We start from the raw sequence: 57,671 nt of genomic DNA on the forward strand, positions 1-57,671 counted from the left end.
GCACCGTAACACGTTCGCAACGCGAATCGCCGTCGCTTTGTACCGCGGGAGCGTAATAACACGATCAAATCTTCGGGCCATAGCGTTTCATGATAGAAAGGACTTCCTCGTCTTCCGTTTGATCAAAGACGTCGTACTCGCCCTCCGACCGCGAAATACAATCGCGGCGCGGTAAGCGCGATCACTTCGTCCGCTTCTTTTTCAATGCTTCGATTGAATCAAGCGCGCCATGCGGTACCGCGACGACGATGTTGCTCGCATGCTGATGTTTCGCCGCGGCGATGGCGGCACGCATCGTGTAGCCCGTCGCTAGTCCGTCATCCACGATGAGCGCGGTTGCCGCGCAGGTCCGGCAGGGGCCGGCCGCTTCGATATGTCTCGGCGCGTCGCTTTGCCTCCGCTTTCTCCTTCTCAACGATACGCGATACGCGTTGCGCGTCATGCGATTTACGCTCCGCCTCGTTCCAGACGATCTCTCCTGTCTCGGCCATCGCGCCGAGTGCGTATTCCTCATTTTCGCGCGCGCCGATCTTGCGCGTGACGATCAAATCGACCGGATATCGAGCGCTTGCGAAATCTCCGCGCCGACCACCGCACCGCCTCGCGGCAACGCGAAGAGCATCACGTCCTTGCGGCCTTTGAAAGACGCCAGACGTTCCGCCAGTTTACGTCCTGCATCGCGTCGATCCACGAATTTCATGAAGGAAGTATATACTCCGGATGGCGTTCGAGGTACCGCGCAAGCGATTCCGCCACGATCGATCCTTGGTCGATCACAGGTACCGGTCGTAACAGGCTGCGTTCGATCTCCTTCTTTAGATACGGGAAATGCGTGCAACCAAGCAGGACGGCGTCCAGGTCCGGCGCCTCCCGTTCGAATGCGGCGATCTCGTTGCGCACATCCTCGACGGCCTCCGCGCTCGATCAATCCTTGTTCGACGAACCCTACCCAGTTGGGGCACGCGTGGCTCGTCACCTTCACGTCGGGATTCAGTTTTGCGAACTCGGCTTCATAGGCGCCGCTTCGTTTGGTCGCGGTCGTGGAAAGGACGCCGATCGACCGGTACCCGCGCGAGGAGCTCCTCGACCGTCGGTCGGATGATGCCGAGCACGTTACGTCCGGGATACGCGAACAGCCGCCGTTGCTGGATCTCGCGCAACGCGTTGGCGCTTGCGGTATTGCACGCGATGATCACAAGCCGACACCTCTGCTCGAACAGCGCTTTGCACCCGGCCCACGTTAGCTCGAGGAGTTCCTCGCGTGAGCGACCGCCGTACGGCGCATGCGCACGGTCATCGACGTATCGCGTCTCCAGGTCGGGTAACCGCCGGTGGACCGCCTCAAGAATTGTCAGTCCGCCGATGCCGGAGTCGAAGAAGCCAATCATAAAATTGTCATCCCGAGCGTCGGTGCCTGCCGGCAGGCAGGAAGCCGACGGATCCCTTCGAAGAGATTTCTCGGCTTCGCTACGCTTCGCTCGAAATGACATGAGATAGCTCTTCGACGTTTTGTCGCATGGTCGCTTCGTCCTTCGCTTCCAAGTTCAGGCGCAGCAACGGTTCCGTGTTGGATGCGCGAAGGTTGAACCACCAATCGTCGAATTCCATGCGGATGCCATCCAAATCAGAATAGCTGGAAGCTCGTAGCTTGTAGCCGGTTGCGATCTGATCGATCTTTGCCTTTGGATCGGCTACGGTGAAATTGATCTCGCCCGAGTGCGCATAGCGTCGTAGCGGCTTCCAAATCTGCGAAAGCGGTTTCTCTTCGCGCTGCAACATCCGGATGAGCAGAAGCATCGCCAAATCGCCCGATTCGCAGCCCCTTCAGCTCTTCGAAATAAAAGTGCATGGAAAGTTCGCCGGCGAACACGGCGCCCTCCTCGCGCATCTGCCGCTTGATGTTTGCGTGCCCTACCTTGCACATCTTTGCGGTACCTCCGGCCTCCTCGATCGCTTCCCGAACGCTCCAGGAAGAACGTACGTCGTACAACACGAGTCCGCCGGGCTTATCTTTTAATATTTCCCGTGCGAAGAGTGCCGTGAGGATGTCGCCGGGGATCGGTTCTCCGTTCTCGTCCACGAATCCGACACGGTCGCCGTCGCCGTCGAATGCCGCGCCAAACCGCGCGCCGCTTTTCCTCACATCGGCGATGAGATCCTGCAAGGTTTCGTTCTTGAGCGGATTCGCTTCGTGGTTCGGAAAATTCCCGTCGAGTTGCCAGTACAACTCGCGAACATCCGCGCCCCGAAGTTTACGCGTAAGTTTCGGCAACACGTATCCGTCCATACCGTTGCCGGCGTCCACGGAGATGCGCCAGCCCTCGAACTCATCCTCCAGGCCGGAGAGCTTCCACATCGCGTCAACGTATCGATCGAGCAGTCCGGGATCCTCCTCGACGCCTCCGCGCGTCGCGGCGTCCGGCATCGGCGCATCGCTCGTCGCGAGGTCGCGGATCTCTTCCATTCCCGATCCCATCCCGACCGGCAGGTTGTTGCCGAACGTGATCTTGAATCCGTTGTCCTGCGCGGGGTTGTGCGAGGCGGTTATGACCCCGAGGTCATATCCCCGTTCGCTTCCGCGATCGAGTAATTGAACATCGGCGTCGAGCACAGTCCGATGCGGACGACATCGGCGCCTTGCGAGCGCAGTCCGTCCACGAGCGCGTCTTCGAGCTCGGGCGATGTCCTGCGCATGTCATGTCCAACCACGACGCGACGCGACGCGAATCGCGAAGCAATCGCCTTACCGATACGGTGCGCGTCGGCGGCGTCAAGCTCTTCCGGGGACCGGCCGCGAATGTCGTAAGCCTTAAAGATGCTGGGGTGCATAGAGAAGCTAGAATCTAGAAGATAGAAGCTCGGGAGAGGCTGGTCAATGGATATAGTTGCAGGTTCCCCGGCGTTGGCATACAGTAGTTATCGTGACCTTTTCCCTCTTACGTAAGCCTTTTATTCTAGATGCTAACTTCTAGATTCTCCAACCGCATATATGCAAATCGCTTTGGATTCTTCTCGCCGTCATCGTGGTGGTCGCCGCGTGGCTGATTTTCACCTATAACGGCCTGATCACGCTGAAAACCGTGTGGATGAAGCTTGGTCTGACATCGACGTGCAATTGAAGCGCCGATACGACCTCATTCCGAACCTCGTCGCGACCGTGAAAGGATATGCGACGCACGAAGCCGGCACACTCGAAAAGGTGACGCAGGCCCGCACGGCGGCCATGGCCGCGCAGGGTCCGCATGACAAAGCCGTCGCCGAGAACATGCTCGAGTACGCTCAAGTCGATCTTTGCCCTCGCGGAAGCCTACCCGGATCTCAAGGCGAACCAGAACTTCCTGAAATTGCAGGACGAGCTGTCCGACACGGAAAACAAGGCAAGCCTCGCGCCGCTTCTACAACGGCAACGTCCGCGACTTCAATATCAAGATTCAGATCTTCCCGAACAACCTGATCGCGAACATGCTCGGTTTCGTGAAGGCGAATTCTTCGAGGTCGAGGCGAAGGAAGAGCGTGAAGCACCGCAGGTCCAGTTCTAAGGATTAGGCTTAAAGAATTAGGGATGAGGGGAATTTCAAACCCCTAATCCCTTATCCCTTATCCCTATATCCCTGACCATGTATTCCCAGATCGATTCCAACAAGCGGAAGACTTGGCTTCTGATCGCCTTGTTCGTCGGCGTGCTCGCGGCGGTCGGATACGTCTATGGTCAGATCAGCGGGGCGGGCGAAGCCGGACTCGTGTTTGCGCTCGTCTTGTCGGTCGGCATGACGCTTTTCTCGTGGTTTTACGGCGACAAAGTCGTGCTGTTCACGACCGGCGCGCGCGAGATCAAGTCGCGTGACGAGTTCCCCTATCTGTGGAACATCGTCGAAAATCTGGCAATCACGTCCGGATTGCCAATGCCGCGGCTATACGTGATCGATGATCCCGCGCCGAACGCCTTCGCGACGGGCAGGAGCCCACAAAAGGCTTCGGTGGCATTCACGTCCGGGCTGATCGAGATGCTCGAAAACGAGGAGCTGGAAGGCGTGGCGGCGCACGAGCTCTCCCATGTGAAAATCTCGACAGCCGATATATGCTTTTGGTCGCCGTGCTTGTCGGAACGCTCACGCTGATGGGCGATATCTTCTTTCGATTCGGCTTCGGTTTCCGACGCGGTCGCCGCGATGCGCACCCCGCGCTCATCATCGTGGGACTTGTCTTCCTTATCGTTTCGCCGATCATCGGGGAGTTGATCGCTTGCGGTGAGCCGCAGTCGCGAGTTTCTTGCCGACGCGTCCGGATCGCTCATGACGCGTTATCCCGAAGGACTGGCCCGCGCACTCGAAAAATCTCGGCGCATGGCGGCCGCATGCGCACCGCATCGAACGCGACGGCACACCTCTTCATCGCCAACCCGTTCGGCCCGGGCAAGAGCTGGAGCCGTTTCTTTTCCACCCATCCGCCCGTCGAGGAGCGCGTCAAGCGTCTCCGCGGCATGCTTGATGCGCTATGACATCGCAAAACGTAAAATGTAAAACGTAACTTTAACCTATAACCATTAATCGTTAACCTCTACACAATCCGGGAATCGATTCGTAATGGTTAAAGGTTAATGGTTATAGGTTAGTATCACCCCCCATGATTCTCCCGACCTTCTCGACCGGTTCACGGTCCATCTCAAGGGTGCGCTGCAAAACGCGCTGGCGTTTGCGGTCGGGAGCGGTCGTGATCGCATGGAGCCCGGCGATTTGATCGTCGGACTGCTCTCCGGCCGCGGCTCGATCGCCTCGGAGGTCTTCCTAAAGGCGAATGTACGCGAAGAAGAGGCGAAGCGCCGGTTTCGCGGATTTCCGACGCCGCACGACCCGGGCGCGCCCATCGCGCCGGATTTGTCGCCCGCCGTGAAGCGTATCCTCGAAAAGGCCGTGTTGCTCGCGCATGTGCACGAGCAAAAGTACGTCGGGACGGAGCATTTGTTGTACGCGATCCTCGAATCCGATGTGCCGGACGCACGCGTTCCCTCACCGAATCCGGGATGCAGCTCGACTTCGCGAAGGATCAGCTGCTCGGCGTGCTGCGCTCGACGAGCCGGTTTCCGGAACTCGGCGACGCGGCGGCGGATCCGCCCTCCCCGGCCGAGGAAGGCGCCGCTCCCACGTCGCCGCTCGGCCAGCCCTCGCTTCAGATGCCGGACCTGCGCGGTCGAACGTCACGCGAAAAAGCCGCGCGCGCTCGAGATCTTCGCGCGGGAGCTGACGTCTCCCACGATCGTCGCGGCGCTTGATCCCGTCATCGGCCGCGAGGCGGAAACGGACCGCTTGATCGAAGTGCTGTGTCGGCGTACCAAGAACAACCCGATCCTGCTTGGCGAGCCGGGCACCGGCAAAACGGCGGTCGTGGAGGGGCTCGCACAACGCCTCGCGTCCGGCGACGTCCCGGACGCGCTGCACGGGAAGCGTCTCTTTGCCGTGGATCTCGCGCTCATGGTCGCGGGGACGATGTACCGCGGCGAGTTTGAGGCGCGTATCAAGCAACTTGTCGAGGAAGCGAAAGAAGATCCGAACGTGATTTTATTTATCGACGAAATCCACAACCTCGTCGGCGCGGATCCTCGTCCGGCTCGCTCGACGCCGCGAACATCCTGAAGCCCGCGCTCGCACGAGGCGAGATCCGCTGCATCGGCGCGACGACATGGAACGAATTCAAGAAACACATCGAACCGGATGCCGCGCTCGAGCGCCGGTACCAGCCCGTCGAGATCCTTGAACCGGAACCGGAGCTCGTCCTACGCATGTTGCTGGGCGTGAAGGCAAAGTACGAGGACCATCACGCGGTAGCCTATGAGGACGCCGCGATCGAGTCCGCCGTGCGGCTTGCACAGCGCTATCTCACCGATCGTTTTTCCCGGACAAGGCCATCGATGTGCTCGACGAGGCCGCGGCGTCGGTCAACGCGCGGCGCGTCTCCGGCGAGGACATGGAACGCATCCGCGCGCTTGACGTCGTGCTCGACGCGATCCGCGAGGAAAAAGAACGCGCGATGCAGGAACAGCAGCTCGATCGCGCGTCCAAGGCGCAGGCGGATCTTGACCGGCTCGGCAAGGAGCGCGAGTCGCTTGTCGAGGCGCTCAAGAAAAAGAAAGAAGCCAAGCGTCTCGCCGTGACGGTCGAGGACGTTGCGCGGACGGTGTCGCGCCTTTCGCGCGTCTCGCTTTCGGATATCCTGCGTTCCGAGCGCGAACAACTCGTCTCGATGGAGGAACGTCTCGCCGCGTCCGTGCTCGGACAGGCGGAAGCGGTGCGGGCCGTGTCGGAAACCGTGAAGCGCTCGCGGCTCGGGCTCTCCGATCCCGTCCGTCCGCGCGCGAGTTTCCTGTTCGTAGGCCCGTCCGGCACGGGCAAGACGGAGCTCGCGAAAGCGCTCGCGAAGGAACTCTTCGGCCGCGAGGAGGCGCTCGTGAAGCTCGACATGTCGGAATTCGCCGAAGGATATTCCGTGTCAAAACTGCTCGGCTCCCCCGCCGGATACGTCGGCTATCGCGAGGGAAATCGTCTCGCGGACACAATCCGCAAGCACCCACATTCGGTGCTGCTCTTCGACGAATTCGAGAAAGCGCATCATGACGTGCAGCATCTCCTCTTGCAGGCGCTGGAAGACGGCAAGATGAGCGACGCGAACGGCCGCCATATCCCCTTCCGCCACGCCTACATCGTTCTTACGTCAAACGTCGGTGCGGAATATCTCACGCGAGCCGCGCTTGGCTTTGGCCATGCGTCCGACGGCTTCGAATCCCTCGTGAAGGAACAACTGAAAGAACGGTTCCGTCCGGAGTTGCTGAACCGTATCGATCGCGTCGTGGTGTTCCGCCCGCTTGAGCATGGATCGATGCGAGAAATCGTTCGTCGCGAACTTGATGAAACGCTGAAGCGGCTCGCCGAAGCGCAGGAAGTCGCGCTTTCCGCCGGTGATGATGTTTTGGATTGGCTACTCGCGCGAGCGTCAGGCCGAAGAAGGCGCGCGCGCCGCCCGACATCTCGTGGAACGTGAGATCGTGACGCTGCTCGGCGCGTTCCTGCTCGAGCATCCGAAGCGTAAAAAAGGGAAACTGACGGTGAGTAGGGATAAAATCAAGATCACGTAGCGCAAAGTTTAACCTATAACCATTAACCTTTAACAGGTGTTCTAAAGGTTAGAGGTTAAAGGTTGGAGGTTAACTCCTGAAACCTGGTAAACTGCCCGCATGGCCGATGAGCCACAGGCCGTTTCAGGCTCGGAGGAAGAGCCGAAAGAAGCGGACAAGCGTCCGAAGGTGCCGAAGCCGAAATTCGGCCGGATTTTGAGTATCGGAGGCCAGTTTTGGACGGTACAAGAGGCGGAGAACGGAACCGTGACGGTTTCGAGAAAAGTGGGAGATACGTTCGAGTCGCGACAACTCTCCTCCGAGGAGTACGAACGCGCCGCCGCCGTTCCCCTGCCGGCCAATCTTGCGAAGCAAAAGCCGCCGAAAGGGATCGCCGTCGGGTCGTATTACGGCGGCGGAGTACAAGGCGCGATCACGGGGCGCGTGCTTGCGTATGACGCCGTGACCGGCGACGCGCAAATCGACAGTCCCGAGCGCGGCGTGACGACGGCGTCGGTCGGGTCGGGCGCCACACTGCCGAAACCCGGTGCGGCGCCGGCCCGGCCCGGGCGCAAGCCGCAAGGGAGCTTGGTCGACCGATGGGTACGGCGGCAGCTGTCGGACGTGTCATACGGCGCCATCCCCGCCGAGCGTGAAGCGCCTAAGGCCGCTTCCGGCGGACTCAAGGAAAAAAGGAACGGGTCAAAAGAAGAAGGGGGAAGAGACGGAGGAGGAGGCGGCGCCGTCGAACATCACGGTCAAAGTGGAGAAGCATGATACCGAAAAGGATGAGTATCTGATCACGCTTCGTGATCCGGAAACCGGCGAGATCGAGCGTCGTTGGGTGGACGGCGCATTCGCGCGCGCGAATTTGCGGCGCATCGTGAGCGTGCCCGCGGGTGAAGCGCGCGAGGCCCGTGAAACCATGCTGGAACCGCGCGAGTTGCGGGATATTTCGGAGCACATGAACCCGCGGCGAGTGACGAAGGCGGATCTGGAGTCGGTGAAGAAAGAGGCCGCAGGCCGCGTCGAACGGGAACGTCCCGCGGAGGAGGAAGAAGAAGTGGCGGGAACGATTCAAGAAGCTGAAGCACCGAAAGCGGCGCCGACGAAACCCGCAGCGTCCGTTGCAGCCGTCGCGCCGACGGTCGCCGTGCCGCCGGCCGTCGTGGTTTCGCGCACGATGCCGGTTGGCAAAGCGACCGCCGCCGCGACCCCCGTTTCGCCCGCGCCGTCCATTCGTGAGACGCGGGCCGAGCTGAAGGCGCAAGTCGAGAGCGTGAAACCGACAGAACCTGGTGCGTTCGAGATCCGCGCGGGCGTCGCGATTCCACCGCCACCGACTTCTCCCGCGGCCGCCGTCCTCGGCGTAACCGGGGCCGTGTTAGGTGCGCTCGGCGTCGAGGCGAAGGCGGACGCGCGACGTGCCGCCGACCAGCAGGCGCTGTACGCACACGCGACGCATGCGCTCGAAATCGTGCAAACGCGCGCGGCCGAGCGGCGCAAATCCGTACAAGACTTACAGACGCAAGCGGACGCGTTGCGACAGGAAATCGCGGGGTTGAACGCGCAAGCCGCCGCACCGTCGACCGGCGCATATCGCGCACCGGCGGATGTCGCGCCGCGCATCCAGGCCGCGTCGCAAGAACTCGGAGCCGTCCAAAACAAGCTCGCGATGGCGAGATACGGGCTGCAAACCGACGAGGCACAGGCGCAACAGCTCCGGATCGCCACGAACATGATGAAAAACCTGGCGCCGGAGATGTGGAAGGGCGCGTGCCGCAGGCGATCGTCGGTCTGGTGGCGCAAAGCATCCCGCCGGACGTGCCCGCGCCTTCACCCGCACGCGCGGCCGTACTCGTCGCGGCCGTACAACCGGGCGCGCCGCCCCCGCCCCTCGCGGAAGCGCCGCCCGTGCCGCGTGAGGCGCCCACTCCCCCGCTCGTTTGCCGCCGCTCCTCCGTCCCGAACCGAGCGACCGACCCCGCCGACCGGTGCGCTTTCGACGGTGGCCGAGGACACTCGTGCGAGATTATCACGCGGCGGAGTTCCTTTGCCGCAGGCCACGGCCGTCGCGCTTTCCGCCGGCCAGCAGGCGGACCGTGCCGCCGCGCTCGGATATCAGGAAGGCCTCGGCGCGCCGGACGCCCGCATGGCCGCGTTTGCGCAGGAAGGCGCCGGTGCGCGTCCCGTCATCGAAACGATCCCCGCATCATATACCGAGCCCGGACGCGTCGAGGAAGCGGAAGATATCTATCAACCCGGCGGAGAGACCGCATCGGCGGAATTTGCGGAAGAACAACGGCGCTTGTTTGCGGCGCAGGAACAGTTTCTTCCCGGAACGACGGGCGGACCGCAGCCGACCGAGTTCGTACCGGAGACGGTCCGCGCCCAGCGCGTTCGACCCGAACCGGAAGGGCCGGATGAAGAGGCGCTGCGCGCCGCCGCGTACCAGGCTCAAATCGCGCAGGCTCGGGCGGCCGCGCTGCAAGCGTATGACGTCGAGCGGGAGGAAGAGGAAGAAACCGGCCTCAAGCGGATCGAGAAACTCCGCGCGCAAGTCGAGTCCGTCAAGCGCAACTACAGCCGTTTATTCGATCTGTTTAATGGAGCGTTGGGAGCCGCGACGGCGCCAACCGTCATCGGTGCCATTCTTGAGGCGTTGGCGATTCTTGGGAACGCAAACGGCCGTATGATCGTCGCGTTCATGACGTATCGAAAAAAGAACTCGATGATCCGTAAACTCGTGCCCCCCGGCGCAGATTCCCGTCGAGGTCGCATTCATCGCCGTTACGGATATTCTGGTCGTCAGCGTCGTGTTTTTCAGCACCTGCGTCCTGCTGGCGCCCTTCATTATTTTCTGGGTCCTGACAGCCACGGGCGTCAGCGCGATCCTGTGGGCGATCTTGTGAGCGCGCCGTTCTGACCCGATCTCTTCGTGCGCGTGCTATACTTGCCCCGTATGAACGAACGCGTGCAGCGGATCCTTCTTATCGTCGGTTTTGTGATCGTGGTCGGCGCGATGGCGTTCGGCCTGTGGTGGTTTTTCTTCCGTCCCCGGCCGGAGATTCCCGTCGTGACTCCGGGCGTGCCCACGCCTCCCGGCGCCCTTCCCGGTACCGGCGTCGCCGTCCCTCCCGGTCCGGAGATTCCGGTCACGCCCGGCCTACCGACTCGGGTGCCGTCCCGGGGTCGTTCCGACGCTCCCGGCCGGCGTCCCATCGGTGGCGCGGACGTCCGTCATTCTCGATACGCCTACGCGCAACATTTCCATGTCCCGCACCGGAGATGTTCGTACCTATAATCCGCAAGACGGTCGGTTTTATCGCGTCAATCCCGACGGGACGACGACGCCGCTCTCGAATCAGGCATTTTTCGAAGTACAGGATGTCGCGTGGGCGCAAAATTCCGACAAGGCGATTCTGGAATACCCGGATGGGTCGAACATCTACTACGATTTTGCGACGGATCGTCAGGTAACGCTGCCGCGGCATTGGGAGCAGTTCGATTTTTCACCCCAAGACGATCGCATCGTGACCAAGAGCATCGGCAATAACGAGGACAACCGCTTCCTCGTCGTGGCAAATCCCGACGGGACGAACGCCCGTCCCGTCGAGCCGCTCGGTAACAATCATGACAAAGTACAGGTCAGCTGGTCGCCGAACAATCAAGTCATCGCGTTTTCTCATACCGGCGAGCCGTTGGGGTTCGACCGTCAGCAAATCCTGCTGCTGGGCCAGAATCGTGAAAATTTCAAAGGATTGGTCGTGGAAGGTCGCGGTTTCATCCCGCAATGGTCGCCGAGCGGAAAAAACATCGTGTACAGCGTGTATTCTTCGGAGAATGATTACTTACCCACGGTGTGGTTCAGCGGCGCGCAGGGCGATGCGGTGAACGCCAACCGCCGCAATCTGCAGCTGAATACCTGGGCGGACAAATGCGCGTGGCAAAGCGAAACCGTCGTGATTTGTGGCGTGCCGACGCGGCTCACGCGCGGCGCAGGATTACAGCGCGACGCGTTCCGCAGCGTCCCCGACGAGATCTACAAGATCGATTTGTCCACGGGAGCCAAAAACAAACCTCGGCGTGCCTGCCGGAAACGCCTCCGTCCAGCAGATGACTATTACTCCGGACGGATCCACGGCTCTGTTTACGGATGAAACGACCGGTCGACTGGTTCGATTCAATCTGCAATAGCTATGGACGAACATCGCCGCAAAATCCTTTGGCTCCTCGTCGGCCTGCTCGGCGTGTTGTCGGTATTGTTGATCTGGAGCGAAGTATTTACGCGTCTCAATACGTTCGAAACCGGTCGCCCGCCCGCGATCGCTCAAAAGGCGCCGCCCGCGCCAAGCGGCCGCCCTCGCGTCCGAGCGATCCCGCGCGCGGGTCTTCGATCCCGAAGCCGTGGAAATCATCGAATTCGCGGATTTCAGTTGCGTGTATTGCCGTGCGTCCGAGCCTGAACTGCGGCAAGTACTGGTCGAAAATAAGGACTCCGTTCGGCATATCTGGCGCGATATGCCCGTCGCGAACGAGAACCCTTCAGGGATGTTGGCGGCCGTGGCCGGCCGTTGCGCCGGCGAGCAAAACAAGTTTTGGGAGATGCACGAATTGCTCATGACGTCGCGCTCACTTACGCTCGACGGTATCAAGGACATGGGGCGAGCGCTTTCGCTGAACCAGCTCGCTTTCGAAGATTGCTTGAACTCCGGCCGGCATGTTCAGTCCATTCGAGACGACGTGGCGATCGCGCAGGAATACGGATTAACCGGCGCGCCGACGTTTTTTATCGGCAAACAGGTGCTGACGGGCTACGTCACGGCCGCGGACCTGCGTTGGGCGATTTTGAAGGCGAAACTTGGCTATTGATATGCATTCGCAAGTCGCAAGTCGCAAGTCGCAGGGTCTGATGGTAATGATTTTTGCGTTTTGCGTCTTACAATTTGCGTTTGGCCCTCTTGTGCGGGCCGAGCCATGTCCCGCCTCCGGATGCGGAACCGGGTATTGCGCGCGCGATCCGCGCTTACCGGACGGCTCCGCCTGCTATGCAAGATGCACGTTCGGCGCGCCGGAAACGGGATGTTCGGACGGTTATCGTTGTATCAACTTCAGCGGCCAGGGTATTTGCGTGTTCAACGACTCGCCGCTGATCGAAGGCGACGCGGTCAATCCCCGATGCGATGGCGGGCGCTCTTGCCCGACGGATCGAACGTATGTATGCGCCTCCGGAGAGTGTCGGATCGCGGCGGGCCAGCCTTGCGACCGGACGAGTCAGTGTCAGGAAGATGCGGAATGCGTCGCGACGTCCGGTGGGGGTAAGACCTGCAATCCCACGGAACGATCCGTCGTCGTCACTCCCGAAGGCGAAGTAAAATTCGAACCCATCACACCGACGCTCGGCGTCGAAATCCCGGGTGCGAGCTTGTCTCCCGCCGCGCAAGAAGGTGGCGACGTGGTGATCCCCCTTCCTTCCGCAATACATCAATGCCATCTATCGATACGCCGTGACGATTGTCCTGATTGCCGCAATCATCATGGTGGTGTACGGCGGCTTCCGTTATCTCGTCGGCGCGAGCATCGGCGACATCCAGGCCGGAAAGAAAATCATCATCGACGCGATCGTCGGCATGTTGATCGTTCTCGGTGCGTACATGATCCTGAACACGATCAATCCCGCGCTTGTGACGTTCTCGCCGCTTCGATTGGAGATCGTCAACGAGCAGCAATTGCTCCTCACGATCGAAACTCCGACCGGAGACTGGGAGGCGGCCGAATCGGAGACGGGTCCCGCGCCGTCCGGCGGAGTCGCTGCGGAGGGCGAGGTCAATCCGTTACAACCGTCCGGTATCAGCTTCACGCCTCCGCCACCGAATCCGTACAGCACGTGTCCCGTCGTATTAAATAATGCGATCACCACGAGTCCTCGTTATCTTCCCCGCGATTCCCGCGTCGAAGAATTCCTCACGAAGGCCCCGACGGTCATCACGGCTCGTGACACGCGCGCCCGCGTCATTGCCGCTTCGCAAGCCGCGGCTGCCTGCGCAATGCATATGGGTTCTTGCGGAAACACGACGAAGACGATCAACGGTTTTGCGGGCGTCAGCGGTGCGGGACGTACGCGGCAAAGCATCGGATCTGAAAACGTGCGTTTCCTGACCCAGATCAATCAGGATTGTGTGCGGAACCATCCCGGTGATCGAAACTGTAAGCTGAATGCACGCAGACAGGCATATCAGCGTTTCAGTTCGCAGATCAGCGGCTGGCCGAACGAGTGGGCGAGGGCTTTGCAGCCGGGCGATCACATCTGGATTTACACCGCTCATAGCGGCGGCGCGGGTCAGCACGCGGCGATTTTCCTCGGCTGGGCAGGTCCGGGCCGCGCTCGCGTATTCAATGGCGCCTTTAAAAACAATGTCCGTGAAAGCACGTTCTGCATCACCACCGATTGTCGAAACCTGTACCCGATCACGCAGGTCTGGAGTCCGGACTAACACGCTATTGGCCCGCCTCGGCGCGTTGGTTACGATGCGGACATGAAAAAGCCCCAGCAAATATTCGAATGCTCCCATTGCGGCGCGCAGTCTTCAAAATGGGCCGGGCAATGCGCCGAATGCGGGAAGTGGGGCACGATCGCGGTAGGGGCGCAGGGTCGTGCGCCCGGGGCGAATAACCATTCGCCCCTACCAAAACCCGGAAAAACACAGGCGTTTTCAGAATTGGTTGCGAAAGAACAAACGCCGAAGACGCCGACCGGATACGACCCGCTGGATCGACTGCTTTCCGGAGGGCTTGTTTCCGGCTCCGTGACACTGCTCGGGGGCGAGCCGGGCATTGGGAAATCCACGCTGTTGGCACAAACTGCCATTGCGAAATGTAAAACGCAAAACGCAAAATCAGTAATCTATGTCACGGGCGAAGAGTCGCCGTCGCAGGTGGCGTTGCGGTTGAAACGCCTCTCCCCTTCCCTACCGGACGGTTTGCTGTTTCTCGATGAAACCGACGCGGCCGTGATCGCATCGACGATCGAATCGTCAAAACCCGCGCTCGTCATCGTGGATTCGGTACAAACGATACGCCACGCCGACGTTCCGGGGGAACCGGGAAATCCGACGCAGATCAAGGCCGCGAGCGCGCTCGTGACCGCTGCGGCCAAATCAAGCGGCGTGTCCGTCATTCTCGTCGGCCAAGTGACCAAAGACGGTGATCTTGCGGGACCGCGTCTTCTTGAACACCTTGTTGATGCGGTGCTGATGATGGAAGGAGACCGTAGCCAGGCCTTTCGACTCCTTCGCGTACTCAAAAACCGATTCGGTCCGACCGACGACGTCACCTTGTTCGCGATGAAAGAATCGGGTTTGGAAGAAGTGATCGACCCGTCCGCCGCGCTTCTCGCAGACCGTCCGAAGAACGTTCCGGGCACCGTCGTGAGTTGTCTGATCGAGGGATCGCGACCGCTGCTCGTCGAAGTCCAGGCGTTGGTGACGCCAGCCGGATATGGCACGCCGCTCCGCCGCGTCTCCGGCGTCGATCTCAACCGCACCGCGCTCCTCCTTGCCGTCATGGGCAGACGCGGTGGCGTCGGCTTCGGCGACCAGGATGCATTCGTAAACACGATCGGCGGCATGGAGGCCAAAGACCCTTCGGTGGATCTCGCCGTGTGCCTCGCGCTCGCCTCCGCAAAAGCCGATAAGCCGCTACCTGATGATCTCGTCGCTTGGGGAGAAGTCGGACTCGCTGGCGAACTCCGTCCCGTCCCCCGTCTCGACGCTCGTCTGAAGGAAGCGGCGCGTCTCGGATTCAAGACGGCGCTTATCCCGACGCAAAAAGACGCATTCAAAACGCCGGAGGGAATGAGTGCTATTCAAGTTTCGAATTTGCGTGAGGCGATCCGCCGCTTCATCCAGACCGAGTCCCGGCAGGGACGAGTGGAGGGATCGCTTCGAGGGAATCCCTCGGCTCGTCAGACTCGCTCGGGATGATATTTATTCCAAATGCGCCGTGACACGCAGGCGCTCGACTTCCCTTTTCAGCCACGGATGCCGCTCAAGGTCGGGATCTTCGGCAATGATCTTGGCCGCGTCCGCCTGCGCTTTGGAAATAACGTCCGTATCCGTGAGACGCGCTATTTTCAGGCCCAATTCTCCGCTTTGCTGCGTGCCATAAAGATTGCCCGTTCCGCGACGCTTCAGGTCTTCTTCCGCAAGACGGAACCCGTCGTCGACCGCTTCAAGCAGCTTGAGACGCTGGAAGGCGGCGCCGTCCGCATCCGTCATGAGGTAGCAGAAGCTTGGGAGACGCGAGCGTCCGACTCGGCCCCGGAGCTGGTGGAGTTGCGCGAGACCGAAGCGTTCCGCGCCTTCAATGGCGATGACGGTCGCGTTCGGAACGTCCACGCCGACTTCGATCACGGTCGTGGATACAAGTACAGGCGTTTCCCCGTCGATGAGAGCTTGCATAGCCTCGTCCTTTTCTCTCGGCTTCATACGGCCGTGCAGGAGGCCGATCGCGATGCCCTCCAGCGGCCCCTTGGCGAGATGCTTCGCCTCGTCCGTCGCGCTCGCGACGCCCAGCGCGTCCGACGGGTCGATGAGTGGACACACGACGAAGACGCGCTCGCCGCGTTTCACGGCTTGGCGCATGGCCTCGTATGCCGCCTCGCGGCCCGCGCCGTGACAGACCGCCGTCCGGACGGGCACGCGGCCGGCCGGCTTATCTCGGATGACGGAAACGTCGAGATCGCCGTACATGACAAGCGCGAGCGAACGCGGAATCGGTGTGGCCGTCATGCTCAACAGATGCGGGACGCGTCCGTCTCTGCGTGCGGAGACGACGAGCGTCTCGCGCTGGTCCACGCCAAAGCGGTGTTGCTCGTCCACGACCGCGAGCGCAAGGTCCGGCGGGAGTCGTCCGGCCTCGAGCAGCGCATGCGTCCCGACGAAAATCGCGTTCCCCTGCTCGACGGTTTCCATCAAAGAAGCTGCATCCAATCTTTGTTCATCATGTTGATAAAACAGGCGCTTGTCCGTTCGAGTGACAAGTACGAGTCGCGTGGCGTGTCCGGCAAGAATCCGTCGAAGACTTTCCGCATGCTGCTTGGCGAGAATGTCCGTCGGGGCAAGCAAAGCAGCCGACCCTCCCGCGTGCTGGACATGGGCCATCAAGAACGCGGCCACCGCCGTCTTCCCAGACCCGACGTCGCCTTGCAGAAGGCGGCGCATCGGCTTTGTCGCCTCCATGTCTTTCAGCGCCGCCCAGACCGCGCGTTTCTGATCTCCCGTAAGGTCGAACGGCAGTTTTGCGACGAACATCTTCGCGAACGCCTCATCAAACGGGATGGATGGCGCGCCGTGTTCGTTCGCTTCGCGGCTTGTAAGTCGCAGCGCAACTTGATACGTGAGCATCTCGCGATACCCGAGCGTCCGCCTACCCTCCTCCGCTTCCTCCGCCGACTCCGGCGCATGGACTTGGCGCAACGCGTCCACGAACGCCTTCGTCTCGTCGGCCGAGTCCAAGCCGATCGAGTCCTGCGCGAGATTCTCAAGCGCATACGCCACAAGTCGCCGATACGTTTTTGCGCCAACGTTCCGGCCAAGCCGTAGACCGGAGCGAGTTTGCCGGCGGCAAGCGTGTCTTTTTCCGTTGCTTCCCAAAGCGGATTTACCAGCGTTTTTCCATATCGAGGATCGGATTTCACTTTGCCGGACAAGAAAATCTCGCGTCCTTCGACGAATTCGGTCAGCACCCATGGTTGATTGAAGAAATTCGTGGTGAGTCGGCCCGTTTCATCCGTAACGGTGAGCTTGAACACTTGGAAGCGTTTACGAAAGGTATTTACTTTCGCGCACTTCTCCACCTTCACCTTAAGCGTGACGTTATCCCCCGCCAACGCCTCGCGGATACTGGTGATTTTGGAGTAGTCGTCATAGCGACGCGGGATGGTCAGAAAGAGGTCCTCGATTGTTTTGATACCTAAAGACTCCCACGCCCGGCGCACCGACGGAGTGGCTCCTTTTACGAAAGACACGGGTTCGTTCCAGAGGAGCATGCGCTGATCCTAGCATATTTAAAAAGCCGACAGAGAGTGTCTGTCGGCAGGGTCGGCCACCTATGCGAACTGGAGCACGATCCATCCGAGCAAGAGGGCGATCCATGGATTCAAGAACGGAGCGAGGTCGCTCAGGAGGGAGCGCTCTTTCCCACCGTCGTTGCTGCCGGGCTTTGCCGTCAAAAGCCCGAGCACGATACTGATCCCAATCGCCTGGACGAGGTCGAGCGTGGGGAGATCGAAGGTAGGTACAACGTACCACCCCCAGAGCACGCTCAGGACGTAGCCGTTGGCTATGGACAAGTACGCGATCACGAGAAGGGCGAAGAGAGTCACGAATACGATCTTGCCCGCCTTGCTCTCTTTTTCCTCTTCCATCCCAAACTTCTCCCGGAATTCGATTGCGGCGGCTCTCCCACCGCGGAGCCGTCGTCGATACAACGACGATAAACGCGTATCACATTGTATTATGGACGTCAATGCGCAGAAGCTAGCCGGGCGGGCAAAGAAAACCGTCCTTATGGGACGGTTATTCTTATGGTGCGCCCGTGATGATTCGAACATCAGACCTCTTCCTCCGCAGGGAAGCGCTCTATCCAGCTGAGCTACGGGCGCTAGGAGCGAGCGAAATGGAGAGCTTGCTCACCATTTCCGAGCGACGACGCGCCGGTATCGAGGCCGAAGGCCGAAGATACGGGCGCTGCTCAACTCGCATTACAGCCTCAAAAGCCGTGCGACAATATCAGATAAATACTCGCTTTGCAAGTCCATATCCTCCTTGAGGAATTGGCGCAAATGGCTGCGTAGCGGTTTGTTGGATCAGGATGAACTTCAAGAAACAAAGCATCGATTCCAACAGCAGCAGCAGCTTTTGCAAGAGGTTTTATGAACTGAGCTTGTCCTCCGGTTTTCCCATCGCTTCCGGGTAACTGAACGGAATGTGTTGCATCCATAATAACCGGATAACCAAATCCTTTCCATGATTACTAATGAGCGCATATCAACGACAAGATTATGGTAACCAAAAGATGAACCTCTTTCAGTCAATAATATTTTTTTATTTCCTGTTGATTCAATTTTTTCAATTGCATATTTCATATCGCCTGGTGCAAGGAACTGACCTTTTTTAACATTTACAGCAGCGCCGGATTTACCTGCCGCTAACAACAATTCAGTTTGTCTGCATAAGAAAGCTGGTATCTGAAGAACATCAGCAACTTTGCATACGTCTTCAATTTCATTAACTGAATGAATATCTGTCAATACAGGTAAATTATAAATTCTTTTTACATCAGCAAGAATTTTTAGTGCTTCCGAATCTCCGATTCCTTTAAACGAATTGATACTTGTTCGATTTGCTTTTTTATAGCTTGATTTAAAAATGAAAGGGATATGTAGTTTATCAGTTAACTTTTTAATGTGTTCAGCAGTTGTGAAAATAATCTTTTCATTTTCAACAACACAGGGTCCGGCAATCACAACGAAAGGTAAATTTGAACCCAACTTTACATTTTTAATCTCAACCATAATTCCTTTTAATAAATTACTCCGGTAATATGTAAATATAAGAAAATATAGGATTTATGTCTTTCCGAAATTGCCATAGATCAATAGTTAAATCATACAGAAACCCTTTTCATTGTCATCAGAATGGTTGTCGAAAATTGTCACTGATGATAGCTTTCAGTTTAATCCTAAATTTTTCCATCAAAATTCTTATTGAATTATCGGTAGTAATCATTAAATTTTATTTCAAGTCTTTGAATATTTCAAAAAATCATTATGAGTAAATGACAAAAAGAATTTTTTTATTACTGTTAATTTCAGTAGAGGTCATTCTTTGCCAGCCATCCGAATCTCTGAATTCTTCTGAAATAAAAATCGCCCTTGAGAAATTAAACACACTTGGAAGTGTGCTGTACATTGCTGCTCATCCTGATGATGAGAACACATCTTTTCTATCCTATTTTAATTATGCAAAACATCTTAGGACAGGTTATCTTTCACTAACCCGTGGTGATGGTGGTCAGAATCTGATTGGAGATGAACAAGGTGACTTACTTGGTGTTATCAGAACTCAGGAATTACTGCAAGCAAGAAGTATTGATGGTGCCGAACAATTTTTTACGAGAGCTGTCGATTTCGGTTATTCAAAAACACCGGAAGAAACTTTGAGGAAATGGGGTAAAGAGGAAATACTTTCTGATGTCGTTTGGGTGATAAGAAAATTTAAGCCTGATGTTATTGTCACAAGATTTCCGACTAATGGAGTTGGGTACGCACGGTCATCATACAGCCTCAGCATTACTTGCGGTTGAAGCATTCAAACTAGCTGGAAAAAAAGATGCATTTCCCGAACAGTTAAAATATGTCGAAACTTGGCAGCCAAAAAGAATTTTCTGGAATGCATGGACACCAGCTCTAAATTCTATGGGAATAAACAGCGATACTTTAATTACAATAAATTTTGGCGAGTATAATAATCTGCTCGGAAGATCATACACAGAAATTTCTGCATTGAGCAGATCAATGCACAAAAGCCAGGGTTTTGGTGCTTCAGGAAGACGTGAAAATTTATATAATTTTTTTCTTGAGCTCGATGGTGAAACAGTAAAAAATGATTTGTTTGATGGTATTGATTTGAGCTGGGACCGTGTTGATGGAAGTGAAAATGTAGCGAAGTTACTCTCTGAAGCCAATAATGAATACGATTTTGAAAATCCATCTGCAATACTCCCTCTATTAGTTAAAGCATATTCTGAACTTCAAAAGTTGAATGATAAATATTGGGTAAAAGTCAAATCTGCTGAATTATTAAATGTTATAAAATCTTGTGCTGGCATTTGGGCGGAAGCTGTGACTGAAGAAAACCTTCTCTCTCCCAGGAGTGAAGTTAAAGTATCAGCAGGATTTGTTGTTCGTTCAGATGTTCCGATTACTTTGAAATCAATTCAGATTGATTATCAATTAAAAGATTCAACATTGAATTCAATTTCTGTTAAAGGTGAAATGATTTCAGTTGAACGAATGATCTCTATTCCCGAAAATGCAGAATACAGTCAGCCTTATTGGTTAGCTGAAGGAAATCATAAAGATGTTTATGTTGTTAATGATCAGAACCTGATCGGTCAACCAAAAACTGATTATCCTCTGTATGCAAAATTCATAACAGAGATTAATGGTGATGAAATTGAATTCCGGATACCTGTATTTTACAGAGACAATGACCGGGTAGATGGAGAAATCTATAAAAGAATTGAAATTGTTCCTGAAGCAATTGTTAATTTTGATAAAGGATTATATCTGATAAAAAATAATGATGAAAAAGAAATAAAGGTTTTCGTCAGAAACTTTAAAGATCAGTTGAACGGTTCGGTTCAACTTATAACTGATGATGGATGGAAAATTTCACCACCAAAATATGATTTCAACTTTACGGATAAAAATCAGGAACAGGAATTTATTTTCACCATCAGTTCAAGCAATAATAATCATTCAGGCAAAATAAAAGCTGTTCTTGATATTGATGGTAAGGATTTATCCAAGAGTCTTGTCACACTCGATTATCCTCATATACAACCCCAAACTGTTTTATTCGAAGCAGAAGCTAAAGTTCTGAAACTTAAATTCGAAAAAGAAGTGCCGAGAAAAATCGCATATATTATGGGCTCAGGCGATAAGATTCCTGAACTTTTAACTGACCTGGGATTCTCGGTTGATGTATTCAATAAGGAATCGATAACTCCTGAACTTCTAAAAAATTATGAGGTTGTAATAACAGGAATCCGGGCTTATAATACTTACCAAAGACTTTCAACTGATCAAAAAAATCTTCTGGAATTTGTTAGAAACGGAGGAAGATTAATCGTTCAGTACAATACTCTTGGAGATTTATTTGCAGATCCATCTCCCTACAAGTTGAAAATTTCGAGAGATCGTGTGACAGAAGAAGATTCACCCGTTACAATTCTTAATCCTTCTCACAGCGTGATGAATTATCCATATAAAATTTCCTTAAAAGATTTTGATGGATGGAATCAGGAACGTGGTTTATATTTTCCAAATGAATGGGATGAAAAATTTATTCCATTACTTGGAATGAATGATTCTAACGAAGCTCTGATGAAAGGTTCACTTTTAATTACTGAATATGACAAAGGAGTTTTCATTTATACAGGCATCTCATTCTTTCGTCAATTGCCTGCTGGTGTTGAAGGTGCATACAAGCTGTTTATTAATTTAATTTCGGCGGGAATAAATGAATAAAGAAGACAAAAAAATTTTTGAAGTAGAAGATGATCTTCCACCAATATTCAATAGCTGGAATAAGTTGTACACATTTGTGCTTGGCTTTTTTGCTATACTCGTATTTCTATTTTATTTATTCACGAAAGCTTTTGAATGAGTCTCATTGACTGGATTGTAATGTGCGGTTTCACCGGTTTCGTTGTCATTTACGGAACTATTAAATCCAGACACGCGAAAGATGTTGACACTTATATCCGGGCAGGCAGAACTTCACGATGGTGGCTTGTTGCATTATCAATAATGGCAACGCAGGCAAGTGCGATTACTTTTCTTTCAACTCCCGGTCAGGCTTATGTTGATGGAATGAGGTTTGTCCAATTCTATTTTGGATTACCAATTGCGATGATAATTCTTTCAATCACTGCCGTGCCAATCTATAATAAGCTAAATGTTTTCACTGCATACGAATATTTAGAAAAACGTTTCGATTTGAAAAACAGACTTCTTGGCAGTGCATTGTTTTTAACACAAAGAGGATTAGCTGCGGGATTTACAATTTATGCACCTTCATTGATTCTTTCAGTTATTCTTGGATGGGAATTGAATATTACAATTATCATTACAGGTGGTTTAGTAATTTTATACACAACTATAGGTGGTACTGTCGCAGTAAATAAAACACATTTGATCCAGATGATTATAATTACTGTCGGAATGTTTGCTGCGTTTTATTTTCTTATGTCGTTTTTACCTGAAGAAGTTTCTTTTTTTGATGCAGCTTATCTTGCAGGAAAAATGGGAAAGTTCAATGCAGTTGATTTTAGTTTTGATTTGAGTAATCGATATACTTTCTGGTCGGGAATAATCGGTTGTACTTTTCTGATGCTATCATATTTCGGGACTGACCAATCCCAAGTTTAGCGGTATCTTGCAGGCAGTTCAGTAAAACAAAGCCGATTAGCTTTATTGACGAATGGATTAGTAAAAGTCCCTATGCAGTTTATTATTTTGTTTATTGGTGCGATGGTTTTTGTTTTTTTTCAGTTTATTACTCCCCCATTGTTTTTCAATCCGGTTGAAGTATCGAAAATCAAAGCAAGTCAATATTCAGAAGAATATTCAAGATTAGAAGATGAATACGTTAAAGTTAATGAAGAGAAACAGAAAGCAGCTACGAAAATAATTTCAATGATTGATTCGGATGATAAAACTTCACTGCAAGCACAAAATCAACTATTACTCGAAAAGCAAAAGGAAGCGGATGAAATTAAGAAAAGTGCAGTTGAAATTATTAAGAAGTCTGATCCGATGGCTGAAGCAAATGATACTAATTACATTTTCATTTCATTTATTATAAATTTTTTACCAATTGGATTTGTTGGTTTACTAATAGCAGCAATCCTTTCTGCATCTATGTCTTCCACATCTGCTGAGTTAAATGCATTGGCTTCTACAACTGTAATTGATTTTTATAAAAGACTTGTCCGCAAAGAAGCAGATGATAAACAGTATTTAAAGATTTCAAAAATTGCGACCGTGTTCTGGGGAATTTATGCAATACTTTTTGCTGTTCTTGTAAAGGAACTTGGTTCATTAGTTGAAGCAGTAAATATTCTTGGTTCATTAGTTTATGGAACTATTCTTGGTATATTTTTAACTGCATTTTACCTTAAAAAAGTTTCCGGCATACACCGACATTTCTCGCAGCAGTAATGGCAGAACTGGTCGTGATTTACTGTTACTTGTTTACGGATATTCCATTTCTATGGTATAATGTTATCGGTTGCCTTATTGTGGTATTTGGTGCATTTTTGTTGAGTATTTTGTTTCAGATTTTAAAAACTGAAAGCAAATAAAAAGAAATAGAATAAATATTTTTATGAAAAATAAATTAAAAAAAGCAGGCTGACTTATGAGCAAAAAGAAATCGAATCTTTTATTGTATGGACTTATTATTGGTGGAATAATTGGCGCCGGAGTAGCAGTTTATTTTGGAACAAAAGCAGTAATTGACAGCAATAAGAAAAAGAAAGAAAGAAAGCATAAATTCTACGAAGGCATTGATGATATCTTTGATGAAAGTGCAAAGGACATTGCTTCTTCAGATACAAAAAATTTAATCGACGATGAAAAAGAAATTACCGATGAACTTTTTTCACGTTCTAAATAACCAAATTAATTTTGGCTAAAGGACGTAAAGAAGAAATTGTTCGTGCGGCTGCCAAAAGATTCAGCCGGCACGGCTTTAACAAAACTACTTTGGAAGAAATTGCCAGAGATATCCGCATTGGCAAGCCAACAATCTATCACTACTTTACTTCTAAAGATGAATTATTCAATAGTTCTGTTGAATTCCAGTCTTCACAATTTATTGAGGATATAAAAGCAATTTTCAACAATCAGGATTTACCCGCCGAGCCAGATTACTTGAATATTTTGCCTTCAAAGAAACACTATTGCACCGCTACAAATTATTATACGATCTACTGCTTTCATTATTAAAAGATGAAACACTGGAGAAAGAAAAAATTATTTTACAGAGTTTACTTAAAAAGGAGACTGAAGTAGTTGCACTTATTTTAAGTTCAATTTATACCGGAAGAATTGAAAACATGAATATCTCATTGCCCTACTATATAGTTCATTTGAGCTGGGGATTAATGTTCAGCAGTTTAATTAAAGAATTTCACCCTGATGGAAAATCCGCAAATACAAAAGAACTGACGTTCAAAAGTCTCGAAACTATTTTATCCTGATAAATAGCCCCCACAATTAGCAAATTAATATTTTTTTTATTTGAAACTTATAATTCTATCTATAACTTTCAGATATAAAAACTCATATATCCTTAACAATAACCTATTAAATGTCGCTATTCACACATTCCTGGCTGCCACTAATTTATCTGTATTTATTTGGTGGTCTATTCTTCGCATTTGGTTTATACATCATTTATAAATCAGGAAGTCTTAATCGTCATAAAAAGTTACACAGAAAATGGAGTAGAGTATTAATTTTTGGTTACATCTACTTCCTGATAATTCACACTATTTTAATATTAGCAGCTCTATACTTGTAAAATAATTTTATGGAATCACTACACGGACTTGGAACCGCAACTGACTGGATTGTAATGGTTGCTTATTTCGTCGGGATAATGCTCTTCGGAAGTTACTTTGCAAAATACAATCGAAGCACGAATGATTTTTTCTTTGGAGGAAGGAGATTTGCCTGGTGGCTGATAACAGTTTCGATTGTTGCAACCGGTGTGGGTAGTCACAGTTTTGTAAAATATTCCGCTAAAGGATTTGAATACGGACTTTCATCAACGATGACTTATATGAACGATTGGTTCTTTATGCCATTCTTTCTTTTTGGCTGGCTCCCCAATAGTAGTTTATACAAAAATCAAATCCATCCCCGAATATTTTGAAAGAAGATTCAGCCCAACAGTAAGACAGATTGCGACCATATTCCAATTACTTTATATGATTGGATATTTAGGTATCGGTCTTTTAACTCTCGGAAAAGTATTTACACCATTATTACCTGAGTCATTTACAATTCTTGGATTAACCATTCCTGTAACACTGATGGGAGTAATAATTGTCATCGCAATTATCACAGGTGTCTATACAACATTTGGTGGACAAACGGCAGTAATCTTCACGGATTTACTTCAAGGTGGAATTTTACTTTTTGCAGGTGTACTGATTTTTATAATGGGTGTAAGTTATGTTGGTGGATTCGATTCCTTCTGGCATTTACTTCCGGTTGAGTGGCGATTACCTTTAGCTGATTTCAACAAACCTGCTGACTTTAATTTTGTTGGAATCTTCTGGCAGGATGGAGTTGCCGGGTCTGTTGGTTTTCTTTTTATGAATATGGGTTTACTGATGCGTTTCATGTCCGCAAAAAGTGTGAATGAAGGACGTAAAGCAGCAGCATTTAACGTGTTGTTTATGCTTCCGATTTCAGCGATAGTGGTCGGAAGCGCTGGCTGGATTGGAAAAGCATTAACTGAAATGAATCCTCCGCATCTTGGCACAAATGTAAATCCGGATGAAGTTTTTATTGCTGTTACACATATCATTGCCAGTGAAGGTGTTTTTGGATTTGTCCTCGCTGCATTAACAGCCACATTACTTTCCACAGTTGATTCGCTGATAAATGCTATTGCTGCGGTTTACATAAATGACGTTCATCGTCCATTAAAAAAATTATTGAAAAGAAAATTAGCATCCGAAGAAGTTGAATCGAAAAAAGAGTTAGGCGCTGCAAGAATGGCTTCAATCTTTTTTACAATAATTGGAATAATTGCGACGATTCCTTTCAACCAATACCCAACAGTATGAAGCTCACGGATATTTCCATTCAACTCTGACACCTCCACTCGTTACAGCAATTTTTCTTGGTGTATTCTGGAAAAAATTTACACCTGCAGGTGTACTCGGAACTTTTATCGGCGGTTCATCATTAATGATACTCGGTGCAAGATATCCGGATATTTTAATTACACCTATTGCTCATGGAACTCCACTGGACCCGGTTCATCCATATACATACATAAGTGCACTTTATAATACGCTTGTCTGTGTTGGTATTGGTGTACTTATAACTTATCTGCAACCAATAATAATGAGGACCTCTGACCATATCAAAAAAAGCAGAAAGCATAAATTGATTATAGATACTATGATAGTATTAATTGTAGTTTCATTGTTGCTTGTTTGGTTTAACGTTGGTCATCTTGCGTTCTTACTTACTTTAACTCTTTTGATCACAATATTTGTGTCACTCTCTGCTGCATATTACATTAAATTTGATCCGACCGTACATCTTGAAGGATTAACTATCTGGTCAATCAAAAAAGCAAAGGAGAAATTCAAAGGTGGAAAAGTCAATGATAAGGAAGGCAAAATTGTTCATGTAATGTGGAGAGAAAGAAAAGATAATGATGATGTAATCAATCTTGCGGCAGAAGATATGAAAAAAATGGCTGCTGAAGTTGGCGATATGGTGTATCTTTGCGATGCCAGAAAATATTTGGGCGGATTAAAATCTGTTCACTCCCGCATTGGAAAACCACACGACGATCCCGGTATCGTACTCATCAGTAAAGAACATAAATTAAGCGCACTCTTTAAAGAAGATAAAATTCTTTATGCAGAAAAAGAGATGTAAACACTTCAGATTTCTTTACAATTAAACTTCAGTCCGGCAAATACGACAGATATTCGAGTCAATGCCGGCGATTCTGATTTACAGAAACTTAATCAAATGTAGCTAAACAGACAGAAATCAATTAATATTGGTTTCATCAGATCTGGTACCCGGATGGCATAGTATATGTAAAATAATACTGCATAAAACAGAAAAAATCACAGGATAATTACTTCAAACTAAACAATCAATAAGTATGTTAATCCAGAATTTTTTCTTGATATGTTAATGATTAATGTACAATACTTTGATTCACAAGGATTTTGCTCAATTCAACATTAAAACTTAAATCAACTAAATCAATCACATTGTTCAAGGAGGACATATATGAAACAATTTATTATTGTTTTAACAATCTTAACATTCTTCACTGTTTTTACATCAGTTCAGGCACAGAACAACGATATGTCAACAGGATACGAAACTATTTCTGTTCCTGAAAACATTCAATCGATCCTGCATCAGATAAAAATGGCTGAAGTAAATGAAGATTGGACTTTATACTCTCAGTTGAGAGAATCATTAATTCAAACCTGGCAGCAAGTAAATCCAGAGGTTGCAAAACTTTACAGAAATGTAAACAATGGTGCCTCAGATTTAACAACTGATGGAACTCCGGTTGGGCATGAAAAGAAATGATGATGGAAGATCTTTTCATTATTTATTGGAAGAATCCCAGCCGCTATCAAAACCGTTGTGGGGTGATGATAAAATAGTGTTTAACGGACGAGCCGCCGATATAAGTATGGATATTGCAATTAATGGAGATATCTATCTGTCAGTAATTGGAAGACACGATGGTTTAGCAACTACAGACTCAGTTTATATCTATAAGTCAACTGATGGTGGCGTAAACTGGGTTGAATGGAGCGTACTATTTGCTTCAACTCAAACGTTCAAGCAAATTGAGATTATGCTTTTTGATGGACAAATTGGCGGCACTGGTCAACCTTCATACATTTTACTTTTCTATTTATTTGATAATGGCTGGCTTAGAGTAGGAAGAACAGAAACCACAACACCAAGTTGGAGCTATTATACCATATCTGGTAGTTCAGGCGGCGCACCAATCACTCAATTTGCAGTTGACCGAAATAATTCGGCTTCAGATTACCGTGCAATTTGTCTTTATGACAGCTCGACAGTTGTTAAATGTATCAGATCTGAACCAACTAGTTACGGGACCGTCTGGCAGGATGCACATTCACTTGGTTATGTAGGAAGAGATCTTGATTTTTGTTATGGCTGGAATGGAGCTGTTTACGCAAGTTATAATGGCTTCTCTAGTGGTAACCTTTATGCAAGAGAAAATACAAACTATGGAGATCCCGCATCCTGGGCGCCTCATGTGACAGTTGTAAGTGGAGCAACGGACACAACAAGGCGAGGACAAATAATAGCCTCCAGAGAAGATGATCCGAATAATATTGTTGCACTTATTTTTGAAAGAAAATCAGGTTCAGAGTATGATCTTTACTGGTCTTTAAAGCCAAGTGCCGGAACCTGGGGTACGATGGAAGCTTGGGTTGTCCCTAATGAAAATAAATGGCCTGCAGTTTATTCGAGAAAAACTACTGGCAATCAAACTTTTCAGAGTGTATTTGAACAGTCCGGGATAGCCAATGCAACTCCAAGATTAATCAAATACAAATCTTTTGATGGATCAATTTGGTCGCAGAGCATTGAAGTATCGGATGCATCAAATGATGTAACTGGTTTGCAAAAACCTGAAGTTGGAGATATTGATGGAAGCACACCTGTTTTTGCGTTTGTTGGTGGAAATTATACTAATGTGTATTTCGATAATTATAGCTGGATACCAACAGATGTTAATGAAACCCAAGGTAATTTTCCAGTTGAATACATTTTAGAACAAAATTACCCGAATCCATTTAATCCAAATACAACCATCAAATTCAGTATTCCGGAAAATTCATTTGTGTCACTAAAAGTTTATAATGTTCTTGGTAAAGAAGTATCATCTGTAATAAGTGAAGAGATGAATGCTGGTACCTATGAAGTAAATTTCAATGGAAATAATCTTTCCAGTGGTGTATATTTCTATAAACTTGAGACAGAAAATTTTGTTAAAACTAATAAGATGATTTTAATGAAATAAACCCAGTGTAATATATTCTTAATTGAAATGACCGTCTTGAAAATTATATTTTGAGACGGTCTTTTTATTTATGTTTATAAAAATTCATTCATTTAGTATTTTCAATTCACAAATAAATTATTCTCAATAACTATTCATGGATTTTTTATGTACGATATTGCAATTGCAAGAATTCTACATATTCTTGGTGTTGTTTTGTGGATTGGAGGGGTTGGGTTCGTTACAACTGTACTTCTACCAACAGTAAAAGAATTTAAATCGAAAGAAGAAAGAATAGATTTTTTCGAAAAAGCCGAACACAGATTTGCCAGACAAGCAAGGTTGACAACGCTTCTGGTTGGACTAACAGGTTTTCATATGGCTGCAAGATTGAATTTGTGGGAAAGGTTTCTGGATGTTTCTTTTTGGTGGATGCATTTGATGGTTCTGATTTGGTTAATATTTACTGTAATGCTATTTGTTCTTGAACCATTCTTTCTGCATAAAAAGATGCGAGAGAAAGCTGAGATTGATCCTGAAGGAACTTATAGACGAATCTATAAAATGCATCTTCATCTTTTTATTTTAAGCATAATAACTATTATCGGTGCTGCTGCAGGAAGTCACGGCTGGTTGTTTTTTTAATTGAAATGCTTACGAACAGTTTTTAATATAATATCAATTCCTTTTTTCAAATAATTTGTTATACTCGTCTGTCAAATGAACATTGAGTGACATAGCCAAAGGAGATAAATTATATGAGAGAAAAATATCGCAAAGGTGGAATCGGGGCAGTGATGGATGAATACGAAAGAGCAGCAGCCGAATTCAAGAATATGATTGAAAATATTTCTGATTCAAACTTTATCAAAATCGTTGACACAGAAACAAAGGACGATGATTGTCGTTCTGTACAAACTATTGTTTCTCACGTCACAAATTCCGGTTTCGGTTATGCAAATTATATCAGAGACTGGTATTCGATTCCAAAAAATTCTCCAGAGAGGAAACTTCTTACAAAAGTAGAATTCATGTCAAGGTTTGACAACATGCTTGCCTACACATCTGAAACACTTGAAGGGAAATGGGAATATTCTGATGAAGAAATTCAAAAAGTAAAAATGATTGTTCGCTGGGGTCCTCAATATGATCTCGAACAATTACTTGAGCATGCTGTAGTACATATTTTAAGACATAGAAGACAAATAGAAAAGTTTGCCGCTAACGGAAAAATATTTCTTCCAAATAAATAAAGTTTCCTGTTTTGTTGAAAGAAAAAAATATTCTTTGGGTGACATTTTTCACAATCGCAATGGTTTATCTTGAATCTGCCATTGTAGTTTACCTGCGGGGAATATATGGAATTGAAAATCTACTTAGCGATATTAATTTTACTCCGGATAAATATACCATTATCGAAATCGGGCGTGAAGCAGCAACCATAGTGATGCTCGTATTGATCGCGATGATATCTGGTAATTCAAGGCAAAAAAAGTTTGGTTATTTTTTTCTTGCCTTCGGAATTTGGGATATCTTCTATTATATATGGCTTTATGTTTTTATTCAGTGGCCAAAATCTTTAATGGATTGGGATGTACTGTTTCTGATTCCACTTCCATGGTGGGGACCTGTTATCTCACCTATTTTGATCTCAGTAATTTTGATTACTACCGGTTACCTTCTAATAAAAGAAATAAATTATAAAATAACACTTATTGATTTGACTATAATCAGTATTTCTGTAATTACTCTTCTATATACTTTTGTCGAGGACAGTATTATAATCATTTTAACAGGACAAGGTTCAATAACTGAAGTTCGACCATCATCATTTAATTGGATACTATTTTCCATCGCAATTATCACCTGGATAGCGTTAACTATCAAAGTATTCTTACCCGGACCAAGACGTACCTGAGTTAGCATATTCGAATTAAATCAGGTAAATAGCCTGTAAAATTTTCTGATAGCACTCAAAATATTTTATTAATGTTCATGTTTTAATTGAAAGTTAAACTTGTGAAAAGTATAATTGTAGAGTAAATATTTTATTCTAAAACCATATAGAGGCGATAATGGGCAAAGGAGACAAAAAATCAAAAAAAGGGAAAAGATTCAGACACTCGTTTGGAAGGACAAGACAACGGAAACATACTAAAGTAATCATCACAAAAAAGAAAACAGAAGAAAAGCCAAAATCAATAGAACAGAAAAAGACACTTCGCAGTGAACCTGAATTGGAAAAACCAGTTGTTGTTCTTGAACCAAAGGTAGATGAAATTAAATTGGTTCAACCAGAAATCTCTGAAATAAAAGAAGAAGTTCAAATTTCGGAAGTATCTGTTGCTGTAATTCCGGATATACCTGAAGAAAGTCTTGCCCCGGTTATCGAATCATCTGAACCAAGTCAATCAGCCAAAGAAGAGTTAAAGAAAGAAATTCGGACTGAAGAGAAAGTTTCACCGGAAGCACCGAAAAAAAGAGGGAGACCGAAAAAGAAAAAAGAAGAATAATCTATTTGAAGCTAATGAACTAAAAACAGATTATTATCACGGTTAGAATCAGGTATTTGCAAATCTCCGAGTTCTATTTGTCTTATCGTTTTTGATAATTTTATTTTAGCAGAAAAATCTCTTTCATTATTCTGCCAGATTTTTGCAGTATAATAATAGTCCTCTACAGAATCATCTTCATAAGTTAGTTTTAACTTAACCGGAGTGGGAATGTTTCCTATTTTCGTTACCGTTACTATAACTGCTGAGTCTTTTATTACAACTTTATCAATTGCTAAATCAGGGTATCCTCTCTCAAAAAACCACGGCTTCCAGAACCAATTTAAATTTTGTCCTGTAAAATCATTAAAAGTAAAAAAGAAGTCGTATGGAATCGGATGTTTCCCTTTCCACCGATTCATAAATTCCCGTAATGCACCAAAAAAAAGTTCGTCCCCTAAAATATTGCGTAGTATGTTATAAGAAATTGATGAACGATCGTATGCTGAATTTCTATATGAGCTGTATGGCATTGAAAAAGAAGAAATCATAGCCGGTAAATCATTTTCTGTTCCGGCATTGTATTCATAATTTCCGACAGTACTGATTAATCTTGAATTAATCCCTGTCAAATTTTCCATATAATCGAACGGCAGCATAACCGCCCAGCCTTCATCCATAAATGCATATTTCTTTTCATTCGTACCGACATAAAAAGGAAAATACTGATGCGCTAATTCGTGTGAGGTTAATGATACTGTATGTTCCCAAATATCAGTCGAACCATCATTAATCATCATAGGAAATTCCATACCTCCACCGGGTCTTCCAGTATTAAACGCAACGATGGATGGGAATGGAAATTTTACACCTGGTATTTCTTCTGAGAAGTATTTTATTATATCCTTACAAGCCTCTGCAACATCATAGAAATCTGGTGAATATTCAGGATAGATCGTTTGTATAAATACAGATTTGTTTTCAACACTATCGGCTACGAATGATAATCCATCCCACAAATATTTATTACTTAGAGCAAAAGCAAAGTCACTGACATTCTCAGCTTTATACTTCCATTTGTTTTTCTCATTTTCATTATTGAAGATAATGGAATTGTGAAGATCATCCGGAGTTATGATTCTAATAACTTCTGCAGAATTTTTCGCCGAGACATATCTACCCAGTATTTCAGATGTTAATACTTCTTCAGGATTTTGAAGTTCACCTGTTGCCCAAACTCCAAAATTTTTTGGCGCCGTGATACTAACTTCAAAGTTTGAAAAATCATTGTAGAATTCTGCCTGTCCGCTGTAGTTAAGATAATCCCAACCATTAATGTCATCATAAACGGCAATCTGCGGATACCAATATCCAATAAAAAATGTAGATGTATCATAGACTCCAATTCTCAGTGTAAAATTGATTGGCAAAGTGAAGCTCCACTCAATCGAAATATTTGCAGAAGAGTTTGATTGAACAGCTTTAGGCAAATAAATTATTGCAACTGTACTCATTACTCTGAATATACTTTTGTTTTCTAAATTGATTGAATGTCCATCAACACTTAAATTTTTAATAATCACTCCATCGTTTACAGCTTCAGGAAGGATTGAATAATCTCTTGCACTTCCTTTTTTAAAAATATTCGGATATAACCTCATTACAATCCGGTTTAGTGAATCCGGACTATCGTTATAATAAGTTATTTCTTCCCTGCCGTTTAATAGGTAATTAACCGGATCAAATTCAGCTTCTATTTTATAATCAGCAGAGTTCTGCCAATAATTAGGACCTGGTTTTCCATCTAACGAACGTGTTCCGCTATTATATGTTTTCTGAATATCTCTGGGAATGTATAAATCATCCTGACCTTGCAGGGATGAGGTAAGGAGTATTGAAAAGATTAAAACAATTTTTATTTGTGAAGGTTTCAATTATTTATGTTTTTGATTGTTCTACTACTGACAAGTTTGCATCTGCTCTCTATTCAAAGAGAGATTTTGTGTCTCCATTTTTAGATTTATTTTTATTGAATCTTTTGTAAGCAAGCGCAGTTGCTTCCCTGCCCCGTGCAGTTCTCTGAATGAATCCTTGTTGAATAAGGAACGGTTCATAAACTTCTTCAATAGTTCCAGGATCTTCATTTACGGCAACTGACAAAGTATTCAGTCCCACAGGACCACCATTATATTTTTCAATTATTGCCAGAATAATTTCTTTATCCATTTCATCAAGTCCGTAGTCATCAACTTCTAGAGCAGTGAGCGCTTTTTTAGAAACTTCGATATCAATCTTTTTCTTACTGTCAAAATCGGCAAAGTCCCGTGTTCGTCTTAATAATCTGTTAGCAATTCTTGGTGTACCACGTGAACGCTTTGCAATTTCAAATGAAGCATCCTCATCAATTTCAACATTCAGGATTTTGGATGAACGTAAAATTATTTTTTGAATGTTGTCAGCTTCATAATAATCTAACCTGAATTTAATTCCGAACCGATCTCTTAATGGTGAAGTTAACATTCCTGCTCTTGTTGTTGCACCAACGAGTGTATATTTGGGTAAACTTAACTGAATTGTACGGGCATTCGGTCCGCTGTCAATCATAATATCGAGTTTGTAATCTTCCATAGCTGAATAAAGATATTCTTCAACAACAGGACTCAGGCGATGAATCTCATCAATAAATAAAACAGATTTTTCTTCCAGATTAGTAAGTATGCCCGCTAAATCACCAGGCTTTTCCAGAACAGGACCTGATGTTACTTTTAGTTTTACTCCCATTTCATTTGCAATAATATATGCTAATGTTGTTTTTCCAAGTCCCGGAGGACCAGTTAGTAAAGAATGGTCTAATGCTTCGTCTCTTTTTTTTGCGGCTGATATAAATACATTCAGATTATCAGTAATCTTTTGCTGACCGCTGAAATCCTTGATGCTTAGAGGTCGGAGCGATTGTTCAAAGTTTTTTTCTTCTTCTTTGATATTTGGATCTGTTGATTTGGATTTACGCATTAACTGAATTCAAATTAATAAATATGTCTTATCTAAATTTATAAAAAGCAAAACAAAGTTTGATACTTTTTTCAGGTAACAAGTTCTTTGTTCCGGATTTTGAACCGGTGAATAATCAAAACCATTAAAGTCATCAAAGCTATCATTACGATTGAAGCAAAGAATGACTGCCAGCCGGTTAAACTTGATCCCAGAATTGCACCAAGTCCAAGTGACCAAACACTTCCGTAGAGTATTATAAGATGAACAACATAAATGAGTAATGTATTTCTCCCGATGAGTATTATCAGATACGGAATGTGTTCAACTTTAAGAGAAATATAGGATACCAGTGATGTAAGTGCCAAAACAAATCCGATCCTCAGGAAAATAGTATCAGGTGAAACCTGCGGGTTAAAAATATTAATTGAGGATGCATCCATTATCAACTCACTAAAATATGCGGCTAATAAAAATATAACACCAATTATCCCTAGCCAGATACTGAATCGTGAAGATTTGAACACCATTGGATTCTGCGCTAAATAACAACCCAAAACTGCTCCTGAAATTACAAACCCCGCCCAGGGAAATATTGGAAACAGAGAACCAGATCCGCTGAAAAAATATGCTGCAAAAGGAGCAGGAAGAATTTCAATCCAATTGATACTATCAATAAAAGGAGAAGCAATAAATATTATTGCTGAAACAGTGACGAAGGCAGCTAGATTATTTAGTTTTAATTTTTCAACTGTGAATAATATGAAAAGCAAAATCAGTAAGCTCAAACCAATTAGTTGAAGAACATCTACAATAAAAAAAGATTGCCATGCTTCCGGAGTTACTTGCGAAAAATCAACTATTGTCCAGGATGGATAACGAAGCATGTATCCAATAAATAAAAGAAGGAATGCACGTTTGATTCCTTTCTTAACTCTGTAATTTTCCAGAAATGGTTTTCTAACTGAGCTGAACAAATAAGTAAACACTGTTCCCGCAGTAAAGAGGAAAATGGGCGCTGTCATCCCTCTTAAAAAATGCCATAAAGCAAAAACCGGAAGTTCTTCATTCATATAATTTTTTGCAAGTAAAACGTAAACTGTGTGTCCTTGAACCATTTGGATTACAGCAATTGCCCGCAGTAAATCTATGAATATAACTCTGTGTTTTGGTTCGGATGAATGCATTTAAATTTATTTTTCAGAGTAAAATGATAAAGAAATTTAGCAATAAAAAAGCCCCGATTAAAATAAAAATAATCGGGGTGGATTTATCAAAATATTTATACTTATTCAGGAAATATCAATCGATCTTGGTTTTGCTTTTTCATTCTTCGGAAGATGAACAATGAGCTGACCATTGTCATATTTTGCGTTGATTTTATTCTTATCGATTGAATCCGATATTTTGAATTTCCTGAAATAGTTTCCCACTTCATTTTCGTTTAAGATGTACTCGCGATTTGAGACTTCATCATAATTTATCTTCCCAAAGATCATGAGTGAACCTTCAATTACTTTAACCTGAACTTCACTTCTGGATACACCGGGCATGTTCGCGACTAAAATATATTCATCGCTGATCTCATAAATATCTGATGAAGGTGAAATATTATTTTGTATGCGTAACATCTCTTCAATCGAGTAATTGTTAAACGCTTTTACTGCGATTATATCTTTGTTCTCTGACATTTTTTTCTCCATTAAATTCGTTTCTTGAAATTAAGGAGGACTATCAGTTTGAGTAATCCTCCCTGAATAATAAATTTATTTGTCTTTGTTATCGTTATCATCAACTACTTCGTATGAAGCATCCTGAACATTCTCTTTCTTATCATTTGTTTGTTCGGAACCAGTTGCAGATTGCTGCTGATTTCCTTGCTGCTGCCCAGCCTGCTGATAAAGCTGAGATGCTATTTCATTCCATACTTTATTTAACGATTCAGTTGCGGATTTCATCTGCTCAGAATTGTTAGCTGCAATTGCCTCTTCAACTTTTTTAATTTCGGTCTCAAGTTTAGATTTGGCATCAGCAGAAAGTTTGTCCTTCATTTCTTCAATCTGTTTTTTAGTCTGGAAGACAAGACTATCAGCCTGGTTTCTTACATCAACACTTTCTTTTTTCATTTTATCTTCTGCAGCATGCTCTTTTGCATCTCGTTTCATTTTATCAATTTCCTCGTTACTCAAACCACTTGAAGATGTAATTCTGATACTTTGTTCTTTATTTGTTGCCTTATCTTTTGCATTAACATGAAGAATACCATTTGCATCAATATCAAAGGTTACTTCAATCTGAGGAATACCTCTTGGTGCCGGTGGAATCCCATCCAAATGAAATCTCCCAAGTGTCCGGTTGTCATTTGCCATCGGACGTTCACCCTGAAGGATATGAATTTCGACAGATGGCTGGCTATCTGATGCTGTTGAGAAAACCTCACTTTTCTTTGTAGGGATTGTTGTATTAGAATCAATAAGCTTCGTCATAACACCACCGAGTGTTTCGATACCCAACGACAATGGTGTAACATCAAGTAATAAAACATCCTTTACATCTCCAGCAAGCACTCCGCCCTGGATAGCAGCCCCGATTGCAACAACTTCATCCGGATTAACACCTTTATGTGGTTCTCTGCCAAATAAATCCTTAACCAATTGTTGAACCATCGGTATCCTGATTGATCCACCAACAAGTATTACCTCGTGGATATCCGACGGTTTAACTCCCGCATCTTTCATAGCCTGCTGACATGGAATTTTAGTTCTGTCAACAAGGTCATGAATTAGCTGTTCGAATTTTGCTCTGCTCAAATTAATATTTAAGTGTTTCGGTCCTTCCTGTGTTGCCGTTATAAACGGAAGATTAACATCGGTTGAGGTAGAAGATGATAATTCTATTTTAGCTTTTTCTGCTGCTTCCTTTAATCGCTGCAATGCCATTGGATCTTTTTTAAGATCTATCCCTTCTGATTTCTTGAATTCATCTGCTAAGTAATCAATCAATCTTTGGTCAAAGTCATCGCCACCAAGATGAGTATCACCGTTAGTAGATTTAACTTCAAACACACCATCACCAAGCTGCAAGATTGATATATCAAAAGTTCCACCACCTAAATCATATATTGCGACCATATGATCTCTGTTTGTTTTATCCAGACCATAGGCTAATGCAGCTGCCGTTGGTTCATTAATAATTCTTTTTACATGCAAACCTGCAATTTCACCTGCATCTTTTGTTGCCTGTCTTTGAGAATCATTAAAATATGCGGGAACAGTTATGACTGCTTCTGTTACTGGTTGACCAAGATAATCTTCGGCAGTTTTTTTCATTTTTTGCAAAATCATTGCGCTAATTTCAGGCGGAGAATAAACACGGTCCTGAATTTTTACGCGTGCAGAATTATTGTCACCTGGTATCACTTCATAAGGTACTTCAGATTTCTCGGTACCAACTTCATTGATAAATCTTCCCATAAATCGCTTTATAGAAAAAATAGTGTTTTTCGGATTTGTTATCGCTTGACGTTTAGCTGGCTGACCAACTAAACGCTCACCGGACTTTGTAAATGCAACCACCGACGGTGTGGTTCTTCCGCCTTCGGAATTTGGTATCACAACAGGATCATTACCTTCCATAACCGACACACACGAATTCGTCGTTCCTAAATCAATTCCAATTATTTTTCCCATTTTATTTCTCCTTTATTTTATATTGTATTAAAAACTGATATTAAAAATTCTTTTCAGTAAGTCGTATTATTGCCAAGATAAATGCCAAATGGATCATTTTCCATAACACCTTAATTATTAAGCACTTAACATTTTTTAATCTTTGTATTTCAATCATCGAGGAGTCATACACCTTGACACAATGGCAACAGTTTGTAATTAAGAAAGTTATTAATCTGACAATCTTGCAACGCAGGTAACTGTAAGTTCTGGAATAAGGATCGAACCTATTACAAAATTATTTGACTCAGGTAGTTCAATGTAATGACTGTTCACAAAAAAATCCTGATCAATTAAGTAACTTTACAAAAGAAAATGGAGTAAATATGTTCACCCTGGAAAACTTTGATATAAAGTTAGAGACTGAAATAATCGGACGAAATTTTATCTATTGTGAAGAAATCGGATCAACGAATACTGAACTGCTCAGTGGAAAACAAAATTATAAAATGAATGGAACGGTATTGTTAGCTGAGAAGCAATTATCAGGGAAAGGAAGGAAAGACCGGACCTGGCAAAGTGCAAAAGGATTAAATCTTACATTCTCGATTCTGTTGACCAAAGAATTGATATCAGCAATAAACATCAATCATTTAAATTTTGCTGCTTCATTAGCCGTAGTAAATGCGATTGAAAATTTATTTCAGATTAAAACAGAATTGAAATGGCCAAATGATGTACTAATAAACAAGAAAAAAGTAGCCGGAATTTTAACTGAGACATCTGTTAAAGGAAGCAAGATTGAAAGACTTGTAATTGGAATTGGTCTAAATTTAAACCAGGTCGCATTTCAAGGTGAATTTAATTTACCACCAACTTCATTGAAGCTGGAAACGGGAGATACAGTTGATCGCGAAAATATACTTGCTGAAATCCTGAATATTTTTGAAGAACACTTAGATGAACTCTCAATGAATCCGGATAATATTTTGAACGATTGGAGGTCTAAATGCAAAATGATTGGAGATAAGATCTCGGTCACTGATAATGAAATAATGAAGACTGGAATTTTTTATGATATTGATGAAAATGGTTACTTGCTGCTCAAGCATAATGATATAATTGAAAAAATTCATTTCGGTGATGTGAGTTTCATCTGATGCTGCTGGCTATTGATATTGGCAACACTAACATCAAATCAGCTTTGTTTGATGGAGATAATATTGCCGGTTACAAAATCCATTCTGATCGGGCTGATTTTCTGAATTATATTAACAAATTATCTTTTGATGAAGTAGCAGTCAGTTCAGTAAACAAAGCTTTTGAAGAAGATATTGTTGGAACCATTTCTAAAAATAGCGTTCCTGTTTTCAAGGCAGGTATTCAAAATAAATTCAGCTTTATTATTGATTACGAAACTCCTGAAACACTTGGAATAGATAGACTTTGTTCAGCATCAGGCGCTTTTAGTATTGCATTAAAAAACCAATTGCTCTCCAGTAACCAATATCTTGTGACTATAGATTTTGGAACTGCCACAACTATAAATATAGTTTCGCCAGATAAAAAATTCTTAGGTGGGTTGATTTCACCCGGAATCAAGACGATGCTAAAAGTTTTAAATGAAAAGACAGCTCAATTACCTCTTGTAAATCAGGACTCATACAAAGGGATAATAGGAAAATCGACCAACTCATCAATATTGAGTGGTGTAATAACAGCAACAATCGGGATGATTAAGGAAACAATCAACTATCTTGAAAAGAATTCAGGAGTTCAGCCAATAATTTTTGCTACAGGTGGAAATGCCAGATATATACTTCCCTATCTGGATCCAAAAATTATTTTTGATGAGGCATTAGTTCTGAAAGGTTTGCAAAAGGTTTATGAACTGAATACACCTATCGATGTATCTTAGACTTTGATTTTTACATTATCAATAAGTCTCGTTTTCCCTATCCTACATGCGATCAAAATATAAACTTCATTTCCGGATAGTAATTCATTTATTATTTCAAATGTATTCGCTTCAACAATCTTAATGTAGTCAAGTTTTGCTGTGGTTACAGAAGAAATCAATTCATGCATTTCAGATAAAATTCTATTAACTTTTTTTTCACCTTCAGCAATCATTTGTTTTGCAAGAATAAGAGATTTATTCAGAACAAGTGCATCTTTCCTTTCGTCAGTAGAAAGATAAATATTCCTCGAACTCATCGCTAGACCATCACTTTCCCTGATTATCGGACAGCCAATAATTTGAATATCGAGTTTTAAATCTTCTGCCATCTGTTTAATCACTGCAAGCTGCTGTGCATCTTTCTGTCCGAAAAATGCATAATCGGGCTGAACACAATTAAATAATATTAACACAACAGTTCCAACACCACGAAAATGAGTTGGACGGAATTCACCCTCAAGTTTTTTTGTGATGTGTTCAACATTAACGTATGTCTGGAAGTTTTGCGGATAGATTTCTTCAGTAAGAGGTAAGAATAAAAAATCGACTTTTTCATTCTTTAAAAGATTTTTATCTCTATTAATATCACGAGGATAATTGTTAAAATCTTCAGATGGACCGAATTGTGTTGGATTGACAAAGACAGAGACGAAAGTTACATCACATTTCTTTTTTGATTCCCGGATTAAAGACAAATGACCTTCGTGAAGGAAACCCATTGTTGGTACAAAACCGATTTTCTTACCGGCTGCTTTTAATTTTTTTGAGATGGATAAAATTTCTTGTGGGGATGAAACAGTTTTAATTTCTGCCTCAGGTCATTAGTTCGAGGAGATCACTAATCGTTTGCTTTAAATTTTTTCTGTGGGATATAACATCAATAAATCCCTTCTCCAATAAAAATTCTGATTTTTGAAATCCTTCAGGTAAATCTTTTCCAATAGTTTGTTTAATTACTCTCGGACCAGCGAAACCGATTAATGCATTGGGTTCTGCAATATTTATGTCACCAAGCATCGCATAGCTTGCGGTAGTTCCACCAGTTGTTGGATCTGTTATCAGAGAAATGTAAGGGAGATTGAGTTCAGCTAATCGTGTTAATCTTGCACTTGTTTTAGCTAACTGCATCAATGAGTAAGCTGCTTCCATCATTCTTGCACCACCGCTCTCGGAAATAATTATCAGTGGAATTTTTTCTTTGCATGCTTTATCAATTATTCTGGAAATCTTTTCACCAACAACCGAACCCATGCTTCCGCCAATAAACTGAAAATCCATACATGCAAAAGCCACTTCTCTTTTTTCAATTTTACCGGTACCAACACGAACTGCTTCGTAAAGACCGAGAGCTTTTACAGTATTATTCAATCTGTCCTTGTATTTTTTAGTATCAACAAAACTCAAAGGATCAGGCGATCGCATCTTTTTATGCATTTCCTTGAAACTTCCGTCATCAAGAAGAATATTTATATACTCTTCACTGCCAATTCTGAAATGATGGTCACACTTGAGGCAGGTCCATAGATTTACCTCGAGTTGTTTCTTATGAATTATTTCACCGCATCCCGGGCATTTTTCCCAAAGACCGTCTGGTAAATCTTTTTTTTGTGAATCAGGTGATATGTTATCTTTTGATCTGCTGAACCAGGGCATTAGCTTCCTTTTTTAACAACATCTGCATAAATAGTAAGTATTTTCGTTGATTCTTTCGGATCGTTGGATTTTATAGTAACAGTACGACTCATTTTTCCCGATCTGTTTTTAGTATCCAATTCAACTTTGATTGTTCCTTCCTGACCAGGTTCTAAATTATCCGCACTTAATAACGCTGCTGTACATCCGCAGGAAGTTTTTATATCACTTATTATGAGATTCGATGATCCTTTATTTACAAATTTGAATGTATAATCTACTTTATCGCCTTCGTTAACTTTACCAAAATCGTGTTGGGTTTCTGTAACATAAATAACCGGATCGCCTGTACTTGTTTCAGAGGGAAGGACTACATTACTGCGAATAGTAATCGTCATTTCAGGATTTTGTGGATCGTTGGAAGAAATCTTGACTGTTTTTGTTTGGACTCCTTTTCGACCAGCAGAGTTAAACTTAACAGTAAGATTTGTTGATTCACCAGGTCCAAGCTCATTTTTTTCGGGAGCTGCAGCAGTACATCCACAAGAAGCCTGGACATTAGAAATCTTTAACAAATCACCACCGCTATTGGATAAAACAAAAGTGTGAGTAACGATATCACCTTGTTTAATATCACCAAAATCATATTCTTTTTGCTGAAGAACCAGCTTTGGTTGTATGAGTTGGGCGAATATTATTGATGAAAATAAAACGAATGAAATCAGAATGTTCTTTATCATTTACTTTTCTCCTTTATAATAAAATCTTTCAAATAATTTGGTTCTAAAAAATCGTAATCAAATGTCCTTTTATCCTGACCAAATTCAACAGCCCATTTTGCGATGAAAAGTGGATCAGGGACAAGAGGAAATTTATTACTTTGGTTTACTAAATGTCCGGAATTTCCAAAAACTCTGTGACCCTCAGCTTTTTCAATGAAAAGCTCATTTGTCAAAATTGTTAACGCCTGTCCAAATATATAATTGTTGTCTTTAATTTGAAACCTTGTAAAAAAGACCTCATCATTGTTGACTTTACTTGAAATGATGAAATCAGCATTATTTTCCAAAATGAATGAGAGTTGATAGGCGAATGCTTCAAATGTTGGGACAGAAATAATTGAAAGGTTAGCTCCATGAGCTATTCCTTTAGCAGCAGAAAATCCTATGCGTAAACCGGTAAATGATCCCGGACCTTCAGATACGGCAATTGAATCCAGGTCTCTTGATTGAATTCCTGCGATCCTGAATAAGTTTTTTGTTATCTCAAATATTTTTTCCGAATGGGAGTGCTTCAAATTTATTGAAGATGAAAAATATTTTTCATCAGAATAGAATAAACACACTCCACAAACACTTCCTGAAGTTTCAATTGCGAGCATTGGTTTTAACTCAGCTAATTTTTTCAAAGCTGAATTCTCTTTCCGAACCGGTTAAGGTCAAAATATTAATCTCAATTCTTTTTGAGGGTAAGATTGAATTGAAACGATTACCCCATTCAATAAAGATAATAGATTCCTCATCATTCAGATAATCCTGCCAGCCAATATCAAGAAGTTCTACATAATTTTTTAACCGGTAAAAATCAAAATGATAAATTTGACTACTGTTATGGTACTCGTTAACAATAGCGAACGATGGACTATTCACATTTGTAATTCCAATTGAAGCCAATGCAGCTTTTATGAAAAAAGTTTTTCCTGCACCCAGATCACCATTCAACACAATTCTTTCACCTTGAGTACATAACTTTATAAAATCTGCGGCAAGTATGGCAGATTCTTCTTCGCTGCGGGTATTTATCCTGAACGGAAAGTGATCCAAATTATTTAGGCTCCATAGTTATCACAGGTAAAATCATTTCTTCAAGCGAAATACCACCGTGCTGGAATGTATCTTTGTAGTAGCTAAGATATTTATGATAATCAGTTGGATAAACAAAATAGAAATCTTCTTTAGCTATGATATAATTAATTGTAACGCCGCGTTTCGGCAATTTATAGTCCTGTGCATTTTTAATATAAATAGCATGTTTATCATCAACCTTCAGATTTCGTCCATATTTAAATCTCAGATTGGTTGATGCTTCTCTATCTCCAAGTACTTTTGCACCACGAAGCGATCTGATACTTCCGTGATCGGTTGTAATCACAACTTTCACGTTGTCCATTCTCGCAATAGCTTTAAAAGTACCGAACAAAGATGAATGAGTAAACCAACTGTTTGTTAGTGAGCGATATGCGGGTTCATCGGGTGCAATTTCTTTTAATATATCGGAATCAGATCTTCCGTGAGCAATCATATCGAGAAAGTTGACAACAACAGCAGTGAATTGGTTGTTCTTATATGAAAGAATATTCTGTTCAAAATTCCGTCCTACTTCTGGATCAATAATTTTAATGTACTTCAGATCATTTTTAAGATTGATTCGCTTCCTGTTTAACAACAATTGCAGCAATTCTTTTTCGTACTTGTTCATACTGTTTTCATCATCATCATTTCCTGACCATAAATCAGGATAGTATTTTTCTATTTCTGAAGGAAATAACCCACTGAATAAAGAATTCCTGGCATAGGGTGTAGAGGTCGGGAGAATTGCATAGTAATAATCTTTTTCAATTTTGAATAAATCGTGCAGATGCTTTTCGATTATCAACCATTGGTCCATTCTTAAACAATCAAGTACAAAATAAAATACAGATGGTCCGCCGGGCTTTATATGGTTGAGAACGTATTTCTCAGTAATTTCAGGTGTGAGTGTTGGTGTATCAATATTTCCAATCGAATTAATCCAGTTTTTGTAATTCTTTTCGACAAATTTTGAAAACTCTTTATTTGCTTCACGCTTTTGATCATTTAATGTCTGCTGCAATCCAATTTCCGGATGAACATCAAGTTCAACTTCCCAGTTAACGAGTTTAAGATAAATCTCAATCCATTCTGCAAAATCAGGATTACTTACTAATGATTGAGAAATCTGGTTGAAGTCTTGTAAATAATCTTTGGCTGCATACTGCCCGGAGATTTTTTTACCTTCAAGAATTTTTTTACATACAAGCAATACCTGACTGGGATTAACAGGTTTTGTAAGATAATCTGATATTCTTCCACCGATAGCATCGTTCATCAGACTTTCTTCTTCACTTTTTGTTATCATCACAACCGGAATATTCTGATTTATATCTTTAATCTGAGCGAGAGTTTCAAGTCCGCCCATTCCAGCCATCATCTCATCAAGAAAAATCAAATCATAATTTTTTTCTTTAACTGATTCAATCGCATCAGCACCATTCATCGCTGTATCAACTTCATATCCTTTTTCAGATAGGAAAATTATGTGAGATCTGAGTAAATCTATTTCATCATCTACCCAAAGCAATTTTTTTTTAGTCATTACAATCTCTTTCTACTATTCGTTTAGTTATCTATTCAATAATATTATAAAAAAGCCGAATTAAATAATATCAGTGGTTTATTGTATCACAATATTTACATCCAGTCCGGCTTCATTTGTGGTTGTGGGAGGTATTCTTGCTGCACCTTCGGGCTCAACCGTAGATCTTTTGTAGTAAATCGATAATGAAACTTTCGAACTGATTGTGTATTTAATCCTTGGTTCAATTGTGGTTCTCGTTGTTCCATCCTGCGGGATACCATCTTCAGTAAAATTATTCATTTCATATCTGACAACCGAATTTTTCGTACTTGTATAGGAAATTAAAAATTCAACATCATTTTTCAATGAAACTCCAAACAATGGGATTTCAAATCCGGATTTTGAAAAGCTTGCAGTAAACCCAATATCTCTCGATAGTGTTTCATTGATATTTGTAGTGCTTGCGCTGAGATCATAGGTTGTTCTCGAAGAAAATTTAACAGTGCCATTTAGGTTTCCGCCCCAAACCTGACCGAAAGTAATGTTTAAGCCAACGAAAGGTGTGAATCCATATTCAACACGCTGAGTTTGAATTTCCTGATTACCTTCGGCTGAAAGTTTCCAGCCTTCAGTGTAAGTGGAACTATAAGAATGTTCAAGAGAGATACGTTCAGCCAGAGATTTGAAGAATAGAATTTTTTCAAGACCATCCCAGGTTATTCTCCAGTTAGCCCTCGGGATGTATTCGTTAACATCACTAAACATCGGTAAATTGGAAAGTATCGGTAAAGTTTCAAACCCTTCAACAAATGCATCGGAAAGACTTTTGCGCGGATCAGCAGAATTTGGATTATACAATGCAAAAACTTTTTTAATTCCTGATTCAACTAAAGGTAAGCTTGGCGGCAGTGAAAGAAATGATCTTGTTAAACTTCCGGTTGCAGTTGTATTGGTAATTGTTATGTTGCCAAGCCCATCAGCATTAAGTGATACATTTTTATTTTCAGACCAGTTGACGTTCCAGTTTATATCAATCTTTGCTCCTTCCCACAACGGTCTTGCAGTTTTAAAGTCAATACTGTTCTTTTCAGTGAATATATCACTAAGATTAGTGTTAGCATTTGGTACAAATGAACGCGGTCCGACATCGCTGCTCAATCCAAGCTGGAAAGCACGTGAAGGTCCATTATCATCGCTTTGTGTAATTCCCCAAAAATTGTAAAAGCCGGTACCGGTACCTTTAATTCCTGATTTGGATACGCTGTAATCGTGACCGTAATTAAATGTAAAGTTTTCCCAATCGAAGAAGACGTATTTAATAGCTGAAACTAAAAATTGAAATGCTCTGCCGATTGAAGATGGTTTATCAGAGATAACAACTTTTGAAGTATCATCTGTCACGACAGGATTAGTACCAGTTTTAGTTTCGGTTTTTTCTTTTGAATCCTCACTGCCGAATAATGGTTCAGTAAGAGATTTCCAGCGCAGAACCATTCCTGCTGTAAATTTTTGAGTATTACCTGCACTTCGTCCGATATCTTCCTGACGTAGATCATAATCCCATCTGTATCCAACGGAATATCCTGCATTTAATGTGAAGAACCTATTTATATCCCAAAGTGAAGGAAGTTTTGGAGATGTTCTTAAATCAAAAGATTGCTGATAACGATAATCCTGTCCGAATCCAGCTCCATTTATAATATCATTCCAAATATCACCTTCAGTTCTCTCTGCACCCGTTGAGTCAAGAAGTAAATTGGCAAGTGTAGAATTCATGTTAACGTTGTAGTTTAGATTTAAATTTAACAGTCCACCTTCAGTCAGTTTCCAGTTAAAATTGAAACCTCTTCCGGTAGTAAAATCCTGCGATACAATCGCATCGGTTGGAACTCCGGGTCTTGGTCTGGTTTGATTACTGTTCCTGTTACGGTTAGCCGTAAAGTTTGCACTGAAATTCTGAGGCGCAAAATAAATTTTCAAATCTTTATAATCTTTAAATAGTGAGAACACAATTCCAACAACCGGCAGATCAGATAATTTGATATAAAGATCAGGGCTGAAATTAAAAGCATAATTAGTAGATGCATTCCATAACCAGCTTGTTGATTCAAGTACGGTTGGACTTCGGTTAAACCTGTTACTATAATTGAAGCCAAAACTTAATGAGTTCCATGTGTCTCTTATGTACCATAAGTCTGTTGGGATTTTTAATTTGATGTTTGAAGATGAAATAGAATTCGTGACAGAGAGCGTTTGAGTTTCAATGTAAAGCTGTTCCGGTGTTTTTTTATTACCGAGAGAATCAGGTTCAACATTTACCAATTGATCGGCAGCTTCATCTACTTTTACATCAGTGCCCGGAATGTATAATGGTTTTCCAAGAGATTCTGTGTGTGAGTAATTAACTTTAAGATTACTTTCTCTCATATTAAAAGGAAAAATTTTCAGAACGTCGAGATCAGTAGATACAGACCAGTTTTGATTTTCCACTCTCGAACCGAACCTCTCGGACAATCTATGAAAATATGGGTCGTTATGACTTGCATTAAAATTAACCGTCATCAAATCTGCCAGCTTCAGTGAAGTACTAAAAGTAAACGCTGATCCCGGAGTGTCGTCTGCACCAACAACTCTTATTTCATTTATCCATACCTCACCGGATAATGGTCCTGGATTAAATGTCGGATCATTCAGATTTAAAACACCGACAGATAAAAATTTAATTGCTGTTAAAGTTGGATTACCTTTCAGAATGTAATAATGTCCTGGTGACCCCGGAACGGGAACACTAATTCTACCTGTAGAATCTACAACTGCGGCAGCAACTTTAATTGCAGTAAGGTCCGCGAAATTTATTGAAACGCTTGTCCAGCCAGAATCTACCGGTTGACGATATTCGTAGTAATTTGCCGTATCGGTACCGAATCTGAAAAATGCTTCTGCTGAATATTTGCCCGTGAGAGGATCATTGTATGAAAGACCGCCAACTTTTTTATCGAGGTCACCATGAATATATAATTTCATTTCTTTGTAACTAAAAACGTCCAGAGGTCTGAAAAGATATTTAACTGCCTCACGTGATTCACCCTCGGGTAAATCAGTATAAACTAAACTGAGCGCTTGTTCATTATTATAAATTTCTTCATCAGGTCTGGTTCTGTCTCTTTCTCTGAATACTCCCGGAGGACTTGTGTATCTCTGGTTTTCCTCATAGCTAACCGTTGAAACAGCCAATACGGAATCATTGACAACTAATTTCTGCCATTGATTTCCCACAAGGTTAAACTCTGTTATCCTCACCCACACTAAAGAGTCAACGCCTTGAACAAACATTCTTATAGTTTCAACATTTGAAAAACTTGGGCTGCCTTGAACAGATGAAGTATCCTTCAAAGGTATTCTGTATAAAAACCAGTTAGAAGAAGTCCAACCTCCTCCGGCAATAAATGGATTTGAAGCAGTATCGATTGTCAAGGGTACAGTATAGCGATAATAATTATTTGCCAGATCGACAGAACCATTACGGTTCAAATCTTCTGTATCGGGTAATAATCCAACGTCTGTAAGTACAGCATTTCCTTCCGTGCCATTGATATTGAAATAATCAAAGATAGATAATATTTCTCCGGAAAATGTAAAATCATCGCCGCTCGGATCTGATTTTGTGCTCGAATGTGTAACTCTTTCCTGTGCATCAAATTCTCCATCTAAACCTGTATCTTCTCCCTCATCAATAGCATCATTAAAATTTTTATCTTCAGAATCAAGTCTGTTATTCGGAATTACATCTTCACTAATCACACCAAGGTCAATATTCAAAGAAGCACCAGCGGGTGCATTTTTAATCTGCATCCAGAATTCAAGAAACTCAATATTTTGTTCAACCAGATTGTTTGCAGTTGACGAAAGCAGCCGCTGCATTCCGCCCCAGTTATTTTGTTTCTGAACAAGATCAGGATTCCAGTTATAAGTTCCGGGTGTATCCGGAAGAAAAACATAATCAAGTACGGTTATCTGCTGATCAGAACGCGCAACTTGCTTTCTGCCGCCATAAATACTATCTACCACAACATCTGAAGGAGTAACAGTAAACCAAATGCTTTTTGCTTTAAAATCCATTCTTTCTAACCGGGATAATCCTCCAATAATGTTCAGTCCTTCGGGAACACTCAAGTCCTTCCATCCTGTATAATTAACACCGATTGGTACAACTCTTTTCGCACCTTCAAAATCATCAACATAAGCAATGCTCTTACCGGCATCAGCAGGTATTGTACTTTTCTTAGTATTTGGATCAGGAGACATATGAGCGAATTCACCATTAAAGGTAAAAGTTGACATATCTTTTGTTGAAATCAAAAAATCAAGTGCATTAGTTATAAATGGAAGGTCAGCGCTTGTTTTGAAATCGAGCCCATAGATAGTATTACTGAGTGGTTCTTCACCTATTCTTACTTTGTCGCTCAATGTTTCCTGGTTCAGATTCATCACAGTAAAACCAAGTTGAGTTTTATCAGAAAAATCGTAAATACCTCTTGCACCGAGAAGAGTTTTTGATGCGAGCTGAAACAGATCATTCTGTTCATACGTTATTTTCAGATCTGCACCGGGAACAAGTGCAGCTTCATTTCGAATTGTTAACTGACCAATATTATAATCAACTGTATAGTCAGTTCCTTCTTTCAATTCTCTTCCATTCAGCCGGACTTTTACAGAATTTTCTACAATGTTAAATCCAAGCTGATAGGTTGCTGAACTTGTGCCGGTATTTTTACCGTTGAATATCCATTTATCCGGTCCTTTATCCTGCCGTGCATAAGTTTTTGTTGTGTCATAAATTGATTGATAAACTTTATCTTCAAGACCAGCCGGAATATCTTTGCCAAACGGTTCAAGAGTTGGGAAAATAACTTCTCCGGTTTCAGGGAAAATCGTTAAACCAGGGCGCCAGTCAAATATGTTATCGGGAACAGGGCTTCCACCTGATCCCTGCTGATCAAATCCGAATGCCTGAATTAATCTTACATTATTTCCATTAGTAGTTTGAAGTTCCTCTGAAGGTTCCTGACCAACAATCTCATATTTAATTTTAAACTCGAATCCTTCCTGCTTAATGTTTCTTGCACCGGTTGGATAAATATTTTTTAATCTCAGACTCCAGGCTTCCCGATAAGATGGCTGAAGGTTTCTTGGCTTTACAAGTTTAAGAACAATCAGAGTATCAGTTTGTGTAATCGTATTTAAAAATTGTCCGTACGTATTAACATTGTTTGGACCTTGTTTAAAAGCAACTGCGATAATATCCTGTTCGTTCAAAGCAGTCTTAAAAGATAAATACCCCGTTTCCGGATGTAATATATAATCAGTTCCTTCCTCAAGTTTTAAAAACCTTCCGGTTTCCTGCTGCCCGGCAATCGGATTTTCAAGCGGCTGTTTGTATGAAGGCGGATATGTTCCTCCAACATCATTTAATGTTGGTAAATCAATAAAACAGTTTGCATATCTTATTTTTGATTGATCCGCTACAACCTGATTGATAGATTTCCAGACTTCAATTTCATTGACGTTATATTCAGGATTGTATTGAGAAGGAATGTTGGCATAATAATTTTCGAATATTTTTAGATTCCGGTCAGAATAAACTTTATCAATAAAATAGTGATTCTCAGAATAATCATACGCTCTGACGGAATATTCCTGTGAGGTTGAACCGCCGGAAACTGCAACTTCTTTTGTTTCACCTTTCTTCTGGCTTGCGAGAGTTGTTAGTTTGAAAGGACCCATTTGAAATAAAGCTTTCACACCGAAGAGTGCTTCGGCACCACCAATCAAAGAAGGAGTTTGCATTGAAACGTTTCCGGCTTCAATACTCTGGATAATTTCATCCTCGTATCCAGTGTATTTTATTTTTAGCTGATTCTCATACTCAAATGTTCTTTCAGTATTCCAGTCAGCATTAATATTCAGTTTATCACCAATCGTTCCGCTAACATTTATTTGCACCTGCTGCTTAAAATCAGGTTCATTTCTTGTATTACCAAGCCGGTTTGCAGTTACACCTTCAGTAGTTTCGTTTCTCCACGCACCATGAATTTGAACGGAGCCGCCAATTTTTAAACTGATTTTTGGTTCTCCAAAAATGCTGAGTACTCCTACACTTGGTAATGGAATTTCAAAATCAGTAAAACTTGTAATCAATTCACCAAGCCCGACGGTCCCACTTTTTAATTCATAGGCATAAGCAAGTTTTTCCCAGTCCTCTCTTTCCTTTAAACCAAGTTTCAAATTAATATAATCTTCAAGAGGCATTCTGAGTACAAGCTTAGGCTCGTGCGTTCCTATCTTCTCACGAACTTCAACATATTGTCCTGTTGAATCAATCTTTACAGATCGCTGTTTTAAATTTGTGGTAGGCTGTGCAAAAAATTTTGACTGCTTCTTCTCTCCTGCTTCAATATAGGGTTTTTCTTCGCGCTGAAATCTGAATTGTTCAAGTCTGGCAGTAGAGTCTAAAGTTCTCCAATCAATTTTTACCGTATCAACTTTTAGTGAATCTTCTTTTGCAAGCAGGGAATCAGGTAAAACTTCTGTGGAATCTTTTAGCATTTCTTTCGGATCGAGTTCTATTTTTTCTTCACCGGTTTTTTGTTCTCCGGAATCTGAATCTGGTATTTCAAAATCGAATTCCATTCCATCCGGATTCTCAGGAGGAAGTAAATAATCCATCAGGTTTAATGATGAAGTCTGATTATCAGGCTGTAGTGAATTGAAGGTTGGTTCTGTTAAGTGTTCCTGCTGAAGAGTTTGATTGTATTCAGCCTGCACGGATTTAAAAATAGCATTGAACCACAATGGATGATTCAGATTGGGCTTTTGCGGCGATTGGAATCCAAGATTGATTCCTGCGAAGAAAATCGCAAGTGCAAACAGACAAATGCGAAGAATCTCTTTAGCCAGATTTAGGATCCTGTGTTTAATGAACTTTCCCTTAAGGATATATCCGAATTTAATTAGTAACCAATTGTAGAAATTATTCTATAAGATATCCTTTTGTTACTTCGCAGTGGTTCTTTTAAAAACAAGTTTTTTCTAACGCAAAATTTACGTGAAACAAACTAATTTGCAATGAAAATATATATCCTATATATGTTTAATATTGGTCAGAATTTGAGTATCAAACTTGTGTATGCAGTCTTTAACGATTTAAGTCAATCCGGGTTGGTGAACGTGCGTATGAGCTTTTCATGCTTTGGAAATTTTTCGGTTAAAAGTTTTCTGCTTCCAATCTGAAAATCATCAAATTCAAATCCCGGTGAAACAGTGCATCCAAAAAGTGCAAATGATTTTTTGTCTTCAAGCTCAGCCGCAAACCAGTTTTGTTTTTCTAATGCAACTTGAAGCTCACAATCTTTGTTCTTTCCCAATCTTTTAATATCGAGCTCTCCCTTCTGATTAATTATATAAATGATTACAGTACATCCATCATAAAAATGCCAGAGCTCATCGGATTGAAGAAGATGAAATGCGGAGAATTGTTTTCCATCAAGCAGAAAATAAATTGAAGTCGAAAAGTTTCTTGATGATTTATATCTTGCCGGCAGATGCTCAGGTAAAATTATTTCACCGGAACGATATACTTCTTTATAATAACCGCCTTCAGGATGTTTTTTTAGATGAAGCTGCTCTATATACTGTTTTGCTTTTAAGTGCATCGGAATTATTTCAGCAGCACCATCTTCCTGGTTTCAATAAATGATCCTGCTTTTCCGTCTTTGCTTTGCAAAGACGAGACAAGCAACTGATAAAAATAAACTCCGCTTGATAATTGGATAGCATTTCCGCCGAAGACGGATCCGCCTTTGGCGGAAAATTCAACTTCATAATTACCTGCGGGTTTTTCTTCGTTGACTAAAACTGCAACTTCTTTTCCTAAAATGTCAAAAACTTTTAGTGTTACAAAACCGGTTACAGGTAACTGATAACTGATTACTGTACTTGGGTTGAATGGGTTTGGATAATTCTGAAAGAGGATAAAATCTTGCAGTGATAGGATTTGATCTTCACGGATTCTACTCGGTAACTCAGTAAAATTACTTTCATAAAAGCGTGATGCAGCCGAAGAGTATTGTTTTAGTTTTGTTACCGATTCTAATGCTGAACTTCCACGACCAACAATATATGTTACCCAGATATCAATATCTTCATTGACGTTAAGAGTAAAAGGACCGGTACTTGTCAGAATTCTCTGATCATCTGGTGAAGTATTTATCCAGCCATTATTAGTTACCGGATCACCTGAGAATAAAAATTTGGGATTGACCTGATTACAAGGGATACCAAAAACCTGACCGTACTGATAGGAACAGGGATCAATTATTTCGCCAAATCTGTTTTTTCCTAACAAAAAGTTTCTTGCTTCAAGATGGTCGTTAGGATCTCCCATTAACGCAACGCCATTTAAAAAATGTACAAAAGCTGAAATATTATTATTCTTTGCACCGGGATAATACTTCGTTCCAAGAATATCGCCTCTGTTTACTATTGCTGTATCTAGCGGCGTATCAATACCATCATCATAAACACCGTTTCCGTTTATGTCAATAAAAGTTTCACCTGGGATGTAAACAACGGGACCAGCAAGTAATTTAGTACCAAATGCAGGCGGGTTGTTACCATAAGCTGCATCTTCACCATCATTATAGGAGTATCCGAGATTTGTATTTAAATCGCTTGCAGAAAGATCATCTATAGGAGCAGACGATTCAAATCCAATATCAGGGTCATCCCAAATACCAAAGATTACTGAATCAAATTGCGTAGAAACAGTTCCTGAATTTTTTATCCTGTAACGAATGAAAATCATATTATCAACAGCGTTCGTTTCATCACCGATTGCAAACAATGTTTGGTGGATTTCTATTCCCATCGGACTCACCATGTTCCATCTTCTTTGAATTGCTGGTAAACCATCGTTGTAAACACACCAGGCTGTTACGTCTCCAAGAATATCCGGGCGGTCTTCATCCCAATCCCAAAGACCATTTCCATTCAGATCAACTGGATTATAACTACCATTTTCGTCACCATCATAATAATCCGCTCCCTGGTGAACAGCATAGGCATAATTTAACCAGGATTGACTGAAGGGCGGGTCTGATGCCTTGATAACATAAATTGAATTTCTGGGATCCGTAGGAGGAATACCTACGTGACCGGGCAAATAATCTTCAACAAGACCAGAAGAGAGAACACCGTTTGTCCACAATTGGTTCTGGTTGTAGCCACTTAACATAAAACCACCAGAAAAAAGAACTGATGATTCTTCAAATTGTAAACCATATATACTATCGACTATAACATCTGCAAGAATTCCCTTTCGAGTAAATGTCAGTTTAAGTTTATTAATATCGACAAGATATTTATCATTGATTGTGAAATTAGGAAGAGTACTACCAACAAATCCAGCAGAATTATTATCAACATCTGTTAAAATAAAATCGTAGTTCAAAATTTCTCCGGTTAAGCCGTCCTCCAGTATATATCCGAATATATTGTCACCGGAAAGTGAATCACCATGCATGCCATCATCGTACATATTAATTAATTCGGAAATTCCATTAATGGTGAATTGTTTTTTCGCACTACTTAACAAGTTTTCGTCATCTGCAAATATTCTGAAAGTGATTTGCTCAATGGCTCCAGGATATTCAGGTATTATTGATTGCGCATAGAGAAATGGTGGTGTTGAAACATCAATACTAATACCTGGAATGCCAAAATAAATTTGGTAGTAGGGTCGCTCTATTTCATAATTTCTAGTTGAGGCAAAAGAAACAATCGGTGCCCCATCCCAGGATGATAAACTGAGTAAGTTATCCTCACCTGAATAATTAGTAAATTTTTCTGGCTGCGACCAGCTTAATCCTTCATCGGCACTTGTTGAGTAATAAATTTCACTTTGAAAATAATTTTGGAAAACTGAAGGATCATTTCTGTAATAAAGCAGCCAGAGCTTGTTTGTGTTATCCTTAATTATTCTCGGCTTGAATTTATCGTAATCATCACTAATTAGAATTTGCTCATCAGACCAATTTGAACCTCCGTCTGAGCTTGTACGATATACAATATTTTTTACTTCAGTTTCTGTCGTTTCATAAACCAGTAATTCCCTGTCTGGTCCGGCACTGATAATATAGCCATTGCTTCCCGTTGAATCAATAATCTGATTGCTGTTCCAATAAATACCATCATTTGAACGAATATAAAATATTCCTTGATGAGGAGCGTTTGACTGCGAAAAACTAAAAACAAACATCACAGAACCATCAGATAGTTTTGACATACTTGTAAATCCAACATATCTTCTTAAAAAAGAAGGGTTAATTGTTGGTAGATCAGAATAACCTAACCAATTTTCCCCGTTATCATCGGAATACATATATCTATATCTGTTAATACCGTTGTCAACTGATTTAAAAGTCAGCAATATTCTACCTGAGTTTAGAATTACTGCGTTTATATCCACAGGATCTAACACTCCAAATTCAATAATCGGATTTGTATATGACCAAGTAATACCACTATCGGTACTTCTTGCAGAATTTAAAGTCCCTAGAAATGTCGAAGATCTTGAAAACCAAATCATTAACAAACTATTATCCGGTAATCCAAGTAAAAATGATTCCTTATTTGAAGTCTCAATATTTTGATTTTGATAATGTACTGGATTAGGTATTTGTGAGTTTGAAAGATTTGAAAAGAAAAAAATCGAAAGTAGCAAAATAATGTATTTCATAAAATTTCTCCCTTATTTTATAATTCTTATGAAAAGTATAGGAATTAAATCAATTTATGTCTATCCAAAATTTCGTATCCAAAATCATCAGTATTATCCTTTATCGAAGCAGCACCATCTTCCTGGTTTCAATAAATGATCCTGCTTTTCCGTCTTTGCTTTGCAAAGACGAGACAAGCAATTGATAAAAATAAATTCCACTTGGTAGATTCCAGACGTTGCCGGAATGACTCGCTGCGTTGAATTCAACTTCATATTCACCCGCAGGTTTTTCTTCATTTACAAGCGTTGAAATTTCATTTCCCAGAACATCATAAACTTTTAATGTCACATCACTGGCTACTGGTAACCGATAACTGATTACTGTACTTGGGTTGAATGGGTTTGGATAATTCTGTGATACATAAAATTCCAATGGTTGTGAGTTTTCAGCAATATCTGTTACTGAATTCTCAACTAAAAAATTATAAAATCCGTCAGGAGCTACTAATGGTTTGGTAATCGTTTTACCCATATCCGAAGTTGCAGATATGTAGTAAAATATTTCAGTACTGTCAGGTTGTGAAGGAATGTAGCCAACAGCAGTATCACCAGAATTAAAAAACATTGGTGAAGAAATGAAACCTTGCGATGTATCTGATGTCCAGAATATTGCTGCTTCGGTAATTCCGGATTTGGATTTTATTACTGCAGCAACCGGAATGGAATCCGCAGTTTCAATTACTTCTTCCATTTTCGGATGTGATATCCAGATTGGATTAAATGTACCAACCTCTTTTACAATACAATGAATTGCACCAAGTGAAGGAATAATTGAATTACTATTAATTCCTACAATATTATAACCAGGCATCGCTTCCCGATAAATTCTGAATGCAGTTGTGTCGAACTGATATTCGTATGTTGGGATTATTACGGTTTTATTAATTATCATCGAATTAGTATAAGTTCGATAATCACCTGACGGAGGATATTGCCCGCCTTCCGGTGGCATTGGAATTCTTACAATTTTATACGGTCTCCCGAAACAAGTTTGAAAATTATTCAAGATATACTGGAGATTAGCTTCTATTTGCGGTCCATCAGCTACACCTAAAGGATATTGACCGACTAAAATCGTTTCTTCATCTAAAAGTTTCATGTGCATGTCAATGTGATGAATACCATCATAAGGTAAGTTTTCCATTTTTATGTAACGATCAATTCCCAGAAACTTGTTCATTATCTCATTTATTTGTTCTTCTGATTTTGTGGGATTTTCATTTAAAATTAATTTTGATGAGAAAGCAGTTCCATGTCCATCAATCATCAGGTTGCCACCTGCATGAGTAAGATTATATGGTGAAGTTGTTGTCTGATAAATTGGTGAATTAATATAGTTAGCAAAGAAAACCGGAGTTACATCATCTAATGGTCGCGGTCGGTTATAAATCCAATCAATAATATTCAGAGTATCAATATCGTTTGTATATGCTGTCCATGGTCCGTAGTCTCTAACCCAAATTGAATTATAAGAAGTTATTAGATATTTAATGTTGTGTAGTGGTACTCCTCCAGCCAGCAAATATGTTTTTACTGAGTTTGAATCGCTGCAGATTATGAATACAAAACCTTCTTCCTGTGCATAATCTACAATCTGACGCAAGATACTCTGGAATGAAGCCCATGTAATTATAATTCCCTGAAGTTCTTCCCATTCTGCCATTCCACGTACAGGTGAAGGAGGTGGATCAGAAAAAAGCGGGTTAACCGGATAATTATATTTTTGCCAGAGTATTGATTCTTCTGAAGTCATCCAGTGAGGTAAGTCTTGAGTATAAAAATTCTGAGAAGATATTATTAGAAATATTGCTGCGAAAGTTAGTTTCATTTTATTCGCTTCTTTAAATTACAGTAATAGATAATAATTCTTAATATGAATGAATTACGTATCGAAATATAAAAATTCTGTGTACGAAATTGGAATCAGAATAATAGAAATATAATCAATATTTTGATTTGAGGATTAAATTGAAAAAATATCTGTTTATTCCATT

49 protein-coding genes, 1 tRNA gene and 5 pseudogenes (1 of these 55 running past the window's edge) are annotated in these 57,671 nt (G+C 43.1%); 28 read left to right on the forward strand and 27 right to left on the reverse strand.

Annotated features, from left to right (window positions below; genetic code table 11):
- Positions 1–181: 181 nt before the first annotated feature.
- From HND39_00005 to HND39_00035, 7 genes are all read right to left on the reverse strand, one after another.
- Positions 182–442 (reverse strand): hypothetical protein, encoded by a 261-nt coding sequence (locus tag HND39_00005; protein QKJ94785.1) that lies wholly within the window; start codon positions 440–442, stop codon positions 182–184.
- A 102-nt stretch (positions 443–544) separates the two neighbouring features.
- A complete protein-coding gene (locus HND39_00010) occupies positions 545–700 on the reverse strand; it encodes a hypothetical protein (GenBank protein QKJ94786.1) in 156 nt (51 codons plus the stop codon).
- Positions 697–900, reverse strand: coding sequence for a hypothetical protein (locus tag HND39_00015; protein QKJ94787.1), 204 nt, complete (start codon positions 898–900; stop codon positions 697–699). The genes HND39_00010 and HND39_00015 overlap by 4 nt, the downstream gene beginning before the upstream one ends.
- A 110-nt stretch (positions 901–1,010) precedes the next feature.
- Positions 1,011–1,388, reverse strand: coding sequence for a hypothetical protein (locus tag HND39_00020; protein ID QKJ94788.1), 378 nt, complete (start codon positions 1,386–1,388; stop codon positions 1,011–1,013).
- Between the two features lie 79 nt (positions 1,389–1,467).
- Positions 1,468–1,608, reverse strand: coding sequence for a hypothetical protein (locus tag HND39_00025; protein ID QKJ94780.1), 141 nt, complete (start codon positions 1,606–1,608; stop codon positions 1,468–1,470).
- A 16-nt stretch (positions 1,609–1,624) separates the two neighbouring features.
- Positions 1,625–2,611 (reverse strand): hypothetical protein, encoded by a 987-nt coding sequence (locus HND39_00030; protein ID QKJ94789.1) that lies wholly within the window; start codon positions 2,609–2,611, stop codon positions 1,625–1,627.
- On the reverse strand, positions 2,545–2,829 hold the full coding sequence (locus tag HND39_00035; GenBank protein QKJ94790.1) for a hypothetical protein: 285 nt from the start codon (positions 2,827–2,829) through the stop codon (positions 2,545–2,547). The genes HND39_00030 and HND39_00035 overlap by 67 nt, the downstream gene beginning before the upstream one ends.
- A gap of 158 nt (positions 2,830–2,987) precedes the next feature.
- Between HND39_00035 and HND39_00040 the strand changes: the two are divergent.
- From HND39_00040 to radA, 10 genes and pseudogenes are all read left to right on the forward strand, one after another.
- Positions 2,988–3,539: pseudogene (locus HND39_00040) on the forward strand (LemA family protein).
- Between the two features lie 78 nt (positions 3,540–3,617).
- Positions 3,618–4,498 (forward strand): annotated as a pseudogene (locus tag HND39_00045) (M48 family metallopeptidase).
- A gap of 220 nt (positions 4,499–4,718) precedes the next feature.
- On the forward strand, positions 4,719–5,630 hold the full coding sequence (locus HND39_00050) for an ATP-dependent Clp protease ATP-binding subunit (GenBank protein QKJ94791.1): 912 nt from the start codon (positions 4,719–4,721) through the stop codon (positions 5,628–5,630).
- A 331-nt stretch (positions 5,631–5,961) separates the two neighbouring features.
- Positions 5,962–7,032, forward strand: a complete 1,071-nt coding sequence (locus HND39_00055; GenBank protein QKJ94792.1) for an ATP-dependent Clp protease ATP-binding subunit — start codon at positions 5,962–5,964, stop codon at positions 7,030–7,032.
- Positions 7,033–7,225: 193 nt separating this feature from the next.
- Positions 7,226–7,882 (forward strand): hypothetical protein, encoded by a 657-nt coding sequence (locus tag HND39_00060; protein ID QKJ94793.1) that lies wholly within the window; start codon positions 7,226–7,228, stop codon positions 7,880–7,882.
- Complete coding sequence (locus HND39_00065) at positions 7,869–10,031, forward strand: hypothetical protein (GenBank protein ID QKJ94794.1); 2,163 nt, start codon at positions 7,869–7,871, stop codon at positions 10,029–10,031. The genes HND39_00060 and HND39_00065 overlap by 14 nt, the downstream gene beginning before the upstream one ends.
- 346 nt (positions 10,032–10,377) lie before the next feature.
- The gene (locus HND39_00070; protein ID QKJ94795.1) at positions 10,378–11,265 is read left to right on the forward strand and encodes a hypothetical protein; all 888 of its coding nucleotides are present in this window, start codon (positions 10,378–10,380) and stop codon (positions 11,263–11,265) included.
- Positions 11,266–11,512: 247 nt separating this feature from the next.
- Positions 11,513–11,977 (forward strand): thioredoxin domain-containing protein, encoded by a 465-nt coding sequence (locus tag HND39_00075; protein QKJ94796.1) that lies wholly within the window; start codon positions 11,513–11,515, stop codon positions 11,975–11,977.
- A 635-nt stretch (positions 11,978–12,612) separates the two neighbouring features.
- Positions 12,613–13,599 carry a hypothetical protein gene (locus HND39_00080; GenBank protein QKJ94797.1) on the forward strand — a complete coding sequence of 329 codons (987 nt, stop codon included), beginning with the start codon at positions 12,613–12,615 and terminating at the stop codon, positions 13,597–13,599.
- 42 nt (positions 13,600–13,641) lie between these two features.
- On the forward strand, positions 13,642–15,087 hold the full coding sequence (gene radA / locus HND39_00085) for a DNA repair protein RadA (protein ID QKJ94798.1): 1,446 nt from the start codon (positions 13,642–13,644) through the stop codon (positions 15,085–15,087).
- Positions 15,088–15,090: 3 nt separating this feature from the next.
- On the opposite strand, the gene HND39_00090 is transcribed toward radA, so the two are convergent.
- The 5 genes and pseudogenes from HND39_00090 to kdsA all read right to left on the reverse strand — a co-directional run bounded on the left by HND39_00090 (position 15,091) and on the right by kdsA (position 18,680).
- Positions 15,091–16,416, reverse strand: coding sequence for a DEAD/DEAH box helicase family protein (locus HND39_00090; protein QKJ94799.1), 1,326 nt, complete (start codon positions 16,414–16,416; stop codon positions 15,091–15,093).
- A complete protein-coding gene (locus HND39_00095) occupies positions 16,350–17,132 on the reverse strand; it encodes a hypothetical protein (protein QKJ94800.1) in 783 nt (260 codons plus the stop codon). The genes HND39_00090 and HND39_00095 overlap by 67 nt, the downstream gene beginning before the upstream one ends.
- 81 nt (positions 17,133–17,213) lie before the next feature.
- The gene (locus tag HND39_00100) at positions 17,214–17,531 is read right to left on the reverse strand and encodes a hypothetical protein (GenBank protein ID QKJ94801.1); all 318 of its coding nucleotides are present in this window, start codon (positions 17,529–17,531) and stop codon (positions 17,214–17,216) included.
- Between the two features lie 160 nt (positions 17,532–17,691).
- Positions 17,692–17,768, reverse strand: a tRNA-Arg gene (locus HND39_00105).
- Between the two features lie 107 nt (positions 17,769–17,875).
- Positions 17,876–18,680: pseudogene (gene kdsA, locus HND39_00110) on the reverse strand (3-deoxy-8-phosphooctulonate synthase).
- Between the two features lie 263 nt (positions 18,681–18,943).
- On the opposite strand from kdsA, the gene HND39_00115 reads away from it, so the two are divergent.
- From HND39_00115 to HND39_00185, 15 genes and pseudogenes are all read left to right on the forward strand, one after another.
- Complete coding sequence (locus tag HND39_00115) at positions 18,944–19,471, forward strand: PIG-L family deacetylase (protein ID QKJ94802.1); 528 nt, start codon at positions 18,944–18,946, stop codon at positions 19,469–19,471.
- Positions 19,419–21,419 carry an LmbE family protein gene (locus HND39_00120; protein ID QKJ94803.1) on the forward strand — a complete coding sequence of 667 codons (2,001 nt, stop codon included), beginning with the start codon at positions 19,419–19,421 and terminating at the stop codon, positions 21,417–21,419. The genes HND39_00115 and HND39_00120 overlap by 53 nt, the downstream gene beginning before the upstream one ends.
- On the forward strand, positions 21,412–21,558 hold the full coding sequence (locus HND39_00125; GenBank protein QKJ94804.1) for a hypothetical protein: 147 nt from the start codon (positions 21,412–21,414) through the stop codon (positions 21,556–21,558). Before HND39_00120 ends, HND39_00125 begins: the two co-directional genes overlap by 8 nt.
- Positions 21,555–23,257 (forward strand): annotated as a pseudogene (locus tag HND39_00130) (sodium:solute symporter). The gene HND39_00125 and the pseudogene HND39_00130 overlap by 4 nt, the downstream one beginning before the upstream one ends.
- 56 nt (positions 23,258–23,313) lie before the next feature.
- Positions 23,314–23,571 carry a hypothetical protein gene (locus HND39_00135; protein QKJ94805.1) on the forward strand — a complete coding sequence of 86 codons (258 nt, stop codon included), beginning with the start codon at positions 23,314–23,316 and terminating at the stop codon, positions 23,569–23,571.
- An 11-nt stretch (positions 23,572–23,582) separates the two neighbouring features.
- Positions 23,583–23,903, forward strand: a complete 321-nt coding sequence (locus HND39_00140; protein QKJ94806.1) for a TetR/AcrR family transcriptional regulator — start codon at positions 23,583–23,585, stop codon at positions 23,901–23,903.
- Positions 23,858–24,157, forward strand: coding sequence for a hypothetical protein (locus HND39_00145; protein QKJ94807.1), 300 nt, complete (start codon positions 23,858–23,860; stop codon positions 24,155–24,157). Before HND39_00140 ends, HND39_00145 begins: the two co-directional genes overlap by 46 nt.
- A 110-nt stretch (positions 24,158–24,267) precedes the next feature.
- On the forward strand, positions 24,268–24,480 hold the full coding sequence (locus tag HND39_00150; GenBank protein ID QKJ94808.1) for a hypothetical protein: 213 nt from the start codon (positions 24,268–24,270) through the stop codon (positions 24,478–24,480).
- A gap of 9 nt (positions 24,481–24,489) precedes the next feature.
- Positions 24,490–26,585, forward strand: a pseudogene (locus HND39_00155) (sodium:solute symporter family protein).
- Positions 26,586–26,951: 366 nt separating this feature from the next.
- The gene (locus HND39_00160; protein ID QKJ94809.1) at positions 26,952–27,263 is read left to right on the forward strand and encodes a hypothetical protein; all 312 of its coding nucleotides are present in this window, start codon (positions 26,952–26,954) and stop codon (positions 27,261–27,263) included.
- The gene (locus HND39_00165; GenBank protein ID QKJ94810.1) at positions 27,232–28,743 is read left to right on the forward strand and encodes a T9SS type A sorting domain-containing protein; all 1,512 of its coding nucleotides are present in this window, start codon (positions 27,232–27,234) and stop codon (positions 28,741–28,743) included. Before HND39_00160 ends, HND39_00165 begins: the two co-directional genes overlap by 32 nt.
- Before the next feature lie 147 nt (positions 28,744–28,890).
- Positions 28,891–29,367 carry a hypothetical protein gene (locus HND39_00170; protein ID QKJ94811.1) on the forward strand — a complete coding sequence of 159 codons (477 nt, stop codon included), beginning with the start codon at positions 28,891–28,893 and terminating at the stop codon, positions 29,365–29,367.
- A gap of 113 nt (positions 29,368–29,480) precedes the next feature.
- On the forward strand, positions 29,481–29,975 hold the full coding sequence (locus HND39_00175) for a DinB family protein (protein ID QKJ94812.1): 495 nt from the start codon (positions 29,481–29,483) through the stop codon (positions 29,973–29,975).
- Between the two features lie 11 nt (positions 29,976–29,986).
- Entirely contained in the window at positions 29,987–30,640 is a 654-nt protein-coding gene (locus HND39_00180) for a hypothetical protein (protein QKJ94813.1), read from the forward strand.
- Between the two features lie 157 nt (positions 30,641–30,797).
- Complete coding sequence (locus tag HND39_00185) at positions 30,798–31,235, forward strand: 30S ribosomal protein THX (GenBank protein QKJ94814.1); 438 nt, start codon at positions 30,798–30,800, stop codon at positions 31,233–31,235.
- Between the two features lie 11 nt (positions 31,236–31,246).
- Here the strand turns inward: HND39_00185 and HND39_00190 are convergent, their stop codons facing one another.
- The 5 genes from HND39_00190 to dnaK form a co-directional block, all read right to left on the reverse strand.
- The gene (locus HND39_00190; protein QKJ94815.1) at positions 31,247–33,148 is read right to left on the reverse strand and encodes a M1 family metallopeptidase; all 1,902 of its coding nucleotides are present in this window, start codon (positions 33,146–33,148) and stop codon (positions 31,247–31,249) included.
- A 49-nt stretch (positions 33,149–33,197) separates the two neighbouring features.
- The gene (ruvB, locus tag HND39_00195; protein ID QKJ94816.1) at positions 33,198–34,226 is read right to left on the reverse strand and encodes a Holliday junction branch migration DNA helicase RuvB; all 1,029 of its coding nucleotides are present in this window, start codon (positions 34,224–34,226) and stop codon (positions 33,198–33,200) included.
- 71 nt (positions 34,227–34,297) lie between these two features.
- On the reverse strand, positions 34,298–35,392 hold the full coding sequence (locus HND39_00200) for a DUF1624 domain-containing protein (GenBank protein ID QKJ94817.1): 1,095 nt from the start codon (positions 35,390–35,392) through the stop codon (positions 34,298–34,300).
- A 105-nt stretch (positions 35,393–35,497) separates the two neighbouring features.
- Complete coding sequence (locus HND39_00205; GenBank protein ID QKJ94818.1) at positions 35,498–35,896, reverse strand: Hsp20/alpha crystallin family protein; 399 nt, start codon at positions 35,894–35,896, stop codon at positions 35,498–35,500.
- A gap of 75 nt (positions 35,897–35,971) precedes the next feature.
- Positions 35,972–37,894, reverse strand: a complete 1,923-nt coding sequence (gene dnaK / locus HND39_00210; protein ID QKJ94819.1) for a molecular chaperone DnaK — start codon at positions 37,892–37,894, stop codon at positions 35,972–35,974.
- A gap of 365 nt (positions 37,895–38,259) precedes the next feature.
- Between dnaK and HND39_00215 the strand changes: the two genes are divergently transcribed.
- Both HND39_00215 and HND39_00220 read left to right on the forward strand, forming a co-directional pair.
- On the forward strand, positions 38,260–39,033 hold the full coding sequence (locus HND39_00215) for a biotin--[acetyl-CoA-carboxylase] ligase (GenBank protein ID QKJ94820.1): 774 nt from the start codon (positions 38,260–38,262) through the stop codon (positions 39,031–39,033).
- The gene (locus HND39_00220) at positions 39,033–39,791 is read left to right on the forward strand and encodes a type III pantothenate kinase (GenBank protein ID QKJ94821.1); all 759 of its coding nucleotides are present in this window, start codon (positions 39,033–39,035) and stop codon (positions 39,789–39,791) included. Before HND39_00215 ends, HND39_00220 begins: the two co-directional genes overlap by 1 nt.
- Here HND39_00220 and HND39_00225 read toward each other — a convergent pair.
- From HND39_00225 to HND39_00270, 10 genes are all read right to left on the reverse strand, one after another.
- A complete protein-coding gene (locus HND39_00225) occupies positions 39,788–40,639 on the reverse strand; it encodes a pantoate--beta-alanine ligase (protein QKJ97814.1) in 852 nt (283 codons plus the stop codon). The two genes, HND39_00220 and HND39_00225, sit on opposite strands and share 4 nt — an antisense overlap.
- 7 nt (positions 40,640–40,646) lie before the next feature.
- The gene (locus HND39_00230; protein QKJ94822.1) at positions 40,647–41,486 is read right to left on the reverse strand and encodes an acetyl-CoA carboxylase carboxyltransferase subunit beta; all 840 of its coding nucleotides are present in this window, start codon (positions 41,484–41,486) and stop codon (positions 40,647–40,649) included.
- Positions 41,486–42,205 carry a DUF1573 domain-containing protein gene (locus HND39_00235; protein ID QKJ94823.1) on the reverse strand — a complete coding sequence of 240 codons (720 nt, stop codon included), beginning with the start codon at positions 42,203–42,205 and terminating at the stop codon, positions 41,486–41,488. The genes HND39_00230 and HND39_00235 overlap by 1 nt, the downstream gene beginning before the upstream one ends.
- Positions 42,202–42,873, reverse strand: a complete 672-nt coding sequence (tsaB, locus tag HND39_00240; GenBank protein QKJ94824.1) for a tRNA (adenosine(37)-N6)-threonylcarbamoyltransferase complex dimerization subunit type 1 TsaB — start codon at positions 42,871–42,873, stop codon at positions 42,202–42,204. The genes HND39_00235 and tsaB overlap by 4 nt, the downstream gene beginning before the upstream one ends.
- Positions 42,857–43,288, reverse strand: coding sequence for a tRNA (adenosine(37)-N6)-threonylcarbamoyltransferase complex ATPase subunit type 1 TsaE (gene tsaE / locus HND39_00245; protein ID QKJ94825.1), 432 nt, complete (start codon positions 43,286–43,288; stop codon positions 42,857–42,859). Before tsaE ends, tsaB begins: the two co-directional genes overlap by 17 nt.
- Before the next feature lies 1 nt (position 43,289).
- Positions 43,290–44,858: a bifunctional response regulator/alkaline phosphatase family protein gene (locus tag HND39_00250; GenBank protein ID QKJ94826.1), complete on the reverse strand. Its 1,569-nt coding sequence runs from the start codon at positions 44,856–44,858 to the stop codon at positions 43,290–43,292.
- A 78-nt stretch (positions 44,859–44,936) separates the two neighbouring features.
- Positions 44,937–51,566 (reverse strand): cell surface protein SprA, encoded by a 6,630-nt coding sequence (gene sprA, locus HND39_00255; protein ID QKJ97815.1) that lies wholly within the window; start codon positions 51,564–51,566, stop codon positions 44,937–44,939.
- Between the two features lie 482 nt (positions 51,567–52,048).
- On the reverse strand, positions 52,049–52,552 hold the full coding sequence (locus tag HND39_00260) for a cupin domain-containing protein (protein QKJ94827.1): 504 nt from the start codon (positions 52,550–52,552) through the stop codon (positions 52,049–52,051).
- Between the two features lie 5 nt (positions 52,553–52,557).
- Positions 52,558–55,635 (reverse strand): hypothetical protein, encoded by a 3,078-nt coding sequence (locus tag HND39_00265; GenBank protein QKJ94828.1) that lies wholly within the window; start codon positions 55,633–55,635, stop codon positions 52,558–52,560.
- Between the two features lie 100 nt (positions 55,636–55,735).
- Positions 55,736–57,505 (reverse strand): T9SS type A sorting domain-containing protein, encoded by a 1,770-nt coding sequence (locus HND39_00270; protein QKJ94829.1) that lies wholly within the window; start codon positions 57,503–57,505, stop codon positions 55,736–55,738.
- A 140-nt stretch (positions 57,506–57,645) separates the two neighbouring features.
- Between HND39_00270 and HND39_00275 the strand changes: the two genes are divergently transcribed.
- Positions 57,646–57,671: the 5' end (the start) of a M20/M25/M40 family metallo-hydrolase gene (locus HND39_00275; GenBank protein QKJ94830.1), read on the forward strand. Its footprint extends 1,372 nt past the window's final position; only the first 26 of its 1,398 coding nucleotides appear in the window; the start codon lies at positions 57,646–57,648; the stop codon falls past the right edge of the window.

The sequence above is a fragment of the Ignavibacteriota bacterium genome (assembly GCA_013285405.1).
Taxonomy (GTDB): domain Bacteria; phylum Bacteroidota; class Ignavibacteria; order Ignavibacteriales; family Ignavibacteriaceae; genus IGN2.

What these genes read in the sequence shown, in the direction of transcription:
- HND39_00230 (QKJ94822.1), bottom strand. Translation starts at nt 41,486, where the DNA reads ATGCCCTGGTTCAGCAGATCAAAAGATAACATATCACCTGATTCACAA.
- HND39_00235 (QKJ94823.1), bottom strand. Translation starts at nt 42,205, where the DNA reads ATGATAAAGAACATTCTGATTTCATTCGTTTTATTTTCATCAATAATA.
- HND39_00060 (QKJ94793.1), top strand. Translation starts at nt 7,226, where the DNA reads ATGGCCGATGAGCCACAGGCCGTTTCAGGCTCGGAGGAAGAGCCGAAA.
- HND39_00050 (QKJ94791.1), top strand. Translation starts at nt 4,719, where the DNA reads ATGGAGCCCGGCGATTTGATCGTCGGACTGCTCTCCGGCCGCGGCTCG.
- HND39_00125 (QKJ94804.1), top strand. Translation starts at nt 21,412, where the DNA reads ATGAATAAAGAAGACAAAAAAATTTTTGAAGTAGAAGATGATCTTCCA.
- sprA (QKJ97815.1), bottom strand. Translation starts at nt 51,566, where the DNA reads ATGGATTATTTACTTCCTCCTGAGAATCCGGATGGAATGGAATTCGAT.
- HND39_00150 (QKJ94808.1), top strand. Translation starts at nt 24,268, where the DNA reads ATGTCGCTATTCACACATTCCTGGCTGCCACTAATTTATCTGTATTTA.
- HND39_00005 (QKJ94785.1), bottom strand. Translation starts at nt 442, where the DNA reads ATGACGCGCAACGCGTATCGCGTATCGTTGAGAAGGAGAAAGCGGAGG.
- HND39_00100 (QKJ94801.1), bottom strand. Translation starts at nt 17,531, where the DNA reads ATGGAAGAGGAAAAAGAGAGCAAGGCGGGCAAGATCGTATTCGTGACT.
- ruvB (QKJ94816.1), bottom strand. Translation starts at nt 34,226, where the DNA reads ATGCGTAAATCCAAATCAACAGATCCAAATATCAAAGAAGAAGAAAAA.
- HND39_00265 (QKJ94828.1), bottom strand. Translation starts at nt 55,635, where the DNA reads ATGAAATACATTATTTTGCTACTTTCGATTTTTTTCTTTTCAAATCTT.
- HND39_00135 (QKJ94805.1), top strand. Translation starts at nt 23,314, where the DNA reads ATGAGCAAAAAGAAATCGAATCTTTTATTGTATGGACTTATTATTGGT.
- radA (QKJ94798.1), top strand. Translation starts at nt 13,642, where the DNA reads ATGAAAAAGCCCCAGCAAATATTCGAATGCTCCCATTGCGGCGCGCAG.
- HND39_00175 (QKJ94812.1), top strand. Translation starts at nt 29,481, where the DNA reads ATGAGAGAAAAATATCGCAAAGGTGGAATCGGGGCAGTGATGGATGAA.
- HND39_00055 (QKJ94792.1), top strand. Translation starts at nt 5,962, where the DNA reads ATGGAACGCATCCGCGCGCTTGACGTCGTGCTCGACGCGATCCGCGAG.
- HND39_00170 (QKJ94811.1), top strand. Translation starts at nt 28,891, where the DNA reads ATGTACGATATTGCAATTGCAAGAATTCTACATATTCTTGGTGTTGTT.
- HND39_00115 (QKJ94802.1), top strand. Translation starts at nt 18,944, where the DNA reads ATGACAAAAAGAATTTTTTTATTACTGTTAATTTCAGTAGAGGTCATT.
- HND39_00200 (QKJ94817.1), bottom strand. Translation starts at nt 35,392, where the DNA reads ATGCATTCATCCGAACCAAAACACAGAGTTATATTCATAGATTTACTG.
- HND39_00165 (QKJ94810.1), top strand. Translation starts at nt 27,232, where the DNA reads ATGGAACTCCGGTTGGGCATGAAAAGAAATGATGATGGAAGATCTTTT.
- HND39_00090 (QKJ94799.1), bottom strand. Translation starts at nt 16,416, where the DNA reads ATGTTCGTCGCAAAACTGCCGTTCGACCTTACGGGAGATCAGAAACGC.
- HND39_00215 (QKJ94820.1), top strand. Translation starts at nt 38,260, where the DNA reads ATGTTCACCCTGGAAAACTTTGATATAAAGTTAGAGACTGAAATAATC.
- HND39_00035 (QKJ94790.1), bottom strand. Translation starts at nt 2,829, where the DNA reads ATGCACCCCAGCATCTTTAAGGCTTACGACATTCGCGGCCGGTCCCCG.
- HND39_00010 (QKJ94786.1), bottom strand. Translation starts at nt 700, where the DNA reads ATGAAATTCGTGGATCGACGCGATGCAGGACGTAAACTGGCGGAACGT.
- HND39_00205 (QKJ94818.1), bottom strand. Translation starts at nt 35,896, where the DNA reads ATGTCAGAGAACAAAGATATAATCGCAGTAAAAGCGTTTAACAATTAC.
- HND39_00025 (QKJ94780.1), bottom strand. Translation starts at nt 1,608, where the DNA reads ATGGAATTCGACGATTGGTGGTTCAACCTTCGCGCATCCAACACGGAA.
- HND39_00250 (QKJ94826.1), bottom strand. Translation starts at nt 44,858, where the DNA reads ATGACTAAAAAAAAATTGCTTTGGGTAGATGATGAAATAGATTTACTC.
- HND39_00220 (QKJ94821.1), top strand. Translation starts at nt 39,033, where the DNA reads ATGCTGCTGGCTATTGATATTGGCAACACTAACATCAAATCAGCTTTG.
- HND39_00020 (QKJ94788.1), bottom strand. Translation starts at nt 1,388, where the DNA reads ATGATTGGCTTCTTCGACTCCGGCATCGGCGGACTGACAATTCTTGAG.
- HND39_00120 (QKJ94803.1), top strand. Translation starts at nt 19,419, where the DNA reads ATGGAGTTGGGTACGCACGGTCATCATACAGCCTCAGCATTACTTGCG.
- HND39_00270 (QKJ94829.1), bottom strand. Translation starts at nt 57,505, where the DNA reads ATGAAACTAACTTTCGCAGCAATATTTCTAATAATATCTTCTCAGAAT.
- dnaK (QKJ94819.1), bottom strand. Translation starts at nt 37,894, where the DNA reads ATGGGAAAAATAATTGGAATTGATTTAGGAACGACGAATTCGTGTGTG.
- HND39_00260 (QKJ94827.1), bottom strand. Translation starts at nt 52,552, where the DNA reads ATGCACTTAAAAGCAAAACAGTATATAGAGCAGCTTCATCTAAAAAAA.
- HND39_00185 (QKJ94814.1), top strand. Translation starts at nt 30,798, where the DNA reads ATGGGCAAAGGAGACAAAAAATCAAAAAAAGGGAAAAGATTCAGACAC.
- HND39_00070 (QKJ94795.1), top strand. Translation starts at nt 10,378, where the DNA reads ATGTCCCGCACCGGAGATGTTCGTACCTATAATCCGCAAGACGGTCGG.
- HND39_00160 (QKJ94809.1), top strand. Translation starts at nt 26,952, where the DNA reads ATGAAACAATTTATTATTGTTTTAACAATCTTAACATTCTTCACTGTT.